Here is a 57,671-nt window from a genome sequence, read left to right as displayed (position 1 = left end):
CCGCCTTTGTCGGCGGGCCCTGCGCATATATTCAAGAGGAAGAGATAACGCTTTCGCGCCTCGGCGACATCGACCCGGATATCGCCATCGTCCCTCCCGAAACCCTTCCCGACCGCGCAGATAGCCCGCCTGTCGCGCTGATCAGCGGCACCTACGACGTGACCATCACCTACAGTGCGACGCCGGGTTTTCCCAACACTCCACCGCCGGACAGAATTCGGCAACGATACGACACCATCTGCCTGCGCGGCGGCGACCGCTGCGCCGCGACCACACAGGCAGATCCTCGGGCCGATCCGAGCGCCGTCTTTTCTCCGTTGTTCGTGCTCGAAGGCGGGGCATGGCGGGCTGTGTATAGCAGTCCTTATCCCTGCTACGTGGGCTCGAACGAGCCGCACACCAACGCGACATTTCATTGGGAGTTGTTCCAGTCCGCTGCTGGGCCCGACCCCACCGAATTTCTAACAGGCACGTGGGTCCGCGACAAATCCGACCCTTGTCCCGCTACCAGCCGCGCTACCGTCGAAATGCAGCGGGTCAGTTCGGCCGGCGCGCGGCCCGCTCTCGCCGGTCCCACGGAATAAAGTTGCTGGTGCGAGCATTTTGAATCATCCTCGGCACTGCGCCCGGCACTCCGTTCGGTCGGGACGACGATTCGTATCGCTGGGTACATCGCGTCGACTGTTCGGCGAAGCGTTGATTGCCAGCGGTCATTTGACTCTTCGCGCGGAGCAGCCTCGGACCGGGTATCCGAAAGCCGCCGATCACACCTGCGAGCATGCCTGCGACAGCAACCGATAATGCCGCAGTCACGTTGTCCTCCAGGCATCACGCGTGGTGCTTCGAGCGCCGGGCCGGTTCTTCGCCTGTTGCCGCCGACCAGAGAGCAAGCCTGCGACCCGGTCTGATGCCGGGTCGGCCTTGATCATCGAGCTGACACGCTGGCTCGAACGGTTGTCGGTAGGAATCCGACCAGCAGGGCAGGGCGGAGGCGCCGCGTGCGCACCGAGACCCGCACGCAGGCCTCCGCGTTCGGCGTCAACCGATCGACAGCGCGCTCAGGATCGGGTCGTAGACCCAGTCCAACATGCGCTCGGCGTCGTCCTTCGCGGCGACGTCGCTGTCGGGTGAACTATGCAGGACCACACCGATCAGCGGTATCCCTGCCCGGACCGTCTCGAACAGCAGGCAGGTACCCGCAGCGTCGGTGTATCCGGTTTTGATGCCGATGGTGCCGGGATAGTCGTGCAGCAGCAAGTTCGTGGTCTGCCAGAGATGATCGCGGTTGTTCGGGCCTGCGGGCAGGTGATAACTCTGCGACCCGGCGATCTCGCGGAACACTGGCAGGCTCATCGCGCGCAGGCCGAGGGCCACCAAGTCCGCCGGTGTGGAGAAAGTGGAGTGGTCGGTGGGGACGGGCAGGCCGCTGGGGTCGGTGAAATGCGTTCCCGTCAAACCCATTTGATGTGCAGTCTCGTTCATTTTTGCGATGAAGCCTTCTTGGCCGGGTCCATAGGCCTCGGCAAGGGCATAGGCCGCGTCGCAGCCGGACGGCAGCATCATCGCGTAGAGGAGCTGGCGCGCGGTGAGCACCTCGCCGGGGACCAGGTCTGCGGTGCTTCCGTCGTACTCGGTGCTGTAGGCGATGGCCTCTTGCGGCACGGTAATGGTCCGGTCGAGGTCGCCGGTGTTGATCACGACCAGTGCCGTCATCACCTTCGTGATGCTGGCTATCGGGACCGGGATATTCGGCTGGCGCGACCACAGCACAGTGCCGGTGATTCCGTCTGCCAGCGCTGCCCCGGACGCCTGCACTGGCGCCGGCTCAGAAGTCGACCAAGGCAACTGAATATGGGCGTCGCTCGCGGCAGGGGTGACCGCGAGGCTATGACCGGCTACTACTACCAGCGTCCCGGTGATGGCAGCGTGCAACAATCGGGCAAATGTCCGCATGGCCACATTGTGTCGTGCGACTCCGTCGACCCGTGGGATTTCATCGACGGAATTGTCGCGCCGTTCCGGCGACAGCATGCGGTCGGCTGATCCAGAGATGGTCCGAGCCCGACGCTTCTCGCGTGCGACCACTGCGTGTCCGCCCACCGACGGCATCGATACAGTTCACCGCAACGAGTCTGGCCCACAGGCGACACGGCTTCGGGTCGCTTCGAAATGCGCCCTTCGTCGGTCAGGCCGGATCGGCGATGAGGTGGTGGTAAGCGGTGTCGAGCGGGATGTCGACTGCGTACCAGGCTGCGGGTCGATCGTCGTCGCGGGGGCACCAGGCGGTCGCGATACATAGTCTGGCCGCTTCCTTGGTGGCCAGGCCGGGCAGATGCCACGCGATTCGGGCCGGATCTGGGTATCGCACACCGTATTCGGCGGTCGTTTCGTGCTCACCGGTGGGCAACAGGTGCGCCCAACTGGCAGGCATCAGCCGACCGTCCGCGGCTTGCATGGCCAGCAGTTCGGAGTCCGGGCCGCCGATCGACACCATGAAGTGTTGGTTCTCGACAGTCACGGCCGCGAGGCATTCGCCGGAGTCCGGGCCGCTGTAGGCATCGGCGGGCACGTTGGTCAGTTGGGCCGAGACGACCACTCCGGTCAACCCGTCGTGCGCCTGCACCTGCCAGATTCCCGCCCACATCGGGACCGGTGCGCCGCCGTCCCAGGCCGGTACATCGATGCTTCCGATCAGCAGATCAACCGTTGCGGTTGGATGCCGCCACCGGTACAGGCGTGAGCCGTTCGCCAAACGCCACACAGCATTCGGCTCGGCCGCAAGCGCCTCCGATCCGAGCGAGACGGAGAACTCGACTGTGCCGAGGGGTGTGTCGATCACAGCCGGATGACGGTCTGCCTGTGCCAGTTGGTCGGTGGGGAGCATGCGCCCCATCATGCAGGGTCGCCGTCGCGAGCAACCGGTGGGTCGCCCGAGCGCCGAACCGCTCCCCCGCTCCCGAGAACGCGCACTTCAGTATGGCAAAATTATGGAATTGCTCTGTGCCTGAGCCGGTTTCGCTCCTCCCACGACCTCGTGGCCAGTTCGGGTCGGCGCGAGATGCGGCAGGATTATGGTGATCCACCGGCGTCGACCATTTGTGTAGTGCCGGTGACGAACTTTGCGTCGTCGGAAACTAGTGCAAACAGTGTCGGTCACGTCCTCGGGGTTCCAACGCCGCGATCGGAAGCCGGTTCAGAGTCCAGGCCGCTTCCTCCCAATCAGCGTGTCCGGGGGTCTCCAGGTCGGGCTGGAACAGCGACAACGGCACCGTCTGACAACAGGCCGAGTAGTGCAAACGGTGCGACCTGGCCTCGATCCTCGGTAGGCTCGATGCAGCCGACGTTACCGCCGATCCATACCGCGCTACCGAGCCATGCGTAATCGTTACCGATCGCCGACACCTTCGGCGCCTCCAGCAAAACCATCTACCGCCACCCGGCTACACCCTCTGTCGGATGGCGTGGTTGCCCGAAAGACCGGTTTGGGCAGGCGCTCCGTGGAGGAGGGCTCCGGATGTGGCGCGCCGTCACCGTGGATCCTCACTTGGCGTCTGCGTAGCACTCCACCACCGCGGTCGTGAAAGGGAACCGCACCGGTGTCGGCCCGAAGGCGATCCGGCCGGCGGTCTCTGCCGCGGTCGCGATCGCCGCGGCGACCGTTGTGGCCTCTTCCGCCGGGCAATGCACGATTACCTCGTCGTGCTGAAAGAAGACCAGTTCGCCCCGCAGCCCCGCGCGGGTCATCGCATGACGCAGGCCCGCCAACACCAGCAGCGTCCAGTCGGCGGCGCTACCCTGCACGACGAAGTTTCGTGTGAAGCGGCCACGAGCACGCGCCGCGGGGGTGCTGCCATATCCGCCGGAGTACCCCTGCTCCTGATCCGCCGGGTCGGATGATGCGGCGGGCGGTGAACAGGTGCGGCCGAACCAAGTGCGCACCAGGCGTCCCTCCTCACCAGCACTGGCCGCATCGTCGACATACGCCACAGCGGCGGGATAACGGCGACGAAGTTCGGCCATGTGGGTAAGGGCATCCCCGGAGGTCTGGCCGTAAATGGCGCCCAATAGCGCGACTTTGGCCTGTGCGCGATCGCCGCCGAAGGCGCGAACCGCCAGATCCGCGTACAGATCCTCGCCGCGTCCGGCCACCTCCATCAGACCTGGATCGCGGGAAATCGCAGCAAGCACGCGTGGCTCCATCTGGTCGGCGTCGGCGACCACCAGGCGCCAACCCGGGTCCGCGCGGATCGCTCGCCGAATCACCTTGGGGATCTGCAGGGCGCCGCCGCCGTTGGTGGTCCAGCGGCCGGTAACCGTGCCTCCCGGCACGTATTCGGGACGTAAGCGGCCGTCGTGTACCCACTGCTCGAGCCAGGACCAGCCATGGGCGGTGTAGAGCCGGTAGAGTGATTTGTAGGCCAACAGTGGCGCTACCGCAGGGTGATCGATCTCCTGGAGTTCCCATTTTCGGGTGGAGGACAACGAGATCCCGACGCGGGCGAAGGCTCTGATGATGTCGTTGGGTAGGTCGGGCCGGACCCGCACGCCTTCCCCGAAGGCGCGCGACACTTCGTCGGCCAGTTCCACCATCCGGCGCGGTGGCATCCCGCCCGAAAGACGTTCACCCAGCAGCACGTCGAGCAACTCCCGGTGGACGTCCGCGCGCCAGGGGATCCCCGCTCGCGACATCTCCGTGGCCACCAGCATGCCGGCCGATTCAGCGGCGAGCAGCAGTCGCATTCGCTCCGGAGATTCGGTCTCGGCCGTGCGGGCCACCTGTCCCGCGTAGACCTGGATCAGCGCGGTGAACTCGTCCGTGCCGGGTGGTAGCGGCACCGGGCCCGAATCGAACAGGGACGGCTGGGTATCGGCGGGCCGTGCGGGTGCGTCCGGCGGCACGGGCAGATCGTGCAATCGTGCCCAGGCGGCCGCCAACGAGTGGGCCTGCCCGGACTGGCCCTCCTCGTGGCCGATCAGCAGCGCCTCCGCGGCCTGCACGTCGTAACAGCGGTCGACGCGCACACCGGCCGCCAGCAAGTGCCGATAGATCTCGGCAGTCGATCGCCACACCCACCTATCGACCTCTGGACGTGAACGCACCGCCGCGGCGAGCGAAGACTCGTGCAACACCGGCCCCGCGGGCCGACCGTCCGAATCGAGCGGACACAGCCGGGCGCCACTCTCGCCGCTTTTCGCCACCGCCCATCTCATGTCCCCGAGTCTTGCAGCGAACACTGACAACGCTGACACATCTGCTGCTACGTGGCGGTTTCCGGAAGTGCGTCGTTATTCCGGAGATCGACCCCTCTCCCCCGTGCACGGTCTGCCGGATTCGGGATCCGGGTGATCAGTACCCGATCGTCGATCAGCCCGTAGTCGGCGACAGGCCCAGCGTGCGAGTTCGGTGCGGCTCGCTGCTGTGGGTGTGATCATTTGCCGTCATCGTCATCGTCATCGTGGATTCGGAACTCGGGTGAGGTGCCGCTGAAAGGGACGCAGTCGCTGCCGAGCCGCACGGCGTCACCGAAGTACCGGATCCGGTAGCTGCCGGGATTTGCGTCGGCGGGGATGTGCCAGCCGATGGTGACTCGCGAGCTCTGGGCGGGACCACGCGACCAGCTGAAGGTGGTCGACCAGTCGCCGTCGTCGGCGATCGTTCGCCAGCGTTCTCCGTCGCGGCGCTGCACCATGAGATAAGTACTGCCACGATGCAAGTCGTGGTTGGGATGCGCGCCGACGAATTCGACACTCACCCGCTCGCCAGCGTGATATGCCGGTTCCGGCTCGGTGAGCACGTCGCCGAAGTTCCGTCCCATCGATGGAAAGTCCGGCGGCGGCGTTGTTTTCGACGGTCGCTGCTGCTGCGACAGATCGGGTGCCGCGGTACCGGACGGCACCGCCTTCTCGTCGTGCATCGCTGTCGCGAGCTGTGCAGCGATCTGCTGCAGAGCTGGCAGCTCCCATCGACCGAACAAAGTGCTCGCGCCCTCGTAATGCTGTGCGTCGTATTCCTCGGGAGTCGTGACGTAATGCATATAGGCGTTGCTGTATCCGGCGATCAGGACGTTGGCCAGTTCGGTGCCGAGGATGGTTGCCACCGTGCGCCGCAACCGCAGGCCGGCGGTGATCGTCGCTTCGCCCGGAATACCGAGTAGATACAGCTCGCCGATCTGGATGAGTTGCACTGGGACGATCTCTTGTACGTAAGGCCTGAGTCGATTGAGCAGCCCACCCGGAGCGACGATCGCCTTGGGTGACTGCGCATCCCGCAGTGCCGGTGCGAATCGGTACGCCAACCGCGACAGCAATTCCCAGCCCGGATTACGGCCCTCGCGAAAGGTCTTCCAGTGGGTGGGCCCGTCGAACCCCGCACCGGCGAAGGCGGCCGCACCTCCGGCGGGTCTGCCGGTGCGGTGCTCGCGCCCATCTCCGGTGAACTCCGCGGACACGGTCACCGCGGAAAGGTCGACATGCACGAAGCGGTGATCGATGGTGCCGGCCATTCGCGGCATGTACCCCGCGGCGAGTTTCGCCGCGGCCTCGTATTGGCGCAGGCCGAGGATCCGGGTGTTCTCGAACTCGTCGTCAGTGGGGCCGTGACCGGGCGTGCCGTCCAGGTTGGGCGACATATCCCCGGCGTTGGTCTGCGCGAATGCTGCGACGAAGTCGGGATCCGGGTCCGCCAGGTAGTCCACGTCCTCGACCACGCGCTCCCAGTGATAGGCAGCGTATCCCTTATGGTCACCGCTGATCAGCGTGTTGCGGTTGGTCATCGACGTGCCATGCGAGGCGAACCAGTTGATGGCGCCGACCGGTTCGCCCTCGCGATCGATGCGCAGCAGGGTCGTTCGCGGGTCGATGGCGTCGGGGAAGAATTCCCTGTCCTCCTGCGGATTTCGGTCGAACGCCGCACGCGAGCGGTTGACGCTGGCCTCGCGCAACTCGCCGTGTATCAGGCGCAGAGTGGCCGGTGCGAGATCCTCGTGTGCCCGCTCCGCCGCTTCGACGATGCCGTCGACGATCGCCGCAAAGGTCTTGGGGCGGAACCCGATCGAGCTGTTGTACAACCGGTGGTGCGAATAGCCGCCGGGCCCGCAGTGGGTGTGGGTTGCGGTGAGCATCACGTTGGACTCGGTGTAGCTGTCGCCGAAACGCTGAGCCAGGCGGCGCAGCACCTCCTGGGTGATGCTGGAGAAGATCAGCGGCAGGTCGGTCACGACCAGCAGCACTCGTCGATCGAGGATCGGGTCCGCGAAGACGAAAGCGCGAGCGCGCAACCGGAGGTGTAGTCCGGTGGTCTTCTGATCGGCCTTGCCGTAGCCGAGCATGCCGACCTCGGCCGCTTCTCCGGTGATGTCGGCGATCGCGCGCCCGACCAGATGGCGGTCGGTTGAATACTTCGTTTCCGGCATCGACCTCTGTCTTCCGTCCTGTTGAACCGGCCCGCGGCAGCGGTCTGGATTTTCTACACCGATAAACTAGCGAAAGCAAAGTCGGGATTATGTTGTGTGACCCTTGATTTCGCATATGTCGAGCAGGGTGGTTCGGGGCAAGCACGGCGAGACCGTCGACCATGAAGGTTCCTACCCGATCCTGATCTTCGGAGCCATACCGTGCCTGGTGTGTCATCGTCTCCTATCGCCATGCGTTCGCGCCACCTCACTAGGTGGGTGGCAAGCAGAGGCAAGGTCCGTAGGACCTAGGACGTGTATAGAAGTAGCAGGTGGCGAGGCGTCGCAGTGCGAGGCCACCCACCTGCTGTTTTCTGAAAGTCGTTGCCCACGTTGGCGAAGAGAAGGCGTCTCCGGTAAGTCGGTTGAACGACCGAGTAACACACCGAAGACCGACCGGAGACCTCTTGAACAGCGTGGCGGTGACGGGGCGAGCGGATTTGACCGATGCTCAGTGGGCGCGGTGACAGCCGCCGCTGCCCCGAATAGGGCGCGCTGCTCGATAGCGAACCGCACGTACGCGGCGGCGAACGCAGCAAACTGGTCGCCGGGGCGGTGTGCGCGGACGGCGGCGCCTTTGCTCCTCCTAGCCCTTCAGTGCCGAACTCCAGTTCGCCACCAGCCACGTCGGGCATTCGCCCTCACAGCGCTGGTGTGGGACCTGCTGCCACCCACGCCTGCCACGCGCGTAGTCACCGTCAGCGTGCGGGCCACCGCATAGGCGGCGCTATCGACCTCGACGACCTCAACTGGCACAAGTGCCCTACGACAGGACTGCCGCATACGGACATTGCAAGCTGGCCAACCTGCTGTGCGCCTACGAACTCCAGGGTGGCGGACGCGGCCCCCTCGCGGTCGCGGCCCACCCCGGCGGCGCCGACACCGCCGGCTACAAAACAGCGATCTCGCACTCCGCCACGCTCACACGCACGGGGTTCGCGGCCATCCGGGCTGCCTTGCAATCACCCGCGTTGGGGAGCGTTGCCTGTGCTGCGTGCGGCCACCGACCCGCACGTGCGGGGAGAGGAGTACTACGGGCCGCGCGGATTGCAGCAGGGCAAGGGGTACCCCAAGGTCGTCCGGTCCAGCCCGCTTCCCACGACGTCGATCTCCAGCGACGTTTGTGGGCTCTCTCCGAAGAACTGACGGGCATCAACTTTCCCTATGACGGATCGGCTGTTCGAATATCCAGCCCTCCCGCCGCTGTCGGCCGCAAATCAGCGAACAGGTGGTGATGTCTGCTGCGGTGGCCTTGGGTGCCGCCGCCGGCGAGGGAAGGCCGAACTGGCTATCGCAATTCGCGACGCACCCGCGAATCAGGTGCGAGGTCGGCTCCGACTATCCGTAGTCCAGCGCATCGCTGCTCTAGTCGGCATCTCGCCAATCATCCACTTGCGCTACGGAAGCTCGATCTGGCCAGGCTCGGGCAGCGCGTGTGGGCGTTCGTCTGTATACCAGGCATATTCGATTCCACTGAGCCAGCCATTCTCGACCCATAACATGACCTCGCCGATCGGTGATCCGTTGTCATCGGTGACCGCGCCGCTGGCGAAGATCCCGTCCCGCGAATCGGATGCTTGCACCGTACTGGGCCGCACCGCCAGATCGACACTGGGTGAGCCGATACCCCAGGTTCCGATGACCTGGGAATAGGGCACCTGCGCCAGGTACTTGGTGGTGCCGGCGGCGCCCGAGGACAGCAGCTTGGTGACGACGCCGGCTTCGAGGTCGGTCATCGGTCGCGGCTGACTCGGTGTACTACTCATCGGTCTCCTCGGTTCTCGCGCCATGTCATGGAATCTATGCGCGGGCGAGGGTGCCCGGACTACTCCATCGCACCCAATCCCTGGAGAAGCGAATTGTTCCTTCGTGAAGCGGAGGCGCTCGATGTGATCTGTTGATCGGTGAACATGGCTCTGTCGTCTGCCAGGGTGATGGGACCACCCCTTAACCATGAAGCGGGACCGGGGTTGTGTCCGGTCGCGGACCGTGCTGATGGTGGCCAATGATTGATTGCTGGAGAATTCGGGATGACCGGGTTCGGTCCTCAGGTTGGCTGGTTGCCTCCTTCGGATACTTCTCGAGGCTGAGGACGACCTGTGGGTGTGCCTCACTCCGGGGTGGCACAGTCGATCGTGTGACGACCGGATTCGCAGGCATCGTGGGTGTTGAGGGTCTGCGGTATGCGTCGGGCTGGATCGACTCATGGGACCAGGTAGCGCTGCTGGCCGCGATTTGATGCGGCACCATGGTCGAGCGAATTGCGTCGCCGGGTCCAGCATTTTGGCCATCGTTACGATTACGGCCGCCGCTCGGTGGCCGTGCGCGAGCCTGCACCACCGCTGCCCGGATGGGCGGATGAACTGGTCGAGCGACTGGCGTGGGATGTCGCGCCGGATCAAGTCATCGTCAACGAGTACCTGCCCGGGCAAGGCATCAGCGCGCATGTCGACTGCGTGCCATGTTTCGGGCCGGTTGTGGCGACGTTGAGTCTCGGCTCGGCATGCACGATGGATTTCCTCGACCCCGTCGGCGGGGTCTGTGTGCCGGTCAGGTTGGCGCCCGGCAGCTTGTGCGAAATGACGCGGGACGCGCGGTATCGGTGGCGGCATACCATTGCTGCGCGCAAAACTGATCCCTCACCGTCCGGGCGGGTGCCGCGGGGGCGGCGAGTGTCGGTGACGTTCCGGACGGTGCTCACGGGGATCAGCGCCTCCTCGCCGAGTTGATGGTTGGGCAGTGACACAGGCCCGGATCAGCCGGTCAATCCGAGTTGGTCCGATTACCGGGTTCGCCGAGTCGTGGTTTCTTTCGTTGCCGGTAGGACTCGCCCTCGACGACGAGTTCGTAGGCGGCTGATCGCAGTCGGTCCATCGCCGACTGGGCCCAGCACCGGGTCGGTCATCATGGTCACGATCTCCGCGGGTTCCCGGTTGCTGGTGATGATCGTGGGGGCTTTGCGGTGGCGTTCGACGGTCAGTTCGTCGATGTCGCCTGTCTCGGTGGCTTCGTGCCGGTGCAGGCCCAGGTCGTCGAGGATGAGCAGGTCGACGCGGTGCAGTGTGCGCATCTCGTCTTCGTAGCTGCCGTCCAACCGCGCACCACGTGACCATTCGAACAGTGTGTCGGCGCGTTCGGTGTGCACGGTGTGGTGTCGGCGGACCGCGATGTGTCCTAATGCGTTGGCCAGGAACGTTTTCCGACCCCGACCGGCCCGTCATGAGGACGTTGTAGGCGTCGGCGAGGAATCGTGAAGAGGTGAGTTCGGCTCAGAGTTCGCGGTCGAAAGTGACCGCGGTCGAATCGTCCCAGGCTTGTAGTTGCATCTACGGGTCCAGGTGGGCGGTTTTGGCGCGGCGTTGCTCGGAATGGCGGTCGCGGGTCGTGTGGCGGATGATCGAGTCTGCGATCCGCTCGGTGAGCCCCGGCGAAAAGAACGGGTGGTGGCCCATTCCAGGCACGATCTCTAGATGCGCCGCCGGGATCTGCGTCGCGAGGGCTTCACCGTGGGCTTGGGGAAACAGCGGGTCATCACTGCCATGCAAGATCAAGGTTGCAGCGGTGATACGGGACAAGGACGCTCGCCGGTCGTCGTCCCAGCGCCGACCGGCGAGATCGTGATTCGAGGCGGTAGCGACGTTGTCGGCCCGGGCGTAACAGTGTTCGACGAACCGCCGCGCGGCGGGTTCGTCGAAGGGCAGGACATCGCCGTTGAGCAGTCGCCAGGTTTGTACGTCGGCGTCCATGCACTGCTGGGCCGTCGCGCGGGGCGCCTTCGCCGAGGCCATCAAGTGCTCGAGGAATCCTGCCGTCGGAGGCGGGAGTTCGTCGGCCGCAGCCGGTTGACCTGCCATCGCCCGCGCCCAGCCCGGACCGGGGTTGTTTCCCATGGGAGAGGAAGCCATGGCCGTCAGCGTGCGGACACGGGCCGCCCGATGCACGGCGAGCCACTGCCCGATCGCCGCGCCCAGCGACGTCCCCACGATGTGCGCAGCCGTTACTCCGTAACCGTCCAGAACGGCGGCCGTGTCAGCTGCCATGTCGGCGAGCGAGTAGGGATGTGTTGTGAAATCGACGGAGTCGGAGCGGCCGGTGTCACGGTGATCGAACCGGATCACCTGCCGACCGCCTTCCACCAGAGCTTCCACAAACTCATCGGGCCAGCCGATGCCCTGCGTAGAAGTACCCATGACCAACAAGACGGTGGGTTCATCAGGGCGACCGAAATGCTCAGTCCACAGCCGAACTTGCCCGGAACGAACGAACTTCTCCGCACCAGTACGCATGCCGGGCACCATAGCGGTCACCGGATAGACCGAAAGCCGCTACCCGTTGTAGCCGCAGAAGCTGCTCATGAGAGAATGAGGGGGTAGGCGAGAGCGTATCGAGCCTCCACGAACCGTAACGGGTCGACCCGCGTTTGCCCAGTACAAGCCCCACTATGGCCGTCCGGGAGTGCTCGACAACGTCAGCAGGGGCCGGTAGATCGTGCGGCGAGTGACACCGAACTCGGCGGCAATCTGTTCGACGGTGTGCACCCGACGCCCGTCAGGTCCGGTCTCTTCGTACATTTCGCGGGCAATCTTCGTCTGGCGCGAGGTGATCTTGGGTGTCTGCCCGCCAGTGCGGCCACGAGCGCGGGCGGCGACCAGTCCATCGCCGGTGCGGTTGGCCACCAGCAGTGCCTTGCTCAGCTCGGGCCAGGAGGCCAGTTTGCCGGATGCCTTGTCGACGAAGATCTGTTCGCAGCCGGCCGCGGTGAGCGCGGCGTGTTGGGCTTCGTGATGCTGATCGCCGGTGGAGACCGTCCGCAGCCGACGCGCATGGCCCGGGAGTTATTGTGAACCCCCGACAGCTGACGGGCTACCACCTTTCGCGACGATCATCGCCATACTCGTTCGACTGCCATCTATCCCGTCATGCCGACTTGGCCCTGCCGAAGGCGCGAACACGATTCCGCAGTCCAGTCACTTAGGCGGTGTGCGAACGAAGGCCGATGACGGAAGTTCACCGTCGGTGACGCCGAGGTCTTCACGTGCACTTACGTAGAAGGCGTCCCGGCGGTGGCCTATCAATTTCACGAGGCCTACGAACTCGGTGTGATCGATATCCAGACCGCGCGATGTGCCCGAGTTGGACGAGCTCGTCATGCCAATTTCGTGCTACCGAGACCGCTGCAGGTGACCCCAATAGAAGGACGGCCTCCCATCGGGCTGCCCGCCGGAGTCCCGTGACTGGCCGGTGCGTGTTTCGGTCAGGTTCATCCCTCCGTTTCAGCCAGGTTCGGTGCGCTGGTCGAGGGTGCGCTGCAGGTCGGTGTTGAGGCGTTGCGCCTCGGCGAGTTGGTCTTCGAGGATGACGATGCGGCAAGCCGCCTCGAGGGCGTTACCGGCATCGACGAGCTCACGCACGCGCCCGGCGATACGCAACTGGTAGCGGGAGTAGCGGCGGTGCCCACCCGTTGAACGTTGCGGGGTCAAAAGTTCGGCGGCGTCGAGGCCACGCAGAAACGATTGGGTGACACCAAGTATCTCCGCGGCCCGGCCCATGCTGTAGGCGGGGTAGTCGTCGTCATCGAGTTTGTCGGCGGCACTGGGACCGTCGGTAGGGTTCAGGTTCGGTTGTTGCACGGCACCTCTCACGACTCAACGCCAACAGGCCCCGGCGCATGCGCGCCGGGGCCTTGAATCTACGAAGGGGATTTCTACCAACTCAGTTCACCGGCCGAGCGGGCCGATGCCTTACACCGCACCCGACACTTCCCGGGACGCGGAACTGATAAATGACTACTCAGTGAGCACCACCTCCTGGATTGCCGGTCTGGTCTGCGTTACTTCTCGGTCTTGCGCCTTCGCCCCCACTGACGGGCCGGCCGATTGCACCGGATTCTCGTCTCCGTCCGGGGGGACAGTGGAGCGTCATGCTCCGGGCAGTTCACCTGCCCGGCCACTGGACTTATCAACTCAACGACAGCGACTGTATACCGGCCCGCACGGAATGTCTACACCCGACACAACAGATTTTCGTTTACCGATGCAGGCGTTTTATTTCACATGGGTTGACCGGCGCGCCGGTCAACGAAAGTATGTTCGATCCGGTGTGGGGGCCAGACATCCCGCTTTCACGCTTGGAATGGGGCCCGGGCGAACCTAGAACAGGTCCGCGCGCAGTTGCTCGACGCCGCCGCGTTCAGCAAACACCTGCCGCCCGACCAACTCGAACGCGCCGCATAGCAGATCGGCGAAGTTCTGCGGATCTATCGAGAGGAAAGTGAGCAACCGACCGGCCCGGCGCGTCCGGTGCCGCGTGCCTGGACTGCTGGGGAGCGAACCGGCGCTCACGCTGAATCAGCGAAAGCAACTTCGGTTGAGTATCTCGATCGTGCCCTCGTTGCCTTCATGAGGTGAGGATGTGTCATCGCCGATCACGGCGTGCCGTCACGGTGGTAGCTGGTGGGGCGAGCATGATCGCCAGCACGACGAAGCTGACAGCGAGATCCGGGCACGGCTGCGTGGCCCGCACAACTCGCTGACCGCCGCGGCAATGGCATGGCGGAGATCGGCGGGTTCGACTGTCGCGCTCACCTCCCGATCGTGACACGCAGACCGACAGCCCTCGCTCGATCCCTATCCCCATGACCACAGTTACGAGCTGTAGTCGCCCCGCATGGACCCGTGCACGGCATTCGCCGCGCTCGACCCAATCGGCGTTCCCGGCCTCGATCTCGGTCCCGGCTGGACTCCGGTGGGGCGTAGGGCCGCGCGGTTCCCTACAGCGACGCACACCTCGTCGCTCCGCACGGATCGGCGCTGGAGGCGAGTTGCGTGATACGCGCCAGGCTCGAATGGTTTCATCGTCGGCGCCGGCCGTGCGCATCTGCTCCACGCGCTGCGTTATCCACTCCTGCTCAGATCCCCCGCGGCTGACGGTGTTCGCGTTGTGCGTTCTGGTGCTGGCGCTCCCGCAGGACCTGCATCGGTTCCTGCGCCCGATCACGCAGCTGCTGAGCGAGCAGCAGTTCCTGGCGGGCGGTATGCGCGTCGGCGATCGCGATGAGCGTGCGCATCATCTGCTCGACCGCTGCACCATCTCCGCCGCCGGATCAGGCCGATCGGCGTGTTTTGCGAGCTGGATGACGATCACCGCCGCCACACCCGGCCCCGGCGGCCGCTGCCCCCGCGCAGGCGGGCGCCAACGCAGAAGCGCGGGCCACTGGGCCGAGCGGGTCAGTTCCGCCGACGCGTCAGCGAACACCCCCGGTTTCGTTTCCACACGCCGCGACCAGACCGCGAACACCCCCGCCGCCTCGCCCACTCACCACGGTTGTCAGCCGGGATGCTCGCCAGATATTCGTTCCACTTCCGCAGATTTGGATGGGCGCACACCCACAGCTTCGGATCGTCGAGACGTCCACCGGCGCGGCATTCGGTCTTCCACGTTGTCAACGCCTCCGCGCGGGCTGCTGGGGAGTCGTCCCCTGGTCATTCCAACTTCGCCGAGACGGGCGGCTGACGAATGTCGAACTGGCCGAGCGCGTGGGCCTGAAGCCGCCGCCCTGCCTGCGCCGGGTGAAGCGGCTCGAGAACGTCGGGATCATCAGTGGATACCGGGCGCGTATCGATCCGGCCGCGTCAGGCCGGGCGTTCGAGGTCATCGTGGCGGTGGAGATCAGCATCAACGATCTGCAGACGGTCGAAGAATTCGAGAACGCGATCGCCTCCCACCACGAGGTCGTGGAGTACCAGCGTCTCTTTGGCCGGCCCGACTACTTCGTCCGTGTCGCGGTGGCCGACCGCGAGCTCTTCGAAACCTTCCTGAACATCAAGGTCATGAATTTGCGGGCGGTTGCGAGAGTGGATTCGCACCTGATCATGAAGACGATCGAAACCGACGACTGAACCGGACCGATCCCCGTCTCAGCAGCACCGCGCTGTGGGACGCCGCTGGGTCGGGGGCCTGACACCTGGCGGTATTACCCGTGGTTGCCGAGATCCTGGTCGGGCCGGTCTCGGCGAGGCCCGTGCGTCGTCGTTCCAGGTGGGTGTCGGTGGGGATCGGTAGCGTCGGGTGCTGTGGAAACTGGGGAACGTATCCAAGAGCTCGCGGACCGCATTGTGACGCTGCGCGATGCCTATTACCAGGGCTCGCCGTTGGTCGCGGACGCAGACTACGACGCAATCGAGGACGAGCTGCGTGGCCTGATCGAGAAGCATCCCGACCTCACGCCTCGCCCGAATCCTCTGGAGCAGGTCGGCGCGCCCGCAGTACTGCACGCCCCGATTCGGCACTCACGTCCGATGCTGTCGCTCGAGAAGGCGACCAAGCCTGAGCAGGTCGCGGCATTCTTCAACCGCTTTCCTGGCCAGTCTGTCGTGGTGATGCCGAAACTCGACGGCCTGTCCCTGGCCTTGGTCTTCGAGGATAGGCGGCTGGTTCGTGCCGTGACCCGGGGTGACGGAACCACGGGTGACGACGTCACCGTGCTGGTCCGCGCGCTGGTCGATGGCGTCCCTGAGCGAATTGAGGTCCCTGGGCGGGTGGAGGTGCGTGGCGAGGCGGTGATGCTGCGCTCGACCTTCCTCGCTTACAACACGGCGCATCCGGACAAACCGCTGATCAATCCGCGCAACGCAGCGGCGGGCACGCTCCGTGCAAAGGACCCAGCCACGGTTGCCGAGCGTCGCCTGCAGTTCTTCGGCTTCGACTTGGACTCCTCTGCCGGCGGCGCTGCCGTCGACCTGGGAAACGGGCTGCGGGCACTGGGTGTGGCGTGTGCGCAGATGCGGCTTTGCGCCGACGCCGAGCAGGCGCAGGCGGCGATCACCGCGATCGAGCAAGGGCGCAACGAGCTGGACTACGACCTCGACGGTGCGGTACTGCGGCTGGCCGACCGCGATGCGTACGCGGCGGCCGGGACTCGGTCGAACTCCCCACGCGGCGCGCTGGCGTTCAAGTTCGCCGCCGAGGAGAAGACCACCGTGTTGGTCGAGGTGGTCTGGGATGTCGGCAAGACGGGCAAGATCGTCCCGGTCGCGTGGCTGGAGCCGGTGTTCGTGGGCGGCACGACGGTCACGAAGGCTACGCTGGCCAACCAAGAGGTGATCCGTGCCCGCGACATCAAGGTCGGTGACACGGTGCTGGTGCGTCGCGCGGGCGACGTGATCCCGTTCGTGGCAGGCGTACTCGACGCCGCGGCGCGCACGGGTGCGGAGCGCGAGATCGTGCCGCCCACCGCCTGCCCTTCGTGCGAGCAGCCGGTGATCGAGCAGGGCAACAGCCGGGAACTGTTCTGCACCAACGTTTCGTGCCCCGCACAGACGGTGCGCAGGCTCATCCACTGGGCGTCGCGGGCAGCGGCGGACATCGACGCCATCGGGCAGGTGTGGATCGAGCGGCTGGCCGAAGCGGGCATCCTGGAGCGCCCCTCGGACTTCTACACGCTGACCAAGGAGCGCCTGCTGGAGTTCGACCGCATCGGTGAGGTCTCCGCCGCGCGTATGATCGACTCGATCGATGCCAGCCGCCAGGTCGGCCTGCGTCGCGCGCTGATCGGTCTGGCGATTCCGATGGCCTCCGACGGGACCGCCGCGCGCCTGGCTCGAGCGGGATTCGGCTCTCTAGAGGAGGTTGCCGACGCGGGCGAAGAACGACTCGTGGCGGTGGAGGATGTCGGACCCAAGGTCGCTGCATCCCTGGTCACGCACCTGGATCGGCTGCGTCCGGAACTGGCGCGGCTGCGAGCGACAGGTGTCTGTCTGGACGTGCGCGAAGAGGACCTTCCCCCGGTCATTGCGGTCGGCGCACCCTTGAAAGGCAAGACGGTGGTGATCACCGGCGCCATCAGCGACCCGCGCTCCGGCGAGAAGGTCGCCCGCCCAACGTTCCAACGCCTGTGTGAGAAGGCGGGCGCGACGGCTGCGTCCTCGGTCTCAGCGAGCACCGACCTGCTCATCACCGGAGCGGGAGTGGGTGCGAGCAAACTGACCAAGGCGGAGAAGCTCGGTGTCGAAGTCATTGACCAAGGCCAGATTTGGAGCCTGCTGATCGCCGCTGAAGTCATCTAGACCTCGGCACACCCGGCCGCACCAACCGGGACGCACCGACAGACCTGTGGTCGCGTGTTCTCGATCGCGGACCGTTCGGCCACAGGCTCGGCCCAGCCGCTGCAGAATCAGCGAATCCGATTCTCGCTGAGGCGTCACAGCCCACGCCGTTGCGCTGGAGTGGGACGAACCCGTGTGTCATACGCCGACGAATCCTCAGGTACCGAAGTGGTGCTGGTAGAACGAGACCGGCGGCTGTTTGTGCACGATGGACGACGTTCCGTGGTGTTGGTTGCTCGCGGTGTAGCAGACCTCGTGGGCGTGGCTCTCGACGCGGGTGCGCACCTGGCGTCGTGCATGGCGCCTTTCGCGACCGAAACAGTGCGCGTGTATGTTGTTCGGGTTGTTGAAGCAGTCACCGGCCCGAGCGTTCAGGTGGGTGCAGGCGTAGCGGGTCGTGGTCGACTTCCCAACACGGTAGAGCGAGCTGAACGGGTGGTCGGGGCATCCTTCGCGCACGACGACCAGTGCGGCCTCGCGGCTCCGACCCAACCCGGACACAGGCCGCTACGATCGCACTCCCCTCCCCTTGCGGTCGATCCGCCACGGCAATACTGTTCCGACACAGGAGATGTCGTAACTGAGACAACTCTTTGGATCTGACGCTGCGCTGTTCATAGGAGTTCCCGGCATTGACCAAGCCCCTATCGTCGCCCGAAACCCGCACTGCCGGCTGTCCGTACTCGACGCCCGGTCGGACCGGTGCCCCGCCTCGCGTTGCTCTGTACACCGACGAGTATGCCGCCGATCCGCATCGTGTCTTCGCCCAGATGCGCCGTCAGTACGAAAATCTCGTACCTGTGGACTTGGCCCCCGGCGTTCCAGCCACTTTGGTGATCGGATACCACACTGCCATTCGGGTCTTCAATGACCCCGAACGTTTTTCGGCCGACGCGCGCTCGTGGGAGAAATCCCTTCCTGCCGACCACCCGCTCATGCCGATGATGGCATGGCGACCCAATGTGATGCGCAGTACCGGACCGGAACATGCCCGGTACCGGCAGGCGATCACTGCCGCCCTCGATGGAGTCGATCTGTTCTCCATGCACCAGAATGTCGAAGCGGTCGCCGCCCCTTTGATCAACAACTTCTGCATGGACGGCGAAGCCGAACTGATCAGCCAGTACGCCTTCCCGCTGACCTTCCACGTGCTCAACGCCATGCTCGGTTGCCCACCAGATCTCGGGCAGCACATCGCTGCCGGCATGGCCGCCATGTTCGAAGGTGGCTCCGCCGCCACCGAAGCGGACGCCAGGATCAACGAAGCACTCTTGGAGCTGGTCACGCTCAAACGCGCCGAACCTGGCCACGACATCACCTCTCGTCTGCTGGCCCACCCGGCGCAACTCCAGGACTCGGAGATGGTGCACCAATTGGCCGTGCTTTACGGGGCCGGGATAGAGCCACTGACCAACTTGACAGTCAACACCCTGCTTCTCATGATCACCGACCCGCGGTTCACCGGCACATCACCACTCGGCGCCACCCCTACGACCCGGGACGCGCTGAACGAACTGCTGTACACCGATCCGCCGATGGCGAATTACTGTCTCAGTTACCCGAGGCAGCCGATCATGCTGGACGGAGTGTGGCTACCCGCCGATCAGCCGGTCATCATCAGCATGTCGGCCTGCAACAACGATCCGGCGATCCACTCGGGCGAGTACACCGACAACAACGCGCATCTGGCATGGGGTTCCGGCCAGCATGCCTGCCCCGCCAGGTCGATCGCCTATATGGTCGCCCAGAACGCGATCGATCAGTTGCTCGACGCGCTCCCCGAACTGCGGCTCGCCTGCCAGGTCGAGCAACTGCATTGGCGGCCAGGACCTTTCCATCGCGCCCTCTCAGCGATGCCGGTGATGTTTCCCCCGTCGCCACCGCTCGGTCCGTGACGTCGCTGCTATCGCGCTAGATGCGGCCGCCCCGGGGCTTTTTCACGATATCGCGAGTACGCTGCGTTGCGGACCTGCCGCGTGAATATGCCGCAATTCCGTACCGAATATTGGTGCGCCCGAGCAAATGTCGAGAATATTCGGAAAATTCGTAGAACGGGCCGCACCGTAGCTCGGGGTATTCTAGAATCCTTTGCAGCGCTATCTATTCCAGTACCGTAAGACCGCTCTGAATCCGCAATCCCATTGACCGCCTGCCGAATCCCCCGGTTCGGCAGCGCATCGGCAGCACTGTAAGTTGTTGACGTAGTCGACTCGCCGGTGACATCTGGCAGCGAGCAGGCCTTGCCGCATCGCACTGAGGAGGATGCCGTGTCTCAGCCCATTTTCCTGGATATCAGGCCAGGCAAGGAACGCATTCTAACCCGGGCATTCGAACTCGCGCAAGAGGATCCGGCCTTGGCTGAACGCTTGATGCGCGTGCAGGCTGAGGCCCGGGGTATTCGCACGGTGGAGGTCTGGGTTACCGACGCGTGCAATCTGCGATGCAAGGGGTGCTGGTTCTTCGAACATGAAATGGACCAGCAGAGCACGGAGATTCGTGATCTGGGGTCGATCCGCGCGTTCGCCGAACAGCTACGCGATTCCGGAATCACCAGCACACTGCTGATCGGCGGTGAACCAGCATTGGTCTTGGATCGAATCCGCGTGTTCGCGAAGACGATTCGCAATGTCACCGTGGTGACGAACGGAACGCGGCCGATACCCTACGACGGACTGGAAGATCTCGCCATCGCGGTGTCCTTGTGGGGCGGCGGACCGGTGGACGACGAGTTGCGTGGTTATCGCCCCAACGGTCGGCGGATCAGCGGGTTGTTCGAGTCGGCGCTGCGTACCTATGCCGATGATCCGCGGGCCATCTGGGTCTATACGCTCAGCGAGGCCGGGATGCCATACCTCGAACGAACCGTCGAGGCCATCGCCAACAATGGCAACCAGATCAACTTCGGTTACTACAGCGACTACGGCACTGATCCCGCTGCGCGGATACGCAATGAAGAACGGGTGCTCCAGGAAATGAACCGAATGCGCGAGACTTATCCCGATACCGTTGTCGGGCACCCCTATTACTTCCGCACTCTGGTCACCGGCCGTACGCATTGGGGTACCTTCGGCGCCGAGACCTGTCCCAGTATCAGCAACGATCACCCGGCACATGCCCAGCGCCTTACCGAGGGGCATCCGATCGTCGGCCGCTTCAACGCCTATCGGTCCGACCAAAGTATTCAGTATTGCGCCACCACCGGAGACTGCGACAACTGCCGAGACAGCCAGGCCGTATGGAGCTGGTTGCTTGTCAATATGCATCGTTTCCTGGGCGATCTCGACCAGCTGAACACCTGGGTGACGTTGGCCGAGAACTTCTACCGCCAGTACTACTGGTCCAGCTACCATCCCGCTCGACAGGCGCCCGCCGCACCGGCGGTCGGAGCATAGCGTCAGGTGACGACCAATTATGGCAACAATGTCTCTGGAGAAGGCTCGGCTCTTCTCGGATGTCCTTCGTGGTGACCCGGGCGCCCGGATCCTTTGGGCCCGGCCCGGGTCGGACCGGCATCGGCAATACGAGAAGGTCCGCGCCCAGGGCGCCCTGGTCACGAGTCGCCGCGGCCTGTTGTTCACCGCGTCCCACGGTCTGAGCCACCAGATTCTCACCAGCGGCGACTTCGGCCCGACGCCCATCGGTGCGTCCAGCCGCCGCAAGACGAACGGCGACCTGACGTTCGTACATCCGGTCGACGACTCGTTTCTGAAGCTGGATCCCCCCCGGCACACGGAGCTGCGGTCCCTGGTCGCTCCCACCTTCCACCGGCGTGAACTTGCCGACCTCGGGCCCCGGATCGAAAAGAGTGTCGAGCACTGCCTGAACGAGCTTCCGCGCGGCCGGGTCACCGATCTGATCACCAACTATGCCGAAGCCGTTCCCTTGGCGGTGATCTCCCGCATTCTCGGCCTACCGCAAACGGAGGCCCCGCGTTTCGCCGCGTGGGGAAATACGCTCGCCTCGTTGCTGGACGGCGCCAGAACATCGCAGGAACGTCAGCGTTCCGATGCGCTCGTCACCGAGATGACGGCGTACTTCAGGGATCGTCTGAACCACGTCGACCCCCAGAGTGCCGGGCTCATTGGTGTTTTGGCGCGGCAATGTCCGGCACGGCTGACCGTGCGCGACGCCATCGCCACGTGCAGCATGCTTCTGGTCGGCGGTTTCAGCACCACCACGCACCTCATCGGAAACGCTCTGCACACGCTGCTGCGGCAGCCTGACCTCCGACCGGCCGCCGGCGACTACGCGCCGGTGATCGAAGAATCCCTGCGTTACGATACCCCCGTCCAGTACGTCGTCCGGGTCGCCAAGACCGACACCCGGCTGGCCGGTCGGGTCATCGCCGCTGGAACGCCGATCGTGCTGCTCCTTGCCGCCGCGAATCGCGATCCGGAAATCTTCACCGACCCACACGTTTTCGATCCCCACCGCCGAGAACTTCGTCGCCACCTCACTTTCGGTGCCGGGATCCATTTCTGTATCGGCGCTGCGCTGGCTCGGGCGGAAGCTGCTGTCGCTGTTCAACGCTTCTTCGAACGGTATCCGAACGTCCAGATCGCGGAAAAGGCCGCCCCCCTGCCCTCCCGCGCGCTCCACGGGTTGCGCTGGCTGCCCGTCGTGCTCGAGATCTGATGCGCACGGCTTCGCGACGTCCTCGATCAGCCGACAGCTCAGGCCGCCAACTGTACGGGTCAGAAACCCGAACCGGCCCCTACCCACCCGACAGTTCAGTTGCTCGGAACCAAGCTCACAAGTGGTTGTTTGGGTCGATACCGCAGCGGCGTAGATCGTCCAACAGGTGAGACCTGCTGTCGCTCAGGATATCCGGTGTAACGGACAGGACCTCATGTCGCGTGGGCGATAGAATCGCATCTCTAGATCGTTCGGTTGGCCACGAAGGTAGCTAGAAGTCTCCGCGCACACCGCCCCTGAGGTGAATGCGCCATGGGCGCGCTCATGATGCCGTCCGCGCGGCGCGCCGTCATGCCGCTGGCCGGATGGGCCGTAGCCGGTGGTTGTCCAGTCGATCTCGCGAACGTCCGGTATTGCCGAGTTCAGGGTGTTCGCAGGAACGTGGACACGATCTCGGTTGCACCGATGAATACTGGGCGGATCCGTCGTCGATACCTCTGGATACGCCGACGGCGGGTCAGAGCAGATGCAATCGATCGGACAGTGATCCGGCGGGGTGAGCGGGAGGCACAGTGAGCGGTACCAGAGTGTTGGTGGCGGGGGCGAGCATCGCGGGGCCCGCGCTGGCCCACTGGTTGCACCGGCGAGGGGCCGCGGTGACCGTGGTGGAGCGGGCCCCCGAGCTGCGTCCCGGTGGGCACGCGGTGGACGCGCGCGGGGTGGCCAAGGAGGTCATCCGGTGGATGGGGCTGGACGCAGCGGTGCGCGCGGCCTGCACCGAGACCGCCGGCGCACACACCGTGGATGCGGATGGGAACGTGTTGGAAACCTTCCGCGCCGCCGACGACGGCGGTGACGGGTACATCGCGGAGATCGAGATCCTGCGCGGGGACCTGTCCCAGGTGCTCTACGACGCCACCCGCGATGGTGTCGAGTACATCTTCGGCGACCGGATCGTCGAGCTCGCCCAGGACGCGGACGGGGTCGACGTGGTCTTCGCGGGCGGCGACCGGCGGCGCTACGACCTGGTGGTCGGGGCGGACGGGTTGCACTCGGCGCTGCGAGCGATGGTCTTCGGGCCGCGTGAACGGTTCGTCCGCCATCTTGGGCTCGTGCTGGCCTTCTACAGTGTGCCCAACGAGTTCGGGCTGGACCGCTGGCTGATCGACTACCAGGAGGCCGGTCGCTCGGCCGGCCTGCGGCCCATCCAGGACGCCACCCGGGCGATGGCAATCTTCTCCTTCCCCTCGGAGGACTTCGACGTCGACTACCGCGACGTCGCGGCACAGAAGCGCCTGTTGCGCGAGCGGATGGCCGGGATGGGTTGGTTGACCCCGCGCATCCTTGCGCACCTGGACGACACCCCGGACTTCTACCTCGACCAGGTCGCCCAGGTGGTGCTGGACCGCTGGTCGAGCGGACGGGTTGGGCTGCTCGGGGACGCGGCGTTCAGCTCATCGCCGATGTCCGGGCAGGGCACCGGGCTGGCCCTGGTCGGCGCCTACGTGTTGGCTGGAGAGCTGGCCGCCGCCGGATGGGACCCGGAGACCGGGTTCGCCGGATACGAGCGGCGGATGCGCTCGTTCGTCGCGGCCAACCAGGAGATCGGCCGGTTGCACGCTCGTAGCCTCGCTGTTCCCGCGCCGGTGGCCGAGTCGGGCACGGAGCCCGACGTCGAGTGGGATCTCGAGCTGATCGAGCGCGCGATCAACGGCATCGAGCTTCCCGACTACACAGAGGTGCCGGACTCCGGGGTCCCGGCCGCAACGCCGATAACCTCCGCGGCCAAACCATAGGTGTCACATAACGCGTCGAGCGGGACGAGGACTCGGACGGCCACCGCCGGACTGCGTCCGTTCGTGTCGCGTTCCGGCCGTGCGGACAAGCCGTGGTCGGTGTCGGCAGACGATCTCGCGAACGTCCGGATTGCCGAGTTCCGTGTTTTGGTCACGGTGGAAAACGGTTCGAAGACTGCGATGTATGTGTCTTAGCATCGCCTGGTGGCGGATACGGTGAACCGGCAGTGGATTTTGCGGAGGCGGCCCGAGGGGGCGTTGCGGGATGGGGATTTCGAACTCAGGAACGTTCCGGTTCCGGTTGCGGGGCCGGGGGAAGCCTTGGTCAGGGTGCATCGGCTGGGTATTGATCCTACGCAGCGTGGTTGGCTCAACGATGCGGACAACTACATTGATGCGGTCCCGGTCGGCACGGTGATGTGGGGTAGCGGGGTGGGACAGGTGGTGCGCTCGAACACTCCGAACTATCCGGTGGGCAGTTGGGTCGCCGGTATGGTCGGCTGGCAGGATTATGCCGTCGCGTCCGAAGGCGGATTGTTCGGGCTGAACGTGGTGCCCGACGGTGTACTCCCCACGATGATGCTGAGCCTGTTCGGAGCGCCCGGCTTGACCGCGTACTTCGGCATGACGGATATCGGCCGGCCCGAGCCCGGCCAGACGGTGCTGGTGTCGGCTGCGGCCGGTGTGACCGGCTCGATTGCGGGACAGATAGCGAAGGCCTTGGGCTGCACTGTCATCGGCACCGCCGGCGGTCCGGACAAGTGCGCCTGGATCATTGATCGTGCGGGCCTGCATGCCGCCATCGATTACAAACATGATGACATCGACGCCTGCTTGACCCGCATGGCCCCGGACGGGGTCGATGTCTTCTTCGATGGTGTCGGCGGCCGTGTTCTAGAGCATGGTCTGGCGCACCTGGCGCCCGGCGCTCGTGTTGTCCTGGCCGGTGCAATCTCTTCCGGGTATCAAGGTGCGGATGCGCGGTGCGGGCCGCGGAATTACATGCAACTGGCTATGCGCCGGGCACGGATGGAAGGGTTCATCTTTCTCGACTATCTAGGCCGTTTTCCGGAGGCGTTCGCGGCGTTGCGCGACTGGCACGACCGGGGCGAACTCACCATCGCCGAAACCGTAAGCAGCGGTTTGGAATCCGCGCCGAGCGCATTGCGCGCTGTCTTCGAGGGCAGCAATCTGGGTAAGCAGTTGGTTGACATCGTGGAGTCCTGAAACCCTCCGACCACCAACGACTGCGGGAGATGCAGGCCGTGTGAAAGGTCAACCGGATGGCATGGTCTGACTGTTCGCTCATGTCGCTGTGCGGGCGATCTGAGCAGTGAGGTCGGCTTCGGTGCGACCGTGTTGATGTTGCGGAACGCGCGTTCGTGTGGTCACAGAGCCGACCTCATGTCCGCGTGGATGATGAAATCGCATTTCTAGGTCAGTTCGGTTGGCCATAGAGGTAGCCAATAATTGTTCCCAGCTGCGGCTGTGACGAATGCCGGCCCGCCGTACTCGGTGAACGTCCCGTTGTGCCGATGTGGGATCAGTGTCGACGATGGAGATTGCGGGCGTCTGCGACCGCGGGCTCGCGCGCAGTCGGGATACTGCTGCCTTGATACAGGATCAAAGGTGGCTGCCTATGCTAACGATCGGCACGGTGGTGGCACAGTGGACCGGAGGCGGGCCGAGTGAGGAGTGACAGACGTTGAGCGGACGTATCCCTAGCCGGTGGGAAGACCTCACTGCTGCCGACCCTGCGCATTCGACGTGGTATGTGGAGCGGTTCCGGACATTGGCGGCGCAAGGCACAGACATCGTCGGGGAGGCGCGGCTGGTCGACGCAATGCTCGAGCGCGGTGCCCGAGTCCTGGATGCGGGGTGCGGTCCCGGACGTGTGGGTGGCTACTTGCACCGAGCTGGTCACGTCGTGGTCGGTGTCGACGTCGATCCGGCGTTGATCGCTGCGGCGGAGCAGGACTATCCCGGCCCAGCCTGGATAGTCGATGATCTCGCCGAACTGGACTTGTCGGGCCATGGGATCGCCGCCGACTTCGATGTCATCGTGTGCGCGGGAAACGTGATGACATTTCTGGCGCCGTCCACCCGGGAGGCCGTGCTGGCCGGGTTCACCCGAAACCTTGCCTCGGCTGGTCGCGTTGTTATTGGGTTCGGCGCCGGTCGTGGTTACGAGTTCCCGCAGTTCTTGGCCGACGCCGAGGACGCCGGACTCACGGTGGATTTGCGGCTTTCGACGTGGGATCTGCGCCCGTTCACCGACGAGTCCGACTTTCTGGTGGCGGTGTTCTCGCGCGCAGAGTGAAGCCTTTGCCGGCAAGTGAGTCTCCCCATCCAAGATCTCTTCTGCCCTCATAGGAGGCTGCAGCGCGTTGCTGCTGAGGTGGCGCATCTGGTGGACGGCGTCACCAAACTGGACAAGGTCAACCTCGACGCGGCTGCCGAGACCGAGACGTTAGTGAGCCACACCTATACCGAAGGGGGCAGCCGGTTGAGGAGCCGCTCAGCGGCTATCTGGACCCTTGCCGCTGTCGTCGAATCGGCCGGGCAACTCAATCGCGCCTGGCCTGTGGCGGTGTCGCCCGGTACCAGTACCCACCGGCCCGCGCAGCGCGTCGATGCGATTGCGAACGCAGCCCACACAGAGTGGCCGTTCGCTACCGTCGATCATCCAATGCCCCTACAGCGCCACCACGAGGCCAAGCAGGAGGATGCGGGCTCGGAGGTGGGCGCAGATGATCGACAACTGCCCCCGCGGTGCTGTCACCGAGTGGTTCACCAGCTGCGGTTGGACCGATCAGCGCGCCTTCGTCAACTACAACATCCACGACCTCGGCCGCTGAGCGGTCATCGATCAACCAGGGCGTTGTAATGCGGCCCTGAGCTGGTATTTGTCCGACGATTTCGGGTCAGCGGACCGTGCGATTTTCCGGGGTTTTGCCGACCGCCCGTGACCGTCGTGACGAGCACCCGGAGCGATCGCGGAACGGTGTCGGTTGTGCGACGGATCGGTGGAGATGCTGCTAGTTGATAGCTCGGCCGGGAGGTTGCTGCCACATGCTGGCGGAGAGAGGTCGGCCCTGCACTCAGCGAAGGGAGATACGCGGTGGCATTGGGACGTCGTCGGCTGCTGATCGGCTTCGCCGGTGCGAGTGGCCTAGCCCTGGCCGGATGCGGGCTGCGCAAGCACGCGCCCCCCGAACCCGCCACTCTGCGATTCGATCCTCCACCTGGCACCCACGACGTCGATGCGCGCGCCCCCGGTATGGTCACGGTCAGTGGCGGGACGCTGCGGTCGGTCGAATGGATCGATGAAACCGGTCGACCGCTGCCCGGTTCATCGGCACCCGATCATCGAACCTGGACCAGCACCGAACCGCTCGGCTACGGGCACACCTACACCGCGAAAGCCGTGGCACACGGCGAAACCGGCGACGTCACCGCCACGACAACCTGCACCACGGTACAGCCACGACAGCTGATCGACGTCTCACTGCGCTCCGCGAATCTCGTCGACCTGACCGAAAACGACACTTATGGAATAGGTTTCGTGCTCGTCGCCCGATTCGACGAGCCCGTCGACCGGGCGGCTGTGGAACGCCACCTGAAAGTCACCGCGCAGCCCGCCGTCATCGGCGCCTGGTATTGGCTCGACGACCAGAACGCACATTGGCGACCCGAGCACTATCACGCACCGGGAACCAGAATAACGATCGCGGCCGAACTCTTCGGCGTCGCGCTCGGCGACGGCCGTTACGGCCTGCGCGACCAACGGGTGTCGGTGACAATCGGGCCCGCGCACGTCGCGATCGCCGACGACAACACCAAGCAGATCGAGGTCTTCGACAACGGAAACCTGGTGCGCACCATGCCCACATCGATGGGCATGGGCGGCACCGAGGTCGTCGGTGGTAGAGCCATGTCGTTCTGGACCCGCCCCGGCATCTACACCGTGCTGGACCGAAAAGACCCGGTGATCATGGATTCCGCCACCTACGGCTTGCCCGTCGACTCCGGGCTCGGTTACCGAACGAGCATCAACCACGCGGTCCGCATCAGCCACGACGGAATCTTCGTGCACGAACTAGCCTCGAGCATGTGGGCCCAAGGCAATACCAATGTCTCCCACGGCTGCCTGAACATATCCCCCGACGATGCCGGATGGTTCTACGACTTCGTTATCCCCGGCGACGTCGTCGAGGTCCGCAACACCGGCGGCGACCCCCTCGATATCTGGCAGAACGGCGATTGGAGCGTCCCCTGGTCCGATTGGCTTCGAGGCGCCCACACGTGACACGAAAAAGTAGGTCACCGATTCCATCTCGCTGCCCAGACCAGCACGAAGGGCTGTCATGACCGATTACCCGTTCCGTTTCGGCGTCAGTCTGTTCACCGTGAGTTCTCGATCTGCCTGGCGTGATCGTGTACGCGAGGTAGCGGACTTGGGGTACGACGTACTGCAGGTGTCCGATCACCTGGGCATGCCGTCGCCGTTCCCGGCGCTGGTGGCCGCGGCCGACGTGACAAACATGCGACTGGGTACGTACGTGCTCAATGTGGGCATCGTCAGCCCCGCGTATCTGGCCCGGGACGTTGCCGACGTGCACCGCCTCACGGACGGCCGCTTGGAACTCGGCCTCGGTACGGGATATGTCCCTGCCGAGTTCGAAGCCGCGGGCGTGCCGTTCGGCACGGGAGGCGAACGCGTGCGCAAACTGGAGGCGACGCTGGCCGCGACGCGCGGTCTGCTGGCCGCAGAGGCCGACAAACCGATGCCACCGATCATGCTGTCGGGGTCCGGCGACCGCATGCTGCGGGTGGCCGCGCGCGAGGCTGACATCTTCAGTTTCTCGATCATGGCGGGAGTGACGGCTGGCGTGGCCCCGGAGGAAGCTTTCGCCCGCCGCGTTCGAGTGCTGCGCGAGGCGGCGGGCGACCGCTCCGACGACATCGAGCTGAACTTGTTCGTCGCCGCGGTGGGCGAGAGTGTGGACAAGCTCGACCTCACGATCATCCGCCGGGCCAGCGGTCTCGACGACGCCCAGCTCGGTCGGTTGCCCGGCGTGCTGGTCGGCTCGCCGCGTGCGATCGCTGACCGTCTGCGGCGGTATCGCGAGGAACACGGCATCAGCTACATCAGTGTCCTGGAGCCGGACATGACTGCGTTCGCCGAGGTCATCAAGCAGCTGCGGTGACGTTCCGGCCCCGGTTCATGCCCCTCGTGGATGAGATCGAGAAAATTGTGCACTGCCGGGCTGACGGCACACAGGCGCATCATGTCGCTAGTGACGAAATTGAGGCCGCGCACCGGAACCGCCGACGACGACGCTGGTCGGGTTGGTGATCCTATCCTGTTGCGGCGGTGGTTCGGTCGATCATGGCGCGGAGTTCATGGGCGGCGACATTCGCGCCGAATGCCTCGGTGCCCGGTTGGAGTCGGATGCCGTCGGCAAGCGGTCCGGCGATGACGGTGTCGAATCCGAGTTCGTCGACGAATGCGGTGATGGCGGCGAGGTCGTCGGGGTCGTCGCCGGCAATCGCGATGGCCTTGCGGCCGAGTTCGCCGGCTGGTCGGGCTTCGTCCTCGAGATCGTGGTAACCCATGTGGTTGAACGCCTTGACCACGTGCGCGGTGGGCAGGAACTGCTGGACGATTTCGCTGGTCGATGTACGTGGGTCGGTCAGGTCATCGCGAATGCCGTCGATCTCCCACCAGTAGTTCATGGCGTCGATGACGAGTTTCTCAGCCAGTTGCTCGACGGGGATCGTCGGGTATTTCCCCAGCGGCAGGGCGAGGATCACCACGTCTGCTCGACGTGCTGCCTCAGCGGGCCAGGCCGCGGTAGCGCCGGGAACGAGCACCTCGATCGTGAGGGCGATCTTCGCTGGATCTCCGGAGCCGGCGATGAGGACCCGGTAGCCGGCCGCAACGGCGAGACGAGCCAGGACGGTGCCGACTTTGCCGGCGCCGAGGATGCCGATGGTGCGCGCGGTGGGTGTCATCGGGATACCCTCGACGTGGCCGGCCGCTCGGCGAGCATTTCGCGGACCAAGGGTAGGACCTTGGTGCCGTAGAGCTCGACGGCACGAAGCCGGGAGCTGGCGGAGAGGGTGCCGCCGGCGGAGTAGATGAGGTCGAACCGGCCTACTCCCAGGATCTGGATCGCGCGGGTCATCTTGCGGGCCACGGTTTCGGGTGAGCCGACATAGAGGGAGCCGTGCGCTACATCGGCGTCGAACTCCTCCCGGCGTAGCGGCGGCCAGCCGCGGAGGGCGCCGATGCGGTCGCGGATCTCCTTGTAGCCGGGGTAGAAGAGCGCCTGGGCTTCGGCGTCGGTGTCGGCGACGAACCCGGGTGAGTGCATTCCGACCGGGTAGGCGGGGGTGCCCAGTTGTTCGGTGGCGCGCCGGTAAAGGTCCACGTAGGGCGCGAAGCGATCGGGTTTGCCACCGATGATGGCCAGCATGAGTCGGAAGCCATAATGGGCAGTGCGGACAACCGATTGGGGCGATCCACCTACTCCGACCCATGTGGTGAGTCGACCGGAGTCGGTCTTGGGGAATACCTCGGCTTGGTGCAGAGCTGCCCGGGTAGTGCCTTCCCAGGTGACAGGCTTCTCGTCGAGAAGCTTCGCGAACAGGTCGATCTTCTCCTCGAAAAGGATTTCGTAATCGCTGAGGTCGTATCCGAACAAGGGGAAGGACTCGGTGAACGAGCCGCGGCCGAGGATGACCTCGGCGCGTCCGTGGGAGAGCGCATCGACGGTGGCGAATCGCTGGAAGATCCGCACCGGGTCGTCGGAACTGAGAACGGTGACCCCGGAGGCGAGACGGATGCGGGAGGTAGTGGTCGCTATCCCGGCCAGCACAGTCTCGGGGGTGGAAATCGCGAACTCGGGACGGTGATGCTCGCCCAAAGCGATCACGTCGATACCGATCTCGTCGGCTAGGACCGCCTCGTCGACGACGGCGCGAATGGCTCGGCCATAGGAGACGACGTTGCCGTGGTCGTCTCGGGGCAGGTCGCCGAAGGTGTCGATGCCGAATTCGATGGTGTCCATAGTGGTCTCCTCCATGCTCTGCGTCCGGTCGTCGGTCCGTGAGCGGCTCATGTGGCTACCCGGTCGGCGGCGAGCAGCTCGCGCACGCGCGGGGCAACCTCGCTGCCGAGCAGCTCGATGCTGCGGGCTCGGGCCCGGCGGGGCAGGTGCAGGATGTCGTACTTCAAGTCGAAACGGCTCAGGTGGAGGTCGCGGGCCATGGTCGCGATCTTGCTGGCCACGGTCTCCGGCGAGCCGACGAACAGCGCGCCTTCGTCCAGTTCCCGCTCGTAACGGTCCCGGGTGGCGGCGTAGAACCCCCGTTCGCGGGCGAGTTGTTCTACAAGGGGTTTCCAGTACACCCACCAGAGCTCACGTGCTTCCTCGTCGGTGTCGGCGACGAGCCCGAGCGAGTGCTGACCGATCGGCTGCATGGAATGCCCGAACTGCTGCAGGGCCCGCAAGTACAGTTCCACATTGCCGGCGAAGCGTTGCGGGCGTCCGCCGATGATCGCCATCATCAGCGGGAGCCCGTAGCGAGCGGCCCGGATTACCGAAGGGGGGCTGCCACCGACACCGATCCAGGTGGGGATGCCGCCCTCGGGCATCCGCGGATGCAACCGCTGGTCGACCAGTGGGGGCCGGAAATCGCCCGACCAGGTGACCCGCTCCTCACGCTGCAAGCGTATGAACAGATCGAGCCGCTCCTCGAACAACCGCTCATAATCGGCCAGGTCATAGCCGAATAGCGGGAACGAGTCCGTCGCCGACGCCCGACCGAGCACGATCTCTGCCCTGCCGTTCGAGACGGCATCGACCGTGGAGAACGACTGGTACAGCCGCACCGGATCATTCGTGCTCAATACCGTCACCGAGGTGCCCAGCTTGATCTTCTCTGTCGACGCGGCGACCGCCGCCAGCAGCACCGGGGTTGCCGAGTCGGTGTGGCCCTCGCGATAGTGCTCGCCCACGCTGTATACATCCAAGCCCACCGATTCCGCCAGCTGGGCCTCCTGGATTTGCAAGCGAATGGTGTCCGCGTCGGAGAGTGTGCGTCCCCCGTCCGTGGCGACCTCACCGAATGAGTCCAGGCCGATCTCGAATTCCGTTGCGCGTACCACCATCACAGTCGCGACCTTTCCGCGGACTGACGCTTGATTTCCTCGGTACCGTTCACTTCCACTCCTTCGGATCTCACTCGTGGCTCGGATCAGAACGAGTAAGGCCCGAAGCGTCCCCACGCGATCACCGCGGCGAGCGCGAACAGCACCAGGCTGGGGGCGATCTGCGCGTATTCGTTTCGGCGCGCGTGCGTCAGGGCGGCGCCGAGCATGGTGAGCGCGATCCCGACCGCGGCGATCGGGGTGAGTATCGGAGCGATGTCGGTGACTGCGGGCAGTACCAGCCCGAGGCCGCCCAGGACCTCTACGGCGCCGATCGACTTGACTTGCCCGTCGGTAAAGCTCTCCACCCAGGGCATCTTCGGGGCGAGCTTCTCGCGTGGCTGACCGAGTTTCCCAGCGCCGGCGGCCAGCATCGCCACGGTCACGACACCTTGCAGGATCCAGAGGAAGACGTTCACGTACAGGGCTCCTATTTCGTTGTTCGGCGGGGTGGTGAGCGGATGCTCGATCGAACACGAGCATAAACGGACTTTACCCCGCTTATATTCCGCCGGTAAGTTGGAGCTCATGGAACCGGCTGCGCTCCCCCTGGCCTCACCGCGTCCAGAACGCGGTGACGCCGCCCGCAATCGCCGGCATCTGTTAGCGATGGCGCGGTTGATGATCGCCGAGGTCGGCGTCGAGAAGGTCACCATGGATGGCCTGGCCGAACGGGCCGCGCTCGGCAAAGGCACAGTTTTCCGTCGATTCGGGACCAGGGCGGGGATCTTCCACGCATTGCTGGATGAGGACGAGAAGGCATTCCAGCAGTCGGTGCTCTCCGGACCGCCGCCGTTGGGTCCGGGTGCGGCCCCGGTTGCGCGGCTGATCGCATTCGGTCGCGCCCGCATCGATTTTCTGTTCGACCACGCCGCGATCGCCCGTGCGTCGCTCGACACCAACCAGCCCATCCCCGTTGGAGTGGGCGCCATCTCCCAATTCCATATCCGCATGCTGCTGAATCAGGCACACGTCGACGTCCTCGACACCCATGTGCTTTCCGTTCAGCTCGCCGCGGCACTCGAGGGACCGATTCTGCTTTATCTACGGACACCGACGGCGGCCGACGCCGACCGTCTGCGCTGGCGACTTGCCGACGGATGGCAAAAACTGATCGAACGAACCTGCACACCACTCGTGCTGGATACCGACTGACGTTTCCGAGATGGGGACCAACGACTCCTTCGGCACCGGAGTTCTGCACCTACCGTTGGTGATATGTACCAGTTACCGACCGGAGAAACCATCGAGAAGGCTGTCTTACTCGCGGGTCGGGCGCCGTCGTTGCACAACAGTCAGCCTTGGCACTGGAAATTCGACGGCCGATCGCTATGCCTGTTCGCTGTCCCCGAGCGCAGGCTCCCGGCGGCCGATACCTCCGGGAGGCAGATGCTGATCAGCTGCGGTATTGCCTTGAATCATCTGCACGCAGCGATGGCCGCAGCTGGCTGGCGGATCGTTGTTGCCCGCTTCCCCGACCCCAATTGCCGCGATCACCTGGCCGACGTCACCTTCCAACCAGCCCAGATCGTGACCGATGGCGACCGCGCTCGCGCCGACGCCATCCTGCAGCGGCACACCGACCGGCTGCCATTCGCCGCACCGGCCGACTGGTCCGACTTCGAATCCGTGCTACGGACTACCTTCGATCCGGACGACGCCGTCCTCGACGTCTTGCGGGACGAGTGCCGACCCGCGCTGGCGCGTGCCTCGGAGATGACCGCGGCGCTACGCCGCTACGACTCCGAATACCACGCCGAATTACGGTGGTGGACGGGACACATCGTCGCCGATACCGGTATCCCTGGGGAAGCTCTCATCTCCTCGGAGGAACGGCAGCGAGTGGCCGTAGGCCGCCAGTTCCCCACGACCACCGGGGCGCCCCGGCGCAGCGAAGTCACCGACGACCACTCGGTGATCCTGATCCTGTCCACCCACGGCGATACACCGGACGACCTGGTGCGCTGCGGAGAGGTGGTGTCCACGGTGCTGCTCGAAGCCACACTCGCGGGTTTCGCGACGTGTCCGCTGACCCACCTGACCGAAGTGCCACGCGGCCGTGCCGTCGTCCGTGAGCTGACCGGACAGTCCCGCCTGCTGCCACAGGTCCTGATCCGGGTCGGCATTGCGCCCGAAGGGGAGCGGAAAGCTCCGGCTACACCACGCCGACCACTCGCCGAAATCCTCGATATGCCCAAGACCGTCGGCCCGACGTAGCGACGGAGTCTTGGTGCGGCTCGGGACAGCAAACATGGCCACGAATCGCGAGATCCCGCAGCTACGGGCGTCGACGGCCGTGGTCGTCGGAGTCGACGGCTCCGAGGGCAGCGATCTGGCAGTCCGCTGGACTGCCGAAGTCGCCGCCCGACGTGGGCGCGCGTTACACATCGTGCACGGCCTCGATATCGCCATACTGCAATCGGTGCTCGGCTTCTACGATGTGATGGACACTGCGACAATTGAAATCGCCCATCGTCGTGGTAGGGAAATCGTCGACGACGCGGCGAGGTCGGCCCAAGAGGTCGTCCCGGAACTCGACGTCGCCACCGAAGTCTCCGATGCCTCCCCCGCTCGCGTATTGATCCAGCATTCGAAGACCGCGCAATTCGTCGTGATCGGCGCCACCGGCACCGCGGGGACCTTCGCCCACCTCGGTTCCACGTTATTGGCGGTTGCCACCCACGGGCACGGGTCGATCGTCGTGGTCCGTGATACCGGCACCGAACAACACATCCGCCACGACGGTCCGGTCGTGGTCGGTATCGATGGCAGTCCGGTCAGCGAGGTCGCCGTCGCCACAGCCTTTGCCGAGGCTGCCGACCGCGGGGTCGAACTGGTCGCGCTGCATGCGTGGCGCGACTGGAACTTCGGCGAATTCGCTGGCGCACCTGCCCCCGGTGTCGACGCCACCGAACTGGGGGCAGCCGAGTACGCCGTCCTCGCTGAGCGTCTAGCCGGCTGGCAGGAGAAGTATCCCGATGTCCATGTCGACCGCGCGGTGCGTCAGGCGGGGCCGACCGGGTTGCTGAGGGAATGGTCGAGGTCTGCACAACTGATCGTCGTCGGCAGTCGTGGCCGCGGCGGTTTCGCGGGGCTTCTTCTCGGCTCCACCAGCAATTTCCTCGTCCAGCATGCTCAATGCCCGGTGCTGGTCGCGCATCCCGCATAGAAACGGTCGACCACAAAACATTTCACCTTCTGACGGGTGGACCACTGGGTAGGTTTTCGCAATTCGAATAAAGATATTATCGCGATGGCAGAATGGGTCGCCATGAGAGACGAAACCGTTCGATCACTTGCACAATGTCTCCGGCTGTATGTCTTTATGAGGTGGCAAAAAAGCAGTTGTTTATCGATGAAGACGAGGCGGTCCGATCGGCCAACGCCGTCGAATACGGGCTCGCGTCCTCGGTCTGGACCAAGGACGTGTCGAGGGCGCTGCGCGTGTCGGCCGCGCTCGACCTCAGTTGCGTGTGGATCAACACCCACACCGCGCTGATCGTCGAGATGCCGCACGGTGGGTTCGAGTCGTCCGGGTACGGCAAAGATCTGTCTGGGGAGTGCACCTGCTTCAAGCACGTGATGGCGAAAATCGACCGACCGCCGCTCTGGTGGCGGACCGAGCCGATGGATACGATTGATCACGATGTCAGGTGCTCGGCGGATCGCCAACCGGTGATCACGCGATAATTCAATCGGTCGGTTCGAGAAGATACCGCTGGCAGGAGTCTGGAAAATCGGCGGTCGGACCTCGCGAGACTTATCCGATCCACGCGGTCGAATAAACAGCCGAGTAATGCCGTTGTCGATGGAGAAGCATTCGGCCCCGCGTACGATGAGGTGAATGCTGCCTTTGCTGCAACAGAATTTATGCCGGTGGCGTCTCGTTCTCGAGGGCGGGCGCACACCGATTTCAGCTATCGAGGGATGAGTTGTCCGACCGGACTCGTGTGCACGCCGACGAGACCGAAATATAAATCCGTTGTCGAAGCCGCTGATTCGAGCCCCAGGAGCTATTTACATTCGAGGGAGCATCCGATGACCGACTCCAGCCCCATCGATCTCAAGGCAAAGCATCGCGCAATGTGGGCACTGGGCGACTACCCCACCGTTGCCACCGAGGTGATCCCTGGGCTGGGCCGACGCCTCGTTGAGGCATGCCGCATCGGTCCCGGTCAGCGGGTGCTCGACATTGCGGCCGGATCCGGCAACGCGGCGATCCCGGCTGCCGAGGCCGGTGCCGACGTCGTGGCGAGCGACCTCACCCCGGAGCTGTTCGAGGCGGGCCGGCGTCTCGCCGCCGCACGGGATGTCACGCTGCGGTGGCAAGTAGCCGACGCCGAAGCATTGCCCTTCGCCGACGCGGAGTTCGACGCGGTCATCTCCTGTGTGGGTGTCATGTTCGCGCCGTTCCATCAGACCGCCGCGGACGAACTGGTGCGAGTCACCGAGCAGGGCGGGACGATCGGGCTCATCAACTGGACACCCACCGGGTTTATCGGTCAGATGTTCGCCACGATGAGACCGTTCGCTCCGCCACCCCCGCCCGGTGCGCAGCCGCCACCGCTGTGGGGTGACGAGGCACATGTCCGGTCGCTTCTCGGCGTTCGTGTCACCGATCTGGAGCTACGGCGCGAGAAAGCGGTCATCGATCGTTTTGCTGACGGTGTCGAATTCCGCGACTTCTTCAAAGCCAACTACGGGCCGACGGTCGCCGTATACAAGGCCATCGCCGCAGAGCCCGCTCGGGTCGCGGATTTGGATCGGGAACTCGCCGATCTCGCTGTCCGGCACGACGTCGGCAACGGGCGGATGGAGTGGGAGTACCTCTTGGTCACCGCTCGCCGACGTTGAGCAACCGCGTCTCGACGCGGTCGACCGTAGCGTCCGCGACCGAGGTCGCGGTTCGTCCATATCCCACCGTCGGCGGCTCGCTCGACGGTGGTAGTGTGGCCGCGTGCTCATCGAGGTCGACAGACTGTAGCCGCCTGTTCTAGGGCGGCGATTCAGGGTTGTCTGTTCATCGGATCCGATGAACAGAATTTTGCGCGTACATTTTCGCGTGAAATCACTGTCCGCCTGACGCCCGTCGCTCGAGACTTCGAATTCATCGCGCGGTATTCGCCCGCGGGCCTTCGTCCTTCGGAAACATCACAGTGATCGTTGCTGCCCGCCGCGCGTATGTAGCCCGCATTCACGGGCTTTCCCGCAAGCTTCCGCCACGGGCACAAGGAGATACATCCATGCCGACATCCACGTATTCGCCGATCGCGCTGCACGACCTGTCCTTCGAATGGCCCGACGGCGCCGTTGCGCTCTCGCAGCTCAACGGCGTATTCGGGACCGGTCGAACGGGACTGGTCGGCCGTAACGGCGCAGGCAAGTCGACGTTGCTGCAGTTGATCGCAGGAACCCTGAAACCCACCTCGGGGCGCGTCGATGTCGCGGGTGAGGTCGGTTACCTACCTCAGACATTGACCCTCGGGCGCCACACCACTCTCGCGGAGTTGCTCGGCATCGCCGGCACGCTCACGGCACTGCGCGCGATCGAAGCCGGCGACACCGACGAACGGCATTTCGAGGCGGTCGGTGACGACTGGGATATCGAAGCCCGCGCGGATGAGGCTCTGAATGAAATTGGTTTCACCGCAGCTGATCTCGATCGTCGCACCGGAGAAATCTCTGGCGGGCAGGCCGTGCTCGCCGCCATCACCGGGCTGCGGATCCGCCGTACCCCGATCACCCTGCTCGACGAGCCGACCAACAATCTGGACCGGGCCACGCGCGCACAACTGACCGCGTTCGTCGATACCTGGCCAGGCGTCCTCGTCGTCGTCAGCCACGACATCGAACTGCTCGAACACATGGACAGCACCGCCGCATTGCACTCGGCGGCACTGGAAGTGTTCGGCGGCCCCTATAGCGCCTGGAAGCAACAGCTCGACCAACAGCAGGCCGCGGCCGTGCAAGCGGCCCGCACCGCGGAACAAGCGCTCGCGACCGAGCGCCGGCAACGCATCGAGGCAGAAACCAAACTCGCGCGTCGTGCGCGCACAGCGAGAGCAACCCAACAGCACGGCGGCATCCCGCGCATTGTGGCCGGCAACCGCGCCAGCAAGGCTCAAGCCTCCGCGGGTGCGATGCGTACCGGCCTCGACGCGAAAGTCCGTACCGCCCAGCAGCTTCTCGCCGACGCCGAATCCCGCGTACGCCGCGAGGAACACATCCACCTCGACCTGCCCGATCCGGATGTGCCTCGCGGTCGGCGTATCGCGGAACTGCGGGACGGAGACCACGCACTCGTCATCCAGGGCCCTGAACGAGTGGCGCTCGTTGGGCCCAACGGCGCCGGGAAGTCGACACTCATCGAGAATTTGCTCGGCACCGGGACTTACACGCCGAGACACGTGCGGGGCACGCTGTTCACCGACCGCGTCGGATATCTGCCGCAACGCCTGGACGGACTCGCCGAGGATGTCGGCGCGGTCGACAACGTCCGCGCGGTCGCCACCAGCTCGACGCCCGCCACCATCCGCAACCAGCTGGCCCGGCTGCTGCTGCGCGGCGACAGCGTGGACCGGCCCGTGTCGACGCTCTCGGGTGGTGAACGCTTCCGCGTCTCCCTGGCCCGGCTGCTGCTCGCCGATCCGCCCGCCCAGCTGCTGATTTTCGACGAGCCCACCAATAACCTCGACATCGCCAGCGTCGAGCAACTCATCGAGGCACTCGCCGACTACCGGGGCGCGATCCTTGTCGTCAGCCACGACCACGCGTTCCTGGGGCGGATCGGAATCGACACCATCGTCGAACTCGGTGCGGACGGCCGCATGCGGCAGCGCGGCGCGCTCGACGATCTCGGCCACTGAGGATTCGGTCGGAGAGGGATCGCGCAGGGCGTCGACGGGGAACTACGTCACGGCCAGCGTCAGCTGACGGATGTGTTCCCCGTGCCCTCTGGTCGACAGTTGAGTCACACACCTTCCACCACCTTGTTCGAAAGGCGAAACCCTATGGTCGAGATCCGACGCGGCCGCACCCGGCGGGGCATTACCCAGGTGGTCACCGCCATCGCGGCCGGTATCGCCGCCGGTGGTCTCGCCGTCGCATGCACCGCGAGCGCCACTACGCACGCCGGTCCTACGCAGGATGCGCCGAGGCCGACGGTCGTGCTGGTGCATGACGCGTTCGCCAACGGAGCCAGCTGGAACGATGTACTCGAACTGGTGCGTGAAGATCGGAACCCCGTCACCGCGGTCGCCGATCCGCTGTGCGGACCTACCAGCGCCGCCGCCGACCGCGCCGCACTGATGACGGCCACTCAACGACCGATCGCGTAGGCAACGCTGAGGAGCAGGCCACCGTGGTCGCCGACGTCCTCAGACAAGCCGTTCGCGCCACCCCGACCCGAATGCTCAACCATCACAGGAGAAAACAATCGTGGACATGAAACTGGAAGTCGTCGTTCTGCCCGTCTCCGACGTCGACCGCGCCAAAGCGTTCTACACCGAACAGCTCTTATTCCGCCTCGACGTCGACTTCCTGGTGAACGACGGATATCGCGTCGTCCATGTCACCCCACCCGGCTCGGAATGCTCGATCGTCTTCGGCACCGGCGTCACCGACGCCGCACCCGGGACAATGGACGGCCCGCACCTGATCGTCACCGACATCGAGAAGGCCGTCGCCGAACTGGCGGGACGTGGCATCGAGGTCGAGGGACCGTTCCGCGACGCCACCGGCCGCTTCCACCACGCCGGAACCGCCGAACGCGTCGCGGGCCCACACCCGCAGCGTGCCAGCTACGGTTCCTTCGCCTCTTTCCAGGATCCGGATGGCAACAGGTGGTTCCTGCAGGAAGTCACCGAGCGGGCACCTGGACGCTGAACCCGGGAACGACAGCACACCCCATGTCCGACGAGGACTCTCAGACTTACGACGTAGTGGTCATCGGGGCCGGACCGGTCGGCGAGAACGTCGCCGACCGGACCAGCGCCGCCGGACTGCGCACCATCATCGTCGAATCCGAGCTGATCGGCGGCGAATGCTCGTACTGGGCCTGCGAACCAAGCAAAGCTTTGCTGCGCCCGGCACTGCTACACGCCGAAGCCACACGATTTCCCGGCGTCGCGAGTGCGGTCACCGGACCGCTCGATGCCCACGCAGTCCTGAAACACCGCGACCGGATGTCCGGCGATTGGAACGACAACGGGCAGGTCGAATGGCTCGAATCCGCAGGAATCGCGCTCATCCGCGGGTATGGCCGACTCGCCGGGACACGACAGGTGACGGTCGAGACCCCCGACGGCGAGACGGTGCGACTCACCGCACGGCACGCGGTAGCCGTGTGCACCGGCACGTCGGCCGCCCTTCCGCCGCTGCCTGGACTCGACAGCGTGCGCCCTTGGACCAGCCGCGAAGCCACCAGCGCCCAAAGAGTGCCACAACGGCTCGCCATCCTCGGCGCCGGTGTCGTCGCCGTCGAAATGGCGACTGCCTGGCAGGCGCTGGGGTCCCAGGTGACGCTCATCGCCCGCGAGTCCCGGCTCCTCACCCGCGTCGAGCCCTTCGCCGCGGAACTGGTCGAGATACAACTACGGAAAGCCGGCGTCGATCTGCGCTTCGATACCACCATCACCTCGGCCGACCGCGCGGGCGGGCCGGACGACGGCATCCATCTCACGCTCGGCGACGGCGGCCGGATCGTCGCTGACGAACTGCTGCTCGCGACCGGACGTGCGCCCCGCACCGACGACATCGGGCTCGAAACCGTCGGCTTGGCACCCGGGGCGTGGCTGACCGCCGATGACACGTTCATCGTCACCGCGGTCGAAGGCGACTGGCTGTACGCCGTGGGCGACGTCAACCGCCGGGCACTGCTCACTCATCAGGGCAAATACCAGGCACGGATCGCCGGCGCCGTCATTGCCAACCGGGCACGCGGGCTGGACCTCGACACCGAGCCGTGGGGACGGCACGCGGGCACCGCCGACCTCGTCGCGGTACCGCAGGTCATCTTCACCGATCCGGAGATCGCCGCCGTCGGCCTCACCACCGACGATGCCGCCCGCGCCGGGCGCGCCGTCGACGTCGTCGACTACGACATCGGATCGGTCGCCGGCGCGATCCAGCACGACCCGTCGTATCGAGGCCGCGCACGCCTGCTCATCGACCCCGAGCGGCGCGTCGTCGTCGGGGCCACCTTCGCCGGCCCCGGAGTCGCCGAGCTCCTGCATTCGGCCACTATCGCCATCACCGCCGAGATCCCCCTCGAACGGCTCTGGCACGCCGTGCCCTCCTTCCCCACCATCAGCGAAATCTGGCTGCGGCTGCTCGAAACCTATCGCGACGACCAGCACCCGCGCACTCGATGACGAGTCGGTGAGCCACCACATGCGTGACGACCTTCTGGTTGGGTCGGTTCCGGGCGCGAGGTAGACGTCGTCTCGGAACGGGACTGATTGGGCTCTATCTCGGGCGGAGGGCGGCGACCAGACTCGGCAGGTCCTGGTGCGCGGGAAGCCCATGTCCCGGGACGAGGATCCCCGCCTGTTCGATGGCGAGCGAACGTGCACTGGCGAGTGTGCTGGATTCGTTGTGGTTGAACACTTTCGGGAGCAATTGTGGCCCGGTCTCACGCAGCAGCGGGTGCCCGGTGACCAGCGCGTCGCCGGAGAACAGCACCCCTTCCGACGGCATGAAGTACGCGGTGTGACCATCGGTGTGGCCCGGTGTCGGTAACGCCACGAAACCACCGGGCAGCGCGGCGAGCGCAGACCCCTCTCCCACTGTGGCCGAGGGGACGCTGGTGCCGATATGTCCGACGACCGCGCGCAGTGTTTGTGTCACCCACCGGGCGCCGTGGTAGGTGACAAGCTGCCGAATCATCTGCACCGGGGTGATCTGCTGAAGATACTCGCGTTTGGCGTGACGAACCTCTTCCGCGCCGGTGTAGACAGGCATGCCGACCTGTTCGACGAGGGTCGGAATCGCGCCGACGTGGTCGAGGTGCGCGTGGGTCAGCAACACTGCGGCGATATCGGAGACCGCGTGACCGATCTGCCGCACGGACGCCAGCACCGCAGCGGTGTCCCTCGGATAGCCGGCATCGATCACCGTGACACCGGAGCCGTCGCTGACCAGCGCCCAGTTGACATTCGTGCCGGCCACCACATACACGGAGTCGGAAACCTGATTGATGTTCACTTGCGTGTCCTTCCTCGATGACGAGTAGTTCCGCCGACTTCGCGGCTGCCCAGGGCCTGGTCATCCAGCCACCGCGGGTGATATCGAGCGACCCACGCGCGCTCGACGTAGCCCGTGCGCATGCCGCGCCGCGTTTCCGGGTCCTGAAATGCCTTGCCCACATGCCCGGCCAGGACAATCGAGATCGCCCAGGCCAGTGCGTCGTGGACGAAGATCGCGCTGGTGCGGGAAAGGAACGGGAGCAGGCCCGTGGTCCACATCAGTAAGCCGGTGCACATCATCACCAGCACCGCTCCGGCGAACCAGCTCGCATACAGCTTCTGTCCCGCATTGAACTTCCCGGCCGGACGTGAACGTGCGCCGATGGCGCGCAGCCAAAGCCAATCATAGGCCGCAAAGCGGCTCAACCTGCGCAAGTCGGCGCGGAAGGCAGGTGAGAGCAATCCGAGCAAGAGCGGTGCGGGCAGCAGGATTCCCGACCACACGTGCACGGTGATCATCAGGTGACGGCGGCCGACCAGCTGGGCCAGCGGCGCCAGATAGAGGCATGCGGCGGTTGTCAGACACAGCAGCATCAGTATCCCGGTCACCCGGTGCGTCATGCGTTCGGCGCGAGTGAACCGCTGCACCCTGCCATGTCGGTCAGGTCGGTCCATCGGTCCGGTCCGCATCATCGAGCCAACCGTCGACTGCATAGCCGCGCTTCTCCCAGAAGCCGGGAATGACCCTGTCGGTGATCGATACACCGGACAGCCACTTGGCCGACTTGTAGAAGTACATGGGGGCCACATACAACCGAACGGGCCCACCGTGCTCATGGGTGATCGGCTCGTCCTGCATGCGCAGAGCCACGAGCACATCCGAACGCCGCGCCTGGCCGAGCGTGAGACTCTCACTGTAGGCGCCATCGAAACATGTGAAGCGTAGAGCCTTTGCGCCGTTCACGACACCGGCCTCGGCGAGCAGGTCGGTCAATCTCACGCCTTCGAACGGTGTCTTGTTCACCCGCCACCCGTCGGTGCACAGCACGTCGTGAACGATCCTCGTTTGCGGCATGGCGCGCAGATCGGCAAGCGTGTACGTCTTCGGGCGATCGACGAGTCCGTCGATGGTGAGTTCGTAGTCGGTCTCGTTCTTGCGCGGGACAGAGCCGACAACGCTGTAGTACCGGAACCCGCTCGGGTTGGGTAGCAGACCGGTGAGCCCGGTTGGGTCGTTCTGGGATGCCGTGGCGAGCGCTCCTTCCCAGCCGCGTTCCAGAGAGGGCGCGGCAGCGAAGCCTGCTGCCCCGATGCCGAGCATGCCGAGCATGGTGCGCCGCCCGATCGGGGTGCCCTCTGGTCTTTTCTCCCTGTTCATCACGTCACTTGCGTCCGATGCGGTGGTCGTCAGAAGTGGTCGACGTCGATGATCGCTCGGGTGAACGAGCGCGGGGCTTCCTGCGGGACGTTGTGCCCGATGCCGTTGAGGATCCGGTGCTCGTATGCGCCGGTGAATTTGCTGCGGTAGGATTTTCCGTCCTGGGCCGCGCCGTCGAAGTCGCTGCTGATGGTGATGGCGGGCACGGAGATGGCCGGTCCGGCGGCGAGTTGCTGTTCGTAGCCGTCGTATTGCGGCTCGCCCGGCGCCAGGCTCAGCCGCCAGCGGTAATTGGAGATGACGATGTCGACATGGTCGGGATTGTCGAAGGCGGCGGCGCTGCGGTCGTAGGTGGCGTCGTCGAAGTCCCACTGTGGGGAGGCACGCCGCCAGATCAGTTTGTTGAAGTCGTGGCGGTTGCGGGTGTAGCCGAGACGGCCGCGTTCGGTGGCGAAGTAGTACTGGTACCACCAGCCGAGTTCGGCCTCCGGCGGTAGCGGTTGCTGTTGCGCCGCTTGCTGGGTGACGAGGTATCCGCTCACCGAGACAATCGCTGTGCAGCGTTGTGGCCACAGTGCGGCGATGATGTCGACCGTCCGCGCACCCCAGTCGAATCCGCCGAGGATGGCCTTGTCGATGTGCAGTGCATCCATGAAGTCGATGATGTCGCGCGCGATCGCCGTTTGCTGGCCGTTGCGGACGGTCTTCGCGGACAGGAAGGTGGTCGGGCCGTAGCCGCGCAGGAACGGCACGATCACCCGGTAGCCGGCGGCGGCCAGCAGCGGTCCGACGTCGGCGTAGCTGTAGGCGTCGTAGGGCCAACCGTGCAGCAGGACGACGGGTTGGCCAGTGCTGGGACCGAATTCGGCGTATCCGACATCGAGTACACCGGCGTCGATGTGCTTGATGGGGCCGAGCGTGGTGTTGGCACCCGCCCCTGCCCGCAGGTCCGAAGCCGGCGTCGTCGTGGCGGGTGCGGTGGTGGAGTCCGTGGAGCAGGCACCCAGCGCCGCCACGGCCACACCCGCGGCGCTCGTTGCGACTGCGCCCCCGAATAGTCGTCTACTGATATTCATGTGTCCTCCTGCAAAATCTCGTCCATGCGAGGCGAGGGACAGGGCGAGTCCGAGCACCTGGTCAGGACGCCGTCGCCCCTGCACACTGACGCTAGGCGCCGCGCAGCGGCGGCCGCGACCGTCGGATGACGTAATCGTCGTCGGTCGGATGTACGTCACGTAGTGTCGATCACGAGCCACGATGACCGCGGATCTCAGGACGCCTGCCGTCTCTAACACCCGCGCGACCTCGGGTTCACGCCGGCGGGTTGTCCGCGGTCGGTAGTAGCGCCGCGAGATCGGTGCGCGAACTGACGCCGAGTTTGGGGAAGATGCGGTGCAGGTGGGTGCTGACGGTCCGGTGCGACAGGTACAGCCGCTGTCCGATTTCGCGGTTGGTCAGGCCCTGCGCCGCAAGACGCGCAATGCCCAACTCGTGCGGGGTGAGCCGCTCGCTCGCGTCCGGGCTGGGGTTCGGGCTCGATTCGCCGGCGCTGCGCAGTTCCAGGCGCGCCCGTTCGCTCCAGGCGGCGAAACCGAGTGCGTCGAAAGTCTCTCTGGCCGTACGCAAATGGGTCCGCGATTCGACGACCCGACGCTGCCGCCGCAGCCATTCGCCATAGGCGAGGTGCAGGCGACCGCGTTCGGCCGGCCACCCGGTCAGGTCTGCCTCCAGCGCGCTGAGGAATTGCGCGTCGGCCGCTTCCGTGGCGAGTACAGCCTGTGCGTAGCGCAATCCGATATGCAGGGCGGGTGAGGAGGTGGATTCTGCCGCCGGTGTCAGTCCGCGCAGCAGATCTCGCAGGGCATCTGTCTGTCCGGCCCGGACCGCGGCCTCGGCGAGTTCGGCGAGAAAATACGCTCGTAGCGCCGGTGCATAGGACGGGTCACGGGGGTCGTGGATCCGGCTCAGATCGGCGAAGGCGTCCTCGAAACGGCCCTCGCCGAAGGCAGTGAGTCCGCGCGTGAGCTGGACGGTGGCCAGCACGGGTCGCGCGCCGGAGGCGAGCCCGATCCGTTCGGCTTCCGCCGTGAGGCCCGCGGCTCGCGGGTAATCCCCATGTAGCGCCGCGATCTCGGCCTGCACCGCCTTGGTCAGCCCGTGCATGAACGGCTGGCCGGTTTCGCGTGCGAAAGCCGCGGCCTCGGCCGCGACCGGCGCCGCGGCGGCGAGATCACCGAGCCGGGTCAGGCTCCAGGCCTGAACCGCGAGTGCGCGGGGCAGCAGCCCGAGCCGCCCGGCCGCGCGTAGCCCGGGTGCGGCGGCGGTGGAGAAGTGGACGGCGAGGTCGAAGGCGCCTACCTGGAGTGCCGCACTGCCCAGGAAGCGGTCGGCCTCGGGATCGCGCCCGCTGGTTGAGGCCAGTGCCCGGAGGTGGCCGAGGACGTGGTCACCGCGTTCGAACGGCGCCACATACGCGGCGACCGCCACCAGACGGGGGTCATCGTCGGGAATGGGCAGTGCGTCGGCGACAGCGAGCAGCGCGCGGCGGGTGTCGGCTCCGGGCTCGATCCAGAAACACCGCATGGCCGCACCCCACAGTATCCGCATCGCCGCATCGGTATACTCGTCAGAGGCAACGGATGCCGCCAGCGCGGCCAATTCGCCTATGCGCGACGGATCCTCGCGCACTCCGTCCTCGAATCCACTGAGCAGCCAGGCTGCGGTGGCATCGTGCCGGGGCGTCAACGGAAGCGTGCGCGCGGTCTCGATCAGTCGTTCGGCGGTGTCGCGGCGGCCGGAATCGACGGCCAGTTCGGCCGCCCGTAGCAGGCGGTCGGTTCGGCGGCCCTGGTCCGCACTGAGGGCGGCGGCTTGTTCCAGCGCCGCGATCGCGCCCGCGGGGTGTCGTGCCCGTTCGGCGGTGCCTTCCAGCTCGATGGCCACCTGCTCGTCGGGACCGAGGGCGGCGGCCGCGCGGTGCCATACGCGCCGATCCGGGCGCTCGCCAAGGGCGTCGGCGAGTGCGAGGTGGGCGCGCCGACGTTCGTCAGCCGTTGCCGTTGCGGTGGTCGCCGAACGCATCAGCGGATGCCGGAAGGTCACGGTGCCGAAACCGAGTGTGATCAACCGGGCCTCGACTGCGGGTGTGAGGAAATCGGGCCCGACCGTGCTTCCGAGGAGAATGCCCGTGGCGGTGAGTGTTTCGGCGATCGAGTCGCTGTCGTTGAGCGCGGCGATCAGTAGCGCGGAGCGGATCTGTGAGGGAAGCGCGGCGCCCCGGGCAGTGAAGGTGCGTTCGAGCCGTTCGGTGAGCGGTAGCGTACCGGTGAGTTCGTCGAAGTCATCACCTACCGCAGTTGGTAACTCGGTCAGCGCCAGCGGATTGCCCTGGGCTTCGGCAAGCAGGCGGTGACGGATCGGCGCGGGAAGCTGCGGTGCCGCGAGGTCCAGCAGTGCTGCGGCGTGGTCGTCGGACAACCGTTCGAGGCGCATGAGGCTCAACCCAGTGTCGGCGAACGGTGCGGTGATGCCGTCGCGGAGGGTGGCGATCAGAGTGATGGGCTCGGTATCGATGCGGCGGGCGAGGAAGGCGAGGACTTCGATGCTGGCCTGATCTAGCCAGTGCACGTCTTCGACGACGATGAGCAGCGGCTGGTCGCCCGCTGTGTCGGACAGCAGCGTCAACGCGGCGAGCCCGACCAGGTAGGCGCTCGGATCGTCGCTGGTGTCCGCGAGCCCCAACGCGGCAGCCAGCGCGTCGTACTGGCGTGCCGGCAAACCATCGAGCCCCTGCCGCAGCGGGTACAGCAGGCGCTGCAGCCCGGCGTACGCATAGTTTTGTTCGGCTTCGACACCGGCGGTCCGCACTACCCGTAGCCCTGCGATTGCCGCGGCAGCGACCGCTTCGTCCACAAGCGCCGACTTTCCGATGCCGGGTTGCCCCTGGATCAGAATTCCGCTGCGGTCCCGAGGGCCATCGACGAGTGCGCCCAGATCCTTCAGCTCGGCATTTCGCCCGAACAACAGCATGGTGCGGACTCCTCCTTCGGGCTTCTGGCGAATATCAGGCCCTGACGCGACCCTACCCAAACCGGTGCGACCCGCAGTCGAGGCGACTGATGTGCCGGTCTGTTTTCGGTAACGCATGCGACGTGTTGCTCGGATCATCGGTGCGTGGCCACTCGGCAATGTCCTATCCTGATCATCAGCAGAAGTTCCTCGGCGAGGAATTGTGTGCGCGGCGGTGGGGCCCGCCGTACCCGAACCGCGGCAGATGACGCCGCCGACGGTCCCTACTTGTGGTGACACACGCCCGCTGTGGGTGCTGCACGAGTAGGAGCCGTCTATGCCGATACCGCGACCTGACAGCGGGCAAATCGATATCGATCCGGATCTGTTGGATGTCACGCCACGTCGTGGTCGACTCGCCGAACAGGCGCCGATCGTGGCTGTGATCGCGATCGGCGGGGCTTTGGGTGCGTGCGCCCGTTACGGGGCCGGGCTGCTGTGGCCCACCGCCGCCGGGACGTTCCCCGTGACCACGCTCAGCGTCAACATCTCCGGCTGCGCGATCATGGGCGTGTTCATGGTCTTGGTCACCGAGATCTGGACCGCGCACCGGCTGCTGCGGCCCTTCGTCGGCACCGGGATCCTCGGCGGCTACACCACCTTCTCCACCTACGCCGTCGACATCACCCACCTCGTCGACTCCGGCCACGCCGCCGCCGGCCTGACACTGCTGGCCACCACACCGGCCGCGGCGCTGGCCGCGATCTGGAGCACCGCTTCGCTCACCCACCGCATCGTTACCAGGAGGACAGGATGACCAGGCTCAACGGGGCCGCGTTGCGGCTGACCGTGTTCATCGGCGAAAGCGACACGTGGCACCACAAACCACTGTTCACCGAGATTGTGCACCGCGCCCACCGGGCCGGCTTGGCCGGCGCCAGCGTTTTCCGTGGCATCGAAGGCTACGGCGCTTCTTCCCACATCCACACCACGCGACTGCTGTCTCTCAGTGAGGATCTCCCGGTCGCGATCGTGATCGTCGACGACGCCGACCGCATCCGCGCCTTCCTCCCCCACTTGGACGAACTCGTCAGCGAGGGACTGGCGATCCTCGACGAGGTCGATGTCATCAGATATGTCGGCCGCCCGGCTGGAGCAGCGAAATGAACTGGCTTCTGGTCATCCTCGGTTCCGCGATCGGCGCACCGCTGAGATATCTGGCCGATCGGTTCATCCAAGCCCGGCACGACACCCTGTACCCCTGGGGCACCTTCGCCGTCAACGCCAGCGGCTCGCTCGTGCTCGGTGCCCTGACCGGTGCCGCCACCGCCGGCGCCGCCAACTCCTACCTTCAGTTGCTGATCGGCACGGGATTCTGTGGCGCGCTGACGACCTACTCGACGTTTTCCTACGAAACCCTGCGGCTGGCCCAAACCGGCGCCCGCTTCTACGCCGCGGCCAACGTGATCGCCAGTGTCATCACCGGACTGGGTGCAGCGTTCGCCGGTGCTGCACTCGCGCAAGCGATCTGGGCTTGACGGCAACCGGTCATTCACGACACGTTCGGCCTCGTCAACCGGCTGAAACCGGCCAGAATCATCATAGCCCTGCGCCTCTTACACTTACCGGCCCCTGACACCACGCCTCCGACCACTCGACACCTTCTACCAGGAGTGTTGCGGCGAGCTCATGAACCCAAGCAGAACAGGGGGGTCGACAGTGAGCCGGAACCGATCGCACTCGATCCCAATTCGAGTGAAGTGTGAAATCCTCATTGTCACTGATGTCAGTCGAACGGCGAGAATGCCGTTCAAAGGAGTCCGCATGGTTACCAGGGCAGGGCGTTTAGCGATCGTAGTGGCGGCCATGTCAGTTCTGGCACCGTGGATGGTAGGCATCGGTGGCGCGGCACCATCGGACGTTACTGTCTCCGCATCGGTTTCCGGCGATACTGTTCGGGTGGTTGTGAGCAACTCCACCTCGGACATCATCGGCTGCGTCACGAACGGCTACCGCGACCCGGCACTTCCCCTCTCGAACTCTGTCGACACCACTGGCACCGCGTTCACGAACTTTCATAATCCACCCGATGTCCTCATCGCCGCAGGCGCCAACCGAGCCTTCACCTACCCCGACTTGCCCGAAGGGGACTACCACATATATTGGGAGTGCACCAATCGTTGGGAATCGCCGGACTATCCACCAGTGCCTGGTCTCTGGGGAACAGAGCCCTACCGTGGGCGAACTACCTACGATCCCCCCACCGCAGATCCGATCGCCGTCCGTGTTTCCAACGATCGTTGCCTTGGATCCGTTTGCCTGCCAGTAGCCTTCAGTGTCCACAAACGGGTTGTATCAAGGCCGAGTTCTTGATGCACTTCGGTCGATACTGTTGAACTCCAACCGATCTGGTCTCGTGCACCCGAATCCAGCATGCTCACCATGCGTGACGGACTCCACCGTGCTGCTATCTTGCCTGAATTCAACTGAGCTACGGAGGCGCGATGGCCCTCAGCCGCAAATCGGACGTGAATCCCCCAGCTGAGGACGGGGTGGCGCCGGAGACTTCCGCGCGCGAGGGGCAGAAGAATGCTGCGGTTGCCGAATCGGGGCAGCCGGCCCAGACCCTCCACAAGGGCGGGTTCCGGCAACGGCATCTGACGATGATCGCCCTCGGCGGAATCATCGGCGCCAGTCTGTTCGTCGGCAGTGGATCAGTCATTCACACCGCCGGTCCGGCGGCTGTGTTGTCCTATGCTCTTGGCGGGGTGCTCGTCATCTTCGTCATGCGCATGCTCGGTGAGATGGCCACCGCCAAACCCACTCTGGGTTCGTTCATGGAGTATGCGCGAGAGGCCATCGGGGAACGCGCCGGCTTCGTCGTCGGGTGGTTGTACTGGTATTTCTGGGTCGGCGTGGTTGCCTTCGAAGCCGTCGTCGGTGGCAAACTCCTCGGCGGATGGTTCCACGCACCGGACTGGGTGTTCGCGCTGGTGCTCATGTTCATCCTGACGGCCACCAACTTGCTGTCGGCGCGCTCGTTCGGAGAGACCGAATTCTGGCTCGCCTCGATCAAGGTTGCCACCATTATCGTGTTCCTCTCCGTCGGTGTTCTTGTCGTCCTGGGACTCTGGCCCGGCTCGCAGCTGTCGGTCGCCGACATCGGTCGATACGGCTTCGTCGTGAACGGTGGATTCTCGATCCTGCAGGGCGTCGTGGTGGTGATCTTCTCCTACTTCGGCGCCGAGATCGTCACGATGGCGGCCGCCGAATCGGAGCACCCGGCCAAAGCGGTGGCCAAAGCCACCAACACCGTGCTGTGGCGGATCCTCATCTTCTATGTCGGATCCGTGGCCCTGTTGCTGATGATCACTCCCTGGACCGAGATTCCCAGCAACTCGAGTCCGTTCGCGGCGGCCTTCGACAAGTTCGGCCTGCCCGCGGCCGAGCAGATCATGAATATCGTGGTACTCACCGCGGCACTGTCGGTCCTCAACTCCGGCCTCTACACCGCCTCCCGGATGTTGTTCGCCCTCGCCAATCGCGGATGGGCGCCGAGCTGGACCAGGGACTGCAACTCGCGCGGGGTTCCCTGGAAAGCGATCCTGCTCAGCACGATCGTGGGCTATGTGGCGGTCGCCATGAACTACGTCTCACCAGATCGGGTGTTCTCGTTCATCATGAACTCCGCCGGGGCGGTGGCCCTGTTCGTCTATGTCATCATCGCCGTTTCCCAACTGAGCCTGCGCTCGCGCATGACCGACGACGAGAAAACCGTACTGGGCCTGAAGATGTGGCTGCATCCATGGCTCGGCATCGTCACCGTCCTCGGTATCGTCGTCATCATCTTCTCGATGAGCCTGATGGAGACCACCAGGCCGCAGCTGTGGCTGAGCCTCGTCAGCCTCGGGGTGCTCTTGGTGGCCTATTCGGTCACGCAGTGGGTGCGCCGCCGCGCACGAACCTGACCGTTGCGCTCCAGTAACGGTTTATTAGAGGACCCGCACCCAGCTACGGCTGGCCGAGTTGCTCGAGTCGGGCCGGTTCGCACGCCGAATCGCTGTCGCCACGGACCTGGTCGGTCCGGATCTGTCGCAGCGGGGTCGGCTTTCGCCTCCCCCGCTACGTAATCGCCCGTATCACAACTACGTCCACAAATCGGCCGCTGCGCGACACGACCTCACGAGGCGGCTATGGGTGAGCGGAGCAGGTGCGGCGGTGTTCGGGTCGGACGCACCTTGTGCACGAAGTTCCGCCTCTGCTCGTGGTACGGCTCACCCGCGGTGAAGAAATTGCGGCGCATTTGGGCCAGCTCCGCACTGCGGTAACTGGCCAATGGTTTGGCCGCCTCGTCGGCGTCTCGGCGTTGTTTCTTCGTCACCAGGCGGTTCGTCAGATCCGGACTGCCGGCCAGTTCTGCCGCCGCACGTCGTATCGAGACCCAGAAGGTTTCGGCGCTGCCGGGTATAACGCGGTCCACCAGCCCGAGCGCCGCGGCGTCTCCGGCGGAGAGCGGAAGGGCCTCTTGGGTCAGACGTTCGGCCTCGGTCGCGCCGACGCGCTGCGGCAGGGTGTAGGTCCAATACTCCGAGCCGTGCAGGCCCATCAGCCGGTAGTGCGGGTTCAGTACGACCGACTCCCGGCACCAGACCTCATCCGCGGCTAGCGCGAACATCACGCCGCCTGCCGCCGCATTTCCCGCCAAGGCCGAGATCACGAACTTGTCCGTGGTGGTAAGAACGGCCTCTACCAGGTCGTTCATCGCGTTGATGTTGAGCCAGGACTCCTCTGCAGGGTCCTCGGCCGCCTCGATTACGTTCAGATGGATGCCGTTCGAGAAGAAGTCTCGGGCGGGGCCGAGCACGAGTACGTCGACCGGCCGGGTAACTGCCTGCTGGAAGGCCGCCAGCAGGTTGCGGCATTGGCGGGTACTCATCGCGCCGCCGGGAAAGGAGAACTCGAGGTAGCCGACGGTGCCCTCTTCCCGGTAGCGCAGTTCCGACCAGGTCTCTCGGACGGCAGCCGAGGCAGGTGTGACGGGTACCTCCGGGACCGATGCGGGTAGGTCGCGCCCGAGGGCATCCGTGGCGGGCTGCTTGAACGTCGGCGGACCGCCCGATACACGTCGGGGCCGTAGCTGCGGCACCCACACGGCGCCATCGACGGTGGCGCGGCAAATCGCGCCGTCACGGACGGCGATCACGGTGCCGGGGACACCACGCAGTCGATCTTCGCCGTAGCCGCCGTGTAGGTAGTATTCCCGCCCATACAGCTCGTCCAGGACGCCCGGTTGAGAATCGGCGGCGCGCAACTTGCGGAGCACGACACCTGTGTCGTCAGCGGACCAGTCGATCCGGCGGATCCGCTGATCGTGATAGGGCCGCAGTTGTCCCCGGACGTCCGGTCGGTGGTAGTCCAGTCGTTCGGGCTCGAACCCGCCGTCGGCGAATCTGTCGACCGCGAGCAGCACCGCCTGCACTGCGGCATCGGCGACCTCGTTGCGGTACAGCTCGCTTTTGCTGCAGGGCGCGACGGTGAACGACACCGAGGCCCAGATGGGGCCCGCATCCATCTCCTCGGCGGCTTGGAGCACTGTGACGCCCCACTCGGATTCGCCCTCGTGGATGGCCCAGTCGAGGGATGAGGGTCCGCGGTCGCCCTTAGGTCCCGGATGCACGATCAGCACGGTGTGCGCGGACCAGATGTCCTTCGGGATTGCCGTGGTGAGCATGGGCGCGAGGATCAGTTCCGGTCGAAAGGCCGCCACACGCGCGCGCAGCAGGTCGTCGCCGAGGGCCAGTTCGACGCCGATGTGGTGGTCGCGCGCGCGTAGTGCGGTGTAGACGCGCTGACTGAGACTGTTGAAGGCATTGGCGATTAGAAGAATGCGCACCATAGTCTCCTTTCGTCCGATCTGAAATGTTGATGCCTGGTGAAGATATCCGTACGGCGGTGGATTCGCACTTCGGCGCGATCGTCGTACTTCGAGCCGACTCTGCTGGACCGGACGGGTTGTCCCGCAGGCGTTCAAGCGACCGATAGGTACGTTGCCGTGGCAAACTTCGTCGATCCGAAGTCAAGGGCTGCATCGCAGTGCTACTTCATAACGCATGCCGCCGGGAAAACATACTATTTATGAGCAGTCGGCAGCATCTGGGCAAACGAATTCTGAAATTCCAGTAGCAGTCGTTCACCAGGTTGATCTTCTCCATCGGGAGTGCGCGCAATGTTTCTGGCAAACCTCAGCGGTAGCTGGTGCCGCCGACGTCGGCGACGATCATCAGTTCGGTGGCGGCGGATAGTCGGTGGCGATGGTGCCGTTACACCAGCGGCGCAGCGAACGAACAGCGAATGCAGCGATGTCGTGGTGCTGACATCGACTTCCCGGTGTTCTCGGTAAGGCTGTAGATCCCGTAGGGCGCGACCTTGATGCCCACACCGGCTACCCCCTGAGTGGCCTGACGGGACCCCGTCGACCTGGCAGGATGATCTGACCCCTGGGTCATCGACCGTCTTTACCAGAGTTGAGGTCGGTTGGATGGTGCGCAAGAGCATCTAGCTAGGTGTCCATGGGGCGAGGATTTTCGTCCGTCCGGAAGGTGCGGCAGCCTTCGGCGTGGTTCACCTGCTGCGCAAGGACGGCCGGAACGAGGAAGTAGTAGTGCTGTACAAGGGGGCATCGAATACGCCGCCGTGGCGAGTGTCGACATGCCGCTCTCGACATCGATGACGCGATCCCGCATTGGCGCACGATGCATCCTACGCCCAAGAGGTGGTATGCCGCAGCGGCTGATCGGTGCAATTGTGCGCCTCAATGAGCTGGCACCGAACGATTGTCATGAATAGTAATCGATTGGAGAAGTCCGGTCTCGTTGTCGAATTCCCAGTACAGGGTACGACCCCCCAGGGTGAGTCGAAACGACGAGACACCTTCCGAGAGCGCGGATGACTCCAGTTCCACTTCTTCGGAAGAGAAATACCGACTGTTCGCCAAGTCGGCCAGGGTGAAATCCACACCGTTCCCGACATGTAATGTAACGAGGCTGGGAGTCGAGCCACTCGGAAGTCGGCTGATGCGAAGAACAGCCTTCGAAAAAGGTCCGGTCTCGGAAAATCCCTGAAATGTGCGCATATAGGGACTGTCTCTCGTCGTCTCATCGAACATAATGGATATCGCATCGGATACCGAGCTGCGGTCGAAATTGTGCGACAATGTCGACAGTGAATCGACTTTCTCGAATATTTCGAGCCGGTAATGGTGAATCATGTTCATCTACCCTTTTCTCCTATCTACTCAGGTGCAGGGTATTTCACTAGACCCTCCGTATGCAGTCGCTTCCAGTGCGCTAGATGTTCCTTATACCATTTCTCCTCGTACGAAGAATACTGACGGCTCGAGGGGCGGCGGTTATGAAACGTCTCCGCGATCTCTCGCCTGGCGTCATCGCGTGAAATTTCGCCCCGCCAGTGTCGGTCGCAAATGTCTCGGTGCTCGTCCGACGCCCTGATCGCTGTAGTAATTCCACGTGCGCGAGCTTCCATGGCGGCCTCGTCCGCCGAGAGAGTGGCTTCTCCCTCCCCGATAGCTCGCCGCTGCTTTGCAATTTCATGCCACCGCGCAAATTTAGCTCTTTTCTTCGGAATGGGAAGGCGATTGGGAAACATGGCGTGACCAAGTTCATGGGACAGGCTTTTGATTACGAGTTCAATTGATTCTGCATATGCGCCGTCGATAGTGATCAGCTTTTTACTTCTAATGGCACGAGAACCAGTCCCCGCCGGGCCGTATCGTATTTCCCATCCGTCCTGAAGTATTTTTTTCGCCTTGGCCATGGTGGTCGGCGTTGCAGCAAGTCGACTATCGATATGCCGGCCCAGTCCGGTGGTGACAGATCCTCTGGCGGGTTCATGTACAGCACGCATCAGGGCACCTAGATCGTCGAAATCGAACGCGAATTGATCCCGATTACGCATATCTTGGGCTCCATGGGTATGGGCCGATTTGCTTGCTGCAGAGCCGAATCCGCCGACTCTGCGCGATAAGGCGGTGCCGGCCCTCCTGATAGCCTCGCGCAATTCATTCCGAGCAGTTGATACTGCCTCTATCAGTTGTCTGCTGATGGGCAACGCCGTGCCACCTCACCATGGCAGCCGATTCGGCCACGGTACACGTTAGACGGGGCTTCGGCGCACTTGTGGGCCTTCACCAACCAGCCACAGATGGTGTCGCAAGCGAGACCCGATCGCCACGGAGTTCCCCTTCTGAAGGCACGCTTGCGGCAACCTGCTCCGCGATACGCCTCCGCAATACCTCGAAGAAACTCTGATTCGGTTCGGCTTCCAGCCGTCGTTGTCACGCGCCCACCAATTCTCCGCGCCCGGTCGCATGCGCTTGCATGCGGGAGAAGCCTACATATGAGAACCGATCTTGTGAACGGCAGAGATTGCCAACCCGCCGCCTCGTCACTCCTCTGGATCATGATCCGCCCGGCAATGATCAGTTTGTGTTCCGAACTACCAAAAACGCTGTCTACCAACATGTTCGATCGCCTGCTTCGCTATAGGGGGGCTCTCGGCCGCCGCAAAATCCTGTGCTGCATCGGCGACTACACCGGCCGCATACTCGCTCTCACCACCGAGTGCCCTCTGCCCGTCGCTTCCGGTAACACGCACGATATGTCGACGATCGTGCTGATCTCGTTGGTGGACAGTGCGAGCAGTCCGCTGGGATCGGTCGATGCTTCGTGGCGATGAGTAGGATCAATTGATGCGTGGTGCGAGCGGTCTCCGTGACGTCGCGGACGCCCCGCCGCTGTTTGCTGCTCGATCTGGTGCGTGGGGACGGCTCAAACGTTCGTTCTCGTCACGCGCATCCATGTCGTCACCAGATCATGCCGCCAACATCGTCGGCTCCGCCGTCCCCTTTTCAGGCGTACGAGCCGCGCCCGCACATTACGCGACCGTCTGTGGACCAGAGCGATTCCTCGCCGCTTGCCCACCGGTATTCGCCCACCTCGACCTTTCCCACCTCACGACATGCAGGACTCGGCGAAACTTTCCATCATCTCGTAGGGCAGTTCGTAGGAGCCGACGTGCTGCAGCAGGACCCGCGTTGCGCCCGCGTCGGCCGCGCGGGCTATTCCTGCTCTCACCTCGTCAGCAGTGCCGAAGAGACAGAACTCGCGTGCGTAATTCACTGCATCGCGGTCGCTGATCCATTCCCCGCATCGGTCTACGGCCGCCGTCCAGTCCTCCGCGTGAATGAGGTCCGGATAGACCCCGTCGATGCGTTCGGGAACTCGAATGTTGATGTCGGCGAGCGTCAGCGAGCGGGCGCCACCACGTTGCGCGATGTGGGCGATAATTGGCTTGAGCGAACGCGCGTCCTTTTCGATGTCATCGGTGATCCGACAGAACGCCGATGCGGCGATCGGAATCGGAGTGCGCCCTGCGGCGCGCGCACCCTCGGTGACCAGGTTGACGCTGTCGGTCAATGCCCGACTCGACACACCGCTGAGCACGATCGCGCCATCCGCCTCCGTCCCGGCAAACCTGAGGTTTTTCGGTCCGCTCGCCGCTACCACCACGGGAAAGCTCGTCGGCTCTCGTAGCCGTCCGCTCACCTCTCCGAAATCGTAGGAGTGTCCTCCGCTCAAAGCGCGAATCATCGCTATGCCCCGCCGCAATTCCCGCTGCGAACTGGCGCGCAAGCCGACCGGCTCCACGGAGCTGTCCCCGGTGCCCAGGCCAAGGAGAAAGCGCCCGGGCGCCTGTTCGGCAACGGTTCGCGCTGCCGACGCGACGACGCTGGGATGCCTGGTCACCACGTTGGTGACGGCGGTTCCGACGCTGATCTTGCTGGTTGATGCGATGCACGCGCCCGCAACCATGAACGCGT

Annotated in this window: 52 protein-coding genes and 1 pseudogene (2 of these 53 running past the window's edge); 29 read left to right on the top strand and 24 right to left on the bottom strand. The window is 64.8% G+C overall.

Going from position 1 to position 57,671, the window contains the following annotated elements:
* Positions 1-584: the end of a serine/threonine-protein kinase gene (locus AB0C34_RS14675; protein ID WP_357071781.1), read on the top strand. It extends 1,498 nt beyond the left edge of the window; only the last 584 of its 2,082 coding nucleotides appear in the window; its start codon lies off the left edge, out of view; it ends in the stop codon at positions 582-584.
* Positions 585-1,038: 454 nt separating this feature from the next.
* Here AB0C34_RS14675 and AB0C34_RS14670 read toward each other — a convergent pair whose 3' ends face one another.
* The 4 genes from AB0C34_RS14670 to AB0C34_RS14655 form a co-directional block, all read right to left on the bottom strand.
* Complete coding sequence (locus AB0C34_RS14670) at positions 1,039-1,953, bottom strand: serine hydrolase (protein WP_357071778.1); 915 nt, start codon at positions 1,951-1,953, stop codon at positions 1,039-1,041.
* Between the two features lie 232 nt (positions 1,954-2,185).
* A complete protein-coding gene (locus tag AB0C34_RS14665; RefSeq protein WP_357071775.1) occupies positions 2,186-2,884 on the bottom strand; it encodes a hypothetical protein in 699 nt (232 codons plus the stop codon).
* Between the two features lie 656 nt (positions 2,885-3,540).
* Positions 3,541-5,211 carry a bifunctional 3'-5' exonuclease/DNA polymerase gene (locus tag AB0C34_RS14660; protein WP_357071772.1) on the bottom strand — a complete coding sequence of 557 codons (1,671 nt, stop codon included), beginning with the start codon at positions 5,209-5,211 and terminating at the stop codon, positions 3,541-3,543.
* Positions 5,212-5,429: 218 nt separating this feature from the next.
* Positions 5,430-7,412 (bottom strand): neutral/alkaline ceramidase, encoded by a 1,983-nt coding sequence (locus AB0C34_RS14655; protein ID WP_357071769.1) that lies wholly within the window; start codon positions 7,410-7,412, stop codon positions 5,430-5,432.
* 1,020 nt (positions 7,413-8,432) lie between these two features.
* On the opposite strand from AB0C34_RS14655, the gene AB0C34_RS14650 reads away from it, so the two are divergent.
* Positions 8,433-8,597, top strand: a complete 165-nt coding sequence (locus AB0C34_RS14650; RefSeq protein WP_357071766.1) for a hypothetical protein — start codon at positions 8,433-8,435, stop codon at positions 8,595-8,597.
* Positions 8,598-8,848: 251 nt separating this feature from the next.
* Here AB0C34_RS14650 and AB0C34_RS14645 read toward each other — a convergent pair whose 3' ends face one another.
* The gene (locus AB0C34_RS14645) at positions 8,849-9,217 is read right to left on the bottom strand and encodes a hypothetical protein (protein ID WP_357071763.1); all 369 of its coding nucleotides are present in this window, start codon (positions 9,215-9,217) and stop codon (positions 8,849-8,851) included.
* A gap of 495 nt (positions 9,218-9,712) precedes the next feature.
* Between AB0C34_RS14645 and AB0C34_RS14640 the strand changes: the two genes are divergently transcribed.
* Positions 9,713-10,180 (top strand): alpha-ketoglutarate-dependent dioxygenase AlkB, encoded by a 468-nt coding sequence (locus tag AB0C34_RS14640; RefSeq protein WP_357071760.1) that lies wholly within the window; start codon positions 9,713-9,715, stop codon positions 10,178-10,180.
* 53 nt (positions 10,181-10,233) lie between these two features.
* Here the strand turns inward: AB0C34_RS14640 and AB0C34_RS14635 are convergent, their stop codons facing one another.
* The 4 genes from AB0C34_RS14635 to AB0C34_RS14620 all read right to left on the bottom strand — a co-directional run bounded on the left by AB0C34_RS14635 (position 10,234) and on the right by AB0C34_RS14620 (position 13,081).
* Positions 10,234-10,596: an ATP-binding protein gene (locus AB0C34_RS14635; protein ID WP_357071757.1), complete on the bottom strand. Its 363-nt coding sequence runs from the start codon at positions 10,594-10,596 to the stop codon at positions 10,234-10,236.
* Positions 10,597-10,777: 181 nt separating this feature from the next.
* Positions 10,778-11,737 carry an alpha/beta hydrolase gene (locus tag AB0C34_RS14630; RefSeq protein ID WP_357071753.1) on the bottom strand — a complete coding sequence of 320 codons (960 nt, stop codon included), beginning with the start codon at positions 11,735-11,737 and terminating at the stop codon, positions 10,778-10,780.
* A gap of 153 nt (positions 11,738-11,890) precedes the next feature.
* Positions 11,891-12,265, bottom strand: coding sequence for a recombinase family protein (locus AB0C34_RS14625; protein WP_357072237.1), 375 nt, complete (start codon positions 12,263-12,265; stop codon positions 11,891-11,893).
* Between the two features lie 459 nt (positions 12,266-12,724).
* Positions 12,725-13,081 (bottom strand): MerR family transcriptional regulator, encoded by a 357-nt coding sequence (locus AB0C34_RS14620; RefSeq protein WP_357071751.1) that lies wholly within the window; start codon positions 13,079-13,081, stop codon positions 12,725-12,727.
* A 540-nt stretch (positions 13,082-13,621) separates the two neighbouring features.
* Between AB0C34_RS14620 and AB0C34_RS14615 the strand changes: the two genes are divergently transcribed.
* Together AB0C34_RS14615 and AB0C34_RS14610 are read left to right on the top strand one after the other, a co-directional pair.
* The gene (locus tag AB0C34_RS14615; protein WP_357072234.1) at positions 13,622-13,684 is read left to right on the top strand and encodes a DUF6374 family protein; all 63 of its coding nucleotides are present in this window, start codon (positions 13,622-13,624) and stop codon (positions 13,682-13,684) included.
* A 178-nt stretch (positions 13,685-13,862) separates the two neighbouring features.
* On the top strand, positions 13,863-14,048 hold the full coding sequence (locus tag AB0C34_RS14610; protein ID WP_357071748.1) for a hypothetical protein: 186 nt from the start codon (positions 13,863-13,865) through the stop codon (positions 14,046-14,048).
* 310 nt (positions 14,049-14,358) lie between these two features.
* Here the strand turns inward: AB0C34_RS14610 and AB0C34_RS14605 are convergent, their stop codons facing one another.
* Positions 14,359-14,520 carry a hypothetical protein gene (locus tag AB0C34_RS14605; protein WP_357071746.1) on the bottom strand — a complete coding sequence of 54 codons (162 nt, stop codon included), beginning with the start codon at positions 14,518-14,520 and terminating at the stop codon, positions 14,359-14,361.
* 304 nt (positions 14,521-14,824) lie between these two features.
* Between AB0C34_RS14605 and AB0C34_RS14600 the strand changes: the two genes are divergently transcribed.
* Together AB0C34_RS14600 and ligA are read left to right on the top strand one after the other, a co-directional pair.
* A complete protein-coding gene (locus tag AB0C34_RS14600; RefSeq protein ID WP_357071743.1) occupies positions 14,825-15,349 on the top strand; it encodes an Lrp/AsnC family transcriptional regulator in 525 nt (174 codons plus the stop codon).
* A gap of 174 nt (positions 15,350-15,523) precedes the next feature.
* A complete protein-coding gene (ligA, locus tag AB0C34_RS14595) occupies positions 15,524-17,515 on the top strand; it encodes an NAD-dependent DNA ligase LigA (protein WP_357071740.1) in 1,992 nt (663 codons plus the stop codon).
* Positions 17,516-17,710: 195 nt separating this feature from the next.
* Here the strand turns inward: ligA and AB0C34_RS14590 are convergent, their stop codons facing one another.
* A complete protein-coding gene (locus AB0C34_RS14590) occupies positions 17,711-18,055 on the bottom strand; it encodes a hypothetical protein (protein ID WP_357071737.1) in 345 nt (114 codons plus the stop codon).
* A gap of 131 nt (positions 18,056-18,186) precedes the next feature.
* Between AB0C34_RS14590 and AB0C34_RS14585 the strand changes: the two genes are divergently transcribed.
* The 8 genes from AB0C34_RS14585 (at position 18,187) to AB0C34_RS14550 (ending at position 29,195) form a co-directional block, all read left to right on the top strand.
* Complete coding sequence (locus AB0C34_RS14585) at positions 18,187-19,449, top strand: cytochrome P450 (protein ID WP_357071734.1); 1,263 nt, start codon at positions 18,187-18,189, stop codon at positions 19,447-19,449.
* A gap of 372 nt (positions 19,450-19,821) precedes the next feature.
* Positions 19,822-20,946: a radical SAM protein gene (locus AB0C34_RS14580; protein ID WP_357071731.1), complete on the top strand. Its 1,125-nt coding sequence runs from the start codon at positions 19,822-19,824 to the stop codon at positions 20,944-20,946.
* Between the two features lie 19 nt (positions 20,947-20,965).
* Positions 20,966-22,189: a cytochrome P450 gene (locus AB0C34_RS14575; protein WP_357071728.1), complete on the top strand. Its 1,224-nt coding sequence runs from the start codon at positions 20,966-20,968 to the stop codon at positions 22,187-22,189.
* Between the two features lie 572 nt (positions 22,190-22,761).
* Entirely contained in the window at positions 22,762-23,985 is a 1,224-nt protein-coding gene (locus AB0C34_RS14570) for an FAD-dependent monooxygenase (protein WP_357071725.1), read from the top strand.
* Positions 23,986-24,189: 204 nt separating this feature from the next.
* Positions 24,190-25,212: an NADP-dependent oxidoreductase gene (locus AB0C34_RS14565; RefSeq protein WP_357071722.1), complete on the top strand. Its 1,023-nt coding sequence runs from the start codon at positions 24,190-24,192 to the stop codon at positions 25,210-25,212.
* 478 nt (positions 25,213-25,690) lie between these two features.
* Positions 25,691-26,305: a class I SAM-dependent methyltransferase gene (locus tag AB0C34_RS14560; RefSeq protein WP_357071719.1), complete on the top strand. Its 615-nt coding sequence runs from the start codon at positions 25,691-25,693 to the stop codon at positions 26,303-26,305.
* 801 nt (positions 26,306-27,106) lie between these two features.
* Complete coding sequence (locus tag AB0C34_RS14555; protein WP_357071716.1) at positions 27,107-28,294, top strand: Ig-like domain-containing protein; 1,188 nt, start codon at positions 27,107-27,109, stop codon at positions 28,292-28,294.
* Between the two features lie 58 nt (positions 28,295-28,352).
* Positions 28,353-29,195, top strand: coding sequence for a TIGR03621 family F420-dependent LLM class oxidoreductase (locus tag AB0C34_RS14550; RefSeq protein WP_357071713.1), 843 nt, complete (start codon positions 28,353-28,355; stop codon positions 29,193-29,195).
* Positions 29,196-29,346: 151 nt separating this feature from the next.
* Here the strand turns inward: AB0C34_RS14550 and AB0C34_RS14545 are convergent, their stop codons facing one another.
* The 4 genes from AB0C34_RS14545 to AB0C34_RS14530 all read right to left on the bottom strand — a co-directional run bounded on the left by AB0C34_RS14545 (position 29,347) and on the right by AB0C34_RS14530 (position 32,622).
* Positions 29,347-30,003, bottom strand: a complete 657-nt coding sequence (locus tag AB0C34_RS14545; RefSeq protein ID WP_357071710.1) for an NAD(P)-binding domain-containing protein — start codon at positions 30,001-30,003, stop codon at positions 29,347-29,349.
* Positions 30,000-31,061, bottom strand: a complete 1,062-nt coding sequence (locus tag AB0C34_RS14540; RefSeq protein ID WP_357071707.1) for an LLM class flavin-dependent oxidoreductase — start codon at positions 31,059-31,061, stop codon at positions 30,000-30,002. The genes AB0C34_RS14545 and AB0C34_RS14540 overlap by 4 nt, the downstream gene beginning before the upstream one ends.
* A gap of 47 nt (positions 31,062-31,108) precedes the next feature.
* A complete protein-coding gene (locus AB0C34_RS14535) occupies positions 31,109-32,164 on the bottom strand; it encodes an LLM class flavin-dependent oxidoreductase (protein WP_357071705.1) in 1,056 nt (351 codons plus the stop codon).
* Positions 32,165-32,250: 86 nt separating this feature from the next.
* Positions 32,251-32,622 carry a DoxX family protein gene (locus AB0C34_RS14530; protein WP_357071702.1) on the bottom strand — a complete coding sequence of 124 codons (372 nt, stop codon included), beginning with the start codon at positions 32,620-32,622 and terminating at the stop codon, positions 32,251-32,253.
* A gap of 109 nt (positions 32,623-32,731) precedes the next feature.
* On the opposite strand from AB0C34_RS14530, the gene AB0C34_RS14525 reads away from it, so the two are divergent.
* The 9 genes and pseudogenes from AB0C34_RS14525 (at position 32,732) to AB0C34_RS14485 (ending at position 41,574) form a co-directional block, all read left to right on the top strand.
* Positions 32,732-33,358, top strand: a complete 627-nt coding sequence (locus AB0C34_RS14525) for a helix-turn-helix domain-containing protein (RefSeq protein ID WP_357071699.1) — start codon at positions 32,732-32,734, stop codon at positions 33,356-33,358.
* Positions 33,359-33,421: 63 nt separating this feature from the next.
* Positions 33,422-34,420 carry an NAD(P)H nitroreductase gene (locus AB0C34_RS14520; RefSeq protein ID WP_357071696.1) on the top strand — a complete coding sequence of 333 codons (999 nt, stop codon included), beginning with the start codon at positions 33,422-33,424 and terminating at the stop codon, positions 34,418-34,420.
* 34 nt (positions 34,421-34,454) lie between these two features.
* Positions 34,455-35,372, top strand: coding sequence for a universal stress protein (locus tag AB0C34_RS14515; RefSeq protein WP_357071693.1), 918 nt, complete (start codon positions 34,455-34,457; stop codon positions 35,370-35,372).
* A 173-nt stretch (positions 35,373-35,545) separates the two neighbouring features.
* Positions 35,546-35,758 (top strand): annotated as a pseudogene (locus tag AB0C34_RS14510) (aldehyde dehydrogenase family protein); the annotation flags it as partial.
* Between the two features lie 483 nt (positions 35,759-36,241).
* On the top strand, positions 36,242-37,057 hold the full coding sequence (locus AB0C34_RS14505) for a class I SAM-dependent methyltransferase (RefSeq protein ID WP_357071690.1): 816 nt from the start codon (positions 36,242-36,244) through the stop codon (positions 37,055-37,057).
* Positions 37,058-37,446: 389 nt separating this feature from the next.
* Positions 37,447-39,069 carry an ATP-binding cassette domain-containing protein gene (locus tag AB0C34_RS14500; protein ID WP_357071687.1) on the top strand — a complete coding sequence of 541 codons (1,623 nt, stop codon included), beginning with the start codon at positions 37,447-37,449 and terminating at the stop codon, positions 39,067-39,069.
* A gap of 144 nt (positions 39,070-39,213) precedes the next feature.
* The gene (locus AB0C34_RS14495) at positions 39,214-39,540 is read left to right on the top strand and encodes a hypothetical protein (protein WP_357071684.1); all 327 of its coding nucleotides are present in this window, start codon (positions 39,214-39,216) and stop codon (positions 39,538-39,540) included.
* A 106-nt stretch (positions 39,541-39,646) separates the two neighbouring features.
* Positions 39,647-40,087, top strand: a complete 441-nt coding sequence (locus AB0C34_RS14490) for a VOC family protein (RefSeq protein WP_357071681.1) — start codon at positions 39,647-39,649, stop codon at positions 40,085-40,087.
* A gap of 23 nt (positions 40,088-40,110) precedes the next feature.
* Positions 40,111-41,574, top strand: a complete 1,464-nt coding sequence (locus tag AB0C34_RS14485; protein ID WP_357071678.1) for an NAD(P)/FAD-dependent oxidoreductase — start codon at positions 40,111-40,113, stop codon at positions 41,572-41,574.
* A 94-nt stretch (positions 41,575-41,668) separates the two neighbouring features.
* On the opposite strand, the gene AB0C34_RS14480 is transcribed toward AB0C34_RS14485, so the two are convergent.
* The 5 genes from AB0C34_RS14480 to AB0C34_RS14460 form a co-directional block, all read right to left on the bottom strand.
* Positions 41,669-42,406 (bottom strand): MBL fold metallo-hydrolase, encoded by a 738-nt coding sequence (locus AB0C34_RS14480; RefSeq protein ID WP_357071675.1) that lies wholly within the window; start codon positions 42,404-42,406, stop codon positions 41,669-41,671.
* Positions 42,403-43,062 (bottom strand): cytochrome b/b6 domain-containing protein, encoded by a 660-nt coding sequence (locus AB0C34_RS14475; protein WP_357071672.1) that lies wholly within the window; start codon positions 43,060-43,062, stop codon positions 42,403-42,405. The genes AB0C34_RS14480 and AB0C34_RS14475 overlap by 4 nt, the downstream gene beginning before the upstream one ends.
* Positions 43,049-43,765, bottom strand: a complete 717-nt coding sequence (locus tag AB0C34_RS14470) for a molybdopterin-dependent oxidoreductase (RefSeq protein ID WP_357071669.1) — start codon at positions 43,763-43,765, stop codon at positions 43,049-43,051. Before AB0C34_RS14470 ends, AB0C34_RS14475 begins: the two co-directional genes overlap by 14 nt.
* Before the next feature lie 29 nt (positions 43,766-43,794).
* Positions 43,795-44,841, bottom strand: a complete 1,047-nt coding sequence (locus AB0C34_RS14465; RefSeq protein WP_357071666.1) for an alpha/beta hydrolase — start codon at positions 44,839-44,841, stop codon at positions 43,795-43,797.
* A gap of 235 nt (positions 44,842-45,076) precedes the next feature.
* On the bottom strand, positions 45,077-47,794 hold the full coding sequence (locus AB0C34_RS14460; protein ID WP_357071663.1) for an AAA family ATPase: 2,718 nt from the start codon (positions 47,792-47,794) through the stop codon (positions 45,077-45,079).
* A 316-nt stretch (positions 47,795-48,110) separates the two neighbouring features.
* On the opposite strand from AB0C34_RS14460, the gene AB0C34_RS14455 reads away from it, so the two are divergent.
* The 4 genes from AB0C34_RS14455 to AB0C34_RS14440 all read left to right on the top strand — a co-directional run bounded on the left by AB0C34_RS14455 (position 48,111) and on the right by AB0C34_RS14440 (position 51,741).
* Complete coding sequence (locus tag AB0C34_RS14455) at positions 48,111-48,590, top strand: CrcB family protein (protein ID WP_357071660.1); 480 nt, start codon at positions 48,111-48,113, stop codon at positions 48,588-48,590.
* Positions 48,587-48,940: a DUF190 domain-containing protein gene (locus AB0C34_RS14450; RefSeq protein WP_357071657.1), complete on the top strand. Its 354-nt coding sequence runs from the start codon at positions 48,587-48,589 to the stop codon at positions 48,938-48,940. Before AB0C34_RS14455 ends, AB0C34_RS14450 begins: the two co-directional genes overlap by 4 nt.
* A complete protein-coding gene (crcB, locus tag AB0C34_RS14445) occupies positions 48,937-49,311 on the top strand; it encodes a fluoride efflux transporter CrcB (protein ID WP_357071654.1) in 375 nt (124 codons plus the stop codon). Before AB0C34_RS14450 ends, crcB begins: the two co-directional genes overlap by 4 nt.
* Positions 49,312-50,277: 966 nt before the next feature.
* Positions 50,278-51,741 (top strand): amino acid permease, encoded by a 1,464-nt coding sequence (locus tag AB0C34_RS14440; protein ID WP_357071651.1) that lies wholly within the window; start codon positions 50,278-50,280, stop codon positions 51,739-51,741.
* 212 nt (positions 51,742-51,953) lie between these two features.
* Here the strand turns inward: AB0C34_RS14440 and AB0C34_RS14435 are convergent, their stop codons facing one another.
* From AB0C34_RS14435 to AB0C34_RS14425, 3 genes are all read right to left on the bottom strand, one after another.
* Positions 51,954-53,666: an enoyl-CoA hydratase-related protein gene (locus tag AB0C34_RS14435; protein ID WP_357071648.1), complete on the bottom strand. Its 1,713-nt coding sequence runs from the start codon at positions 53,664-53,666 to the stop codon at positions 51,954-51,956.
* 918 nt (positions 53,667-54,584) lie between these two features.
* Complete coding sequence (locus tag AB0C34_RS14430) at positions 54,585-55,046, bottom strand: hypothetical protein (RefSeq protein ID WP_357071644.1); 462 nt, start codon at positions 55,044-55,046, stop codon at positions 54,585-54,587.
* A gap of 17 nt (positions 55,047-55,063) precedes the next feature.
* Positions 55,064-55,747, bottom strand: coding sequence for a hypothetical protein (locus AB0C34_RS14425; RefSeq protein WP_357071641.1), 684 nt, complete (start codon positions 55,745-55,747; stop codon positions 55,064-55,066).
* Between the two features lie 441 nt (positions 55,748-56,188).
* On the opposite strand from AB0C34_RS14425, the gene AB0C34_RS14420 reads away from it, so the two are divergent.
* Complete coding sequence (locus AB0C34_RS14420; RefSeq protein ID WP_357071638.1) at positions 56,189-56,527, top strand: hypothetical protein; 339 nt, start codon at positions 56,189-56,191, stop codon at positions 56,525-56,527.
* 275 nt (positions 56,528-56,802) lie between these two features.
* On the opposite strand, the gene AB0C34_RS14415 is transcribed toward AB0C34_RS14420, so the two are convergent.
* Positions 56,803-57,671 carry the 3' portion of an LLM class flavin-dependent oxidoreductase gene (locus tag AB0C34_RS14415; RefSeq protein WP_357071635.1) on the bottom strand. It continues 136 nt past the right edge of the window, so only the last 869 of its 1,005 coding nucleotides appear in the window; its start codon lies beyond the right edge, outside the window; the stop codon is at positions 56,803-56,805.

The sequence above is a fragment of the Nocardia sp. NPDC049220 genome (assembly GCF_040647855.1).
In the GTDB taxonomy this organism is placed as follows: domain Bacteria; phylum Actinomycetota; class Actinomycetes; order Mycobacteriales; family Mycobacteriaceae; genus Nocardia.
Note: the sequence above shows the minus strand (reverse complement) of the source record. Positions and strands in the feature narration are given on the sequence as shown.

Excerpts from the sequence above, each read along its gene's own strand:
- AB0C34_RS14670 (WP_357071778.1), bottom strand. The coding sequence starts at position 1,953 with ATGCGGACATTTGCCCGATTGTTGCACGCTGCCATCACCGGGACGCTG.
- AB0C34_RS14665 (WP_357071775.1), bottom strand. The coding sequence starts at position 2,884 with ATGCTCCCCACCGACCAACTGGCACAGGCAGACCGTCATCCGGCTGTG.
- AB0C34_RS14660 (WP_357071772.1), bottom strand. The coding sequence starts at position 5,211 with ATGAGATGGGCGGTGGCGAAAAGCGGCGAGAGTGGCGCCCGGCTGTGT.
- AB0C34_RS14655 (WP_357071769.1), bottom strand. The coding sequence starts at position 7,412 with ATGCCGGAAACGAAGTATTCAACCGACCGCCATCTGGTCGGGCGCGCG.
- AB0C34_RS14645 (WP_357071763.1), bottom strand. The coding sequence starts at position 9,217 with ATGAGTAGTACACCGAGTCAGCCGCGACCGATGACCGACCTCGAAGCC.
- AB0C34_RS14630 (WP_357071753.1), bottom strand. The coding sequence starts at position 11,737 with ATGCGTACTGGTGCGGAGAAGTTCGTTCGTTCCGGGCAAGTTCGGCTG.
- AB0C34_RS14605 (WP_357071746.1), bottom strand. The coding sequence starts at position 14,520 with ATGATGCGCACGCTCATCGCGATCGCCGACGCGCATACCGCCCGCCAG.
- AB0C34_RS14600 (WP_357071743.1), top strand. The coding sequence starts at position 14,825 with ATGGGCGCACACCCACAGCTTCGGATCGTCGAGACGTCCACCGGCGCG.
- AB0C34_RS14575 (WP_357071728.1), top strand. The coding sequence starts at position 20,966 with ATGGCAACAATGTCTCTGGAGAAGGCTCGGCTCTTCTCGGATGTCCTT.
- AB0C34_RS14550 (WP_357071713.1), top strand. The coding sequence starts at position 28,353 with ATGACCGATTACCCGTTCCGTTTCGGCGTCAGTCTGTTCACCGTGAGT.
- AB0C34_RS14545 (WP_357071710.1), bottom strand. The coding sequence starts at position 30,003 with ATGACACCCACCGCGCGCACCATCGGCATCCTCGGCGCCGGCAAAGTC.
- AB0C34_RS14540 (WP_357071707.1), bottom strand. The coding sequence starts at position 31,061 with ATGGACACCATCGAATTCGGCATCGACACCTTCGGCGACCTGCCCCGA.
- AB0C34_RS14535 (WP_357071705.1), bottom strand. The coding sequence starts at position 32,164 with ATGGTGGTACGCGCAACGGAATTCGAGATCGGCCTGGACTCATTCGGT.
- AB0C34_RS14525 (WP_357071699.1), top strand. The coding sequence starts at position 32,732 with ATGGAACCGGCTGCGCTCCCCCTGGCCTCACCGCGTCCAGAACGCGGT.
- AB0C34_RS14520 (WP_357071696.1), top strand. The coding sequence starts at position 33,422 with ATGTACCAGTTACCGACCGGAGAAACCATCGAGAAGGCTGTCTTACTC.
- AB0C34_RS14515 (WP_357071693.1), top strand. The coding sequence starts at position 34,455 with ATGGCCACGAATCGCGAGATCCCGCAGCTACGGGCGTCGACGGCCGTG.
- AB0C34_RS14505 (WP_357071690.1), top strand. The coding sequence starts at position 36,242 with ATGACCGACTCCAGCCCCATCGATCTCAAGGCAAAGCATCGCGCAATG.
- AB0C34_RS14500 (WP_357071687.1), top strand. The coding sequence starts at position 37,447 with ATGCCGACATCCACGTATTCGCCGATCGCGCTGCACGACCTGTCCTTC.
- AB0C34_RS14495 (WP_357071684.1), top strand. The coding sequence starts at position 39,214 with ATGGTCGAGATCCGACGCGGCCGCACCCGGCGGGGCATTACCCAGGTG.
- AB0C34_RS14490 (WP_357071681.1), top strand. The coding sequence starts at position 39,647 with ATGAAACTGGAAGTCGTCGTTCTGCCCGTCTCCGACGTCGACCGCGCC.
- AB0C34_RS14485 (WP_357071678.1), top strand. The coding sequence starts at position 40,111 with ATGTCCGACGAGGACTCTCAGACTTACGACGTAGTGGTCATCGGGGCC.
- AB0C34_RS14475 (WP_357071672.1), bottom strand. The coding sequence starts at position 43,062 with ATGGACCGACCTGACCGACATGGCAGGGTGCAGCGGTTCACTCGCGCC.
- AB0C34_RS14470 (WP_357071669.1), bottom strand. The coding sequence starts at position 43,765 with ATGAACAGGGAGAAAAGACCAGAGGGCACCCCGATCGGGCGGCGCACC.
- AB0C34_RS14465 (WP_357071666.1), bottom strand. The coding sequence starts at position 44,841 with ATGAATATCAGTAGACGACTATTCGGGGGCGCAGTCGCAACGAGCGCC.
- AB0C34_RS14460 (WP_357071663.1), bottom strand. The coding sequence starts at position 47,794 with ATGCTGTTGTTCGGGCGAAATGCCGAGCTGAAGGATCTGGGCGCACTC.
- AB0C34_RS14455 (WP_357071660.1), top strand. The coding sequence starts at position 48,111 with ATGCCGATACCGCGACCTGACAGCGGGCAAATCGATATCGATCCGGAT.
- AB0C34_RS14450 (WP_357071657.1), top strand. The coding sequence starts at position 48,587 with ATGACCAGGCTCAACGGGGCCGCGTTGCGGCTGACCGTGTTCATCGGC.
- crcB (WP_357071654.1), top strand. The coding sequence starts at position 48,937 with ATGAACTGGCTTCTGGTCATCCTCGGTTCCGCGATCGGCGCACCGCTG.
- AB0C34_RS14440 (WP_357071651.1), top strand. The coding sequence starts at position 50,278 with ATGGCCCTCAGCCGCAAATCGGACGTGAATCCCCCAGCTGAGGACGGG.
- AB0C34_RS14430 (WP_357071644.1), bottom strand. The coding sequence starts at position 55,046 with ATGAACATGATTCACCATTACCGGCTCGAAATATTCGAGAAAGTCGAT.
- AB0C34_RS14425 (WP_357071641.1), bottom strand. The coding sequence starts at position 55,747 with ATGCGTAATCGGGATCAATTCGCGTTCGATTTCGACGATCTAGGTGCC.
- AB0C34_RS14420 (WP_357071638.1), top strand. The coding sequence starts at position 56,189 with ATGAGAACCGATCTTGTGAACGGCAGAGATTGCCAACCCGCCGCCTCG.